Origin of the sequence: Paenibacillus sp. BC26 (assembly GCF_900116125.1) — a bacterium.
Taxonomy (GTDB): Bacteria; Bacillota; Bacilli; order Paenibacillales; family Paenibacillaceae; genus Paenibacillus_Z; species Paenibacillus_Z lignilyticus.
In genome coordinates, this window is the sequence record NZ_FPAD01000009.1 from 1 (window position 1) to 55,633 (window position 55,633).

The window sequence follows — 55,633 nt, forward strand, 5'->3', positions numbered from 1 at the left end:
ACGCGTACCCATCCCGAACACGACCGTTAAGCCCTCCAGCGCCGATGGTACTTGGACCGCAGGGTCCTGGGAGAGTAGGACGTCGCCAAGCACGAATAACCGACCACATTTGATGTGGTCGGTTTTTTGTTGTTAACGAGCTTAATTATCGATGGCGGAGAAGGATGAGGCTGGGGCCAAATGTGCTAAGTCAGGGACGCAACCGTTTAATCCTGTTTAATCCCATTAATCCCTACTGTAATGTCATTCTGGGTCGCTGAGCCGGGTCCTTGAAAAGATTACAGTTACCTAACTGTCACAAATATCTGTTATAAGCCAGAATACCTAAAATCTAACGGACAATAATGCCCGTTAGAACCGAAAATCTGCTCAATACACTAATGAATCAGCTGTAATGGACAATAGTGACCGTTACAGTCGGACTAATAGCGATAAATGCCTGTAATGGTCATTTAAGACCGTTACAATTTTATTAGGAGAGTTGGCGCCAAGCACGAATAACCGACCACTTTTTATGGGGTCGGTTATTGCCGAAGAGAAGGTAATGGCAATAGGCAGCCTCGGTGGACGATCAATTCATGTCATCGCCGGCGCCGCGACAAGCCGCGCTCCTGGAAAGCTTGCAATCGCAGCCGACACCACCGACAAGCTACTCTCCAGACAAGCTTGCCTGCAGATGCGTCAGTGTCAGCCCCAAGCGGCCGAACGCTCGCAGCGTAAGCAACGCACCTTCAACATCACTCCGATTTATAAAAGTGGCGGAATACTTATGCAGCTGCTTGAACCTCATGTAGTGGATAAACAAGTACATTTATGCTATAACCCACACTTTATCCTCACCCTGTGCAGAAGCTATGTATAAGTCCGCAAAAACCTCTCTCTTTTATCGTGGCGCAATTGCGTTATTCACATGTTAATAAATCTTTTTCATCTTCGCGCACATATATTGTTATTCAGTACAGTTGCCTTTTCGTTGTGGATAAGCGAACGGGCAACGTATAAATAGGCGCGATCCGCCCAAGATAGTAAGGATACGCAGTGGTGGCAATCCGCTTGACCTTTTGACAAATTTGCGTATAATAAAGTTAAAGTCAAAGAAAGTCAAAGTCAATTTGACTAAAAACTTTGACGATTTAGATTTCTTAGGCTATACAAGTCGCCGAGTAGATGTATGGGCAACTTAGGGAGGTTGGCGAAATGCGCAACATTTCCGATCTCATCGAGCAGTACCTCAAGCATATGCTTAAAGAAAGTCCCGGTGGTGCTGTAGAGCTTCAGCGTAATGATTTGGCCGACCGCTTCTCTTGCGTGCCGTCGCAAATCAACTACGTCATCAGCACGAGATTCACGCTGGAGAAAGGTTATTTTGTGGAGAGTAAACGCGGCGGAGGCGGTTATATTCGCATTCAACGTGTAGAGCTGCCCACACTGTCGGCCCTTCAAGAGCATCTTGCCCAAACCATCGGCGAGCAAGTGGATCAGGACACGGCAGAAGGCATTGTGTATCAGTTGGAGGAAGCGAAGGTCATATCCAGGCGAGAAGCTAATTTACTTCGCGCCGCGATATCCCGCGATTCCATCGCTGTGAAGCTGCCGCTGCGGGATGAAATTCGGGCTAGGCTATTGAGGGCGATGTTGATCACACTGCTCGTTAAGTAAGCTGCGCAAGCCTTGTATGAGGAGGGATAGTGCGGAATGCTTTGTCAGGAATGTGACAAGAAGCCGGCTACGCTTCATTTTACGAAGATTGTGAATGGCGAGAAGACAGAGTTTCATATTTGTGAAACATGCGCGCGAGAACGGGGAGAAGGAATTCCGGGCACGGCTAACGGATTCTCGATCCACAGCCTGTTATCCGGTTTGCTCGATTTCGAGCCTGCCGGGAACATGAATGCACTTGGCGCCAAGCCGCAGCAGCAGCTGCGCTGCGAGCACTGCGGACTGACCTATACACAATTCAGTAAGATGGGCCGATTCGGCTGCAGCAATTGTTATATCCAATTTGGCAGCAAACTGGACCCTATTTTTAAACGGGTGCATGGCAATACAACTCATGTAGGTAAAATTCCAAAGCGCACCGGTGTTCAAATCCAAGTGAAGCGAGAAATTGAACAGCTGAGAAGGGATTTGCACATGCGTATCGAACAGGAAGAGTTCGAGGACGCGGCCCAAATTCGGGATCGGATTCGGGAACTGGAGCGCAATATAGCCGATGTTTAGGCGCGGTTAGGAAGGTGATTCAGAAGGATGTCGAAGCGTTATGTAGATGAAGCGCTGAGCGACTGGATGAAGGGAAATGGCCCTGATACGGATGTTGTCATCAGCAGCCGCATCCGAATTGCCCGCAATTTATCGAGTCATCCGTTTCCGATGCTTGCCACAACAGAGCAGGCAAACGAAGTGATGGAACAGCTTACGAATGTGGCTGAAACGGGCCAACTGAGCGAGCTCGGCGAATTCGAAACCATCAAGCTCTCCCAGCTAAACGAGCTTGAACGCAGAGTGCTTGTGGAGAAGCATCTCATTAGCCCTAACTTGGCCAATGAGTCACGCAGCGGCGCCGTACTGCTAAGCGAGAATGAATCCGTTAGCATTATGGTGAATGAAGAGGATCATTTGCGCATTCAATGTCTATATCCCGGTTTTCAGGTTAAGGAAGCATGGGGTCTGGCGAATCGCATTGACGATATTTTTGAAGAAGTCACGAATTACGCTTATGACGAGCGAAGGGGATATTTAACAAGCTGCCCGACTAACGTTGGCACAGGCATTCGCTCATCGGTCATGATGCATCTTCCGGGTCTTGTGCTTTCGCAGCAGATCAACCGCATTTTGTCGGCCGTCACGCAGGTGGGGCTGGCAGTTCGGGGCATTTACGGCGAAGGCAGCGAAGCGCTCGGAAACTTGTTTCAAATTTCGAATCAAATTACGCTTGGTCAATCCGAAGGGGAAATCATCGAGAACCTGCACAGTGTGGCTCGGCAAATCATTGAGCACGAACGAGCGGCTCGCCAGCGTCTGCTGGAAGAATCGCGCGTCCGTCTGGAGGATCGGGTCTATCGTTCCTTCGGCATCTTGTCGCATGCGATGATCATGGATACCAAGGAGGCTTCCCAAAGGCTGTCCGATGTCCGTTTAGGCATCGATTTGGGTTTGATTCGAAATGTCTCACCGCAGGTAATGAATGAAATGATGGTATTAACGCAGCCGGGCTTCCTCCAACAGGTGTTTCATGAGAAAATGACGCCTGAGCAGCGGGATATTCGGCGAGCGGAACTTATACGAAGTCATTTACAAAGTGAATCCGATCATGGGGGTGTATGAACATGATGTTTGGAAGATTTACCGAACGGGCACAGAAAGTGCTCGCACTGGCGCAGGAAGAAGCGGTTCGTCTCGGTCATAACAATATCGGCACGGAGCATATTTTGCTCGGGCTGAACCGAGAAGGGGAAGGAATCGCGGCAAAAGCACTGATCGGTCTTGGCCTCAGCCTTGAGAAAATTCAAGATGAAGTGGAGACGCTGATCGGACGCGGACAAGAACAACCTACCAATATTGCGTACACACCACGTGCCAAGAAGGTAATCGAGCTTTCGATGGATGAAGCACGTAAGCTTGGACATACGTACGTGGGCACAGAGCATATTTTGCTCGGCCTGATCCGCGAAGGGGAAGGCGTAGCGGCTCGTGTACTGAACAACCTTGGCATTAGTTTAAATAAAGCACGTCAGCAAGTGCTGCAGCTTCTGGGCAGCAGCGAAGCCGTTTCAAGCAATCACGGCGCACCGACAAATGTAAGCACGCCAACACTGGATGGGCTGGCTCGTGATTTGACGGCCTATGCCAAAGACGGTAACTTGGATCCGGTTATCGGCCGGAGCAAAGAAATCGAACGCGTTATCCAAGTGCTGAGCCGCAGAACGAAGAACAATCCGGTTCTGATCGGGGAGCCGGGCGTGGGTAAGACGGCTATCGCGGAAGGTTTAGCTCAGAAAATTATCGCGGGCGAAATTCCGGAGACTCTTCGTGACAAACGCGTCATGACGCTCGATATGGGCTCTGTCGTTGCGGGTACGAAGTATCGCGGTGAGTTCGAGGACCGTTTGAAGAAAATCATGGACGAAATTCGTCAAGCCGGCAACATCGTCTTGTTCATTGATGAGCTGCATACGCTGATCGGTGCAGGGGGAGCGGAAGGTGCGATTGACGCATCGAATATTCTTAAGCCTGCTCTTGCCCGCGGCGAGCTGCAGTGCATCGGTGCAACAACGCTTGATGAGTATCGCAAATATATCGAGAAGGACGCTGCGCTGGAGCGCCGTTTCCAACCGATTACGGTGGATCAGCCATCGCCGGAAGAAGCGATTCAAATCCTGCACGGTTTGCGTGATCGCTATGAAGCGCATCACCGCGTGAAAATTACGGATGAAGCTATCGAGCAAGCGGTTAAGCTCTCCGATCGTTACATCACCGACCGTTTCTTGCCGGATAAGGCCATTGACCTTATCGACGAAGCGAGCTCCAAAGTACGCTTGAAATCGTACACGGTACCGCCTAACCTCAAACAACTGGAGAATCGCCTGGAAGACATCCGCAAGGAGAAGGATTCCGCGGTACAAAGCCAAGAGTTTGAGAAAGCTGCAGCACTTCGCGACACGGAGCAGAAGATTCGCGAAGAGCTCGATGTAACGAAGAATCAGTGGAAAGAAAAGCAGGGCCGTACGGATTCCGAAGTAACGCCTGACGATATCGCTCAGATCGTGGCAAGCTGGACCGGTATTCCGGTGTCCAAACTTGCGGAGGAAGAAACACAGCGCCTGCTCAAGATGGAAGATATTCTTCATGACCGCGTTATCGGACAAAGCGAAGCGGTGAAAGCCGTGTCTCGCGCCATCCGCAGAGCGCGTGCGGGTCTGAAGGATCCGAAACGTCCGATGGGTTCCTTTATCTTCCTCGGTCCTACCGGGGTTGGTAAAACCGAATTGGCTCGTGCGCTTGCAGAAGCGATGTTCGGCGATGAGAATGCGGTCATCCGCATCGACATGTCGGAATACATGGAGAAACACTCCACGTCCAGATTGGTCGGCGCACCTCCGGGATATGTCGGCTATGAAGAAGGCGGTCAATTGACCGAGAAGGTTCGCCGCAAGCCATATTCGGTCGTGCTGCTTGACGAAATCGAGAAAGCTCATCCGGAAGTGTTCAATATTTTGCTTCAAGTGCTTGAGGATGGCCGTCTCACGGACTCCAAAGGACGTGTCGTCGACTTCCGCAACACCCTAATTATCATGACGTCAAACGTAGGCGCTGATCAAATCAAACGCAATTCCTCCCTCGGCTTTACGGCTGCACAGGATGCGGGGCGCGACTTTAACATCATGAAAGATAAAGTGTTGGCAGAGCTGAAGAAGAGCTTCCGCCCTGAGTTCCTGAACCGGATCGATGAAACGATCGTGTTCCACTCGCTGGAGCAGGAGCATATCGCACAAATCGTAACGTTGATGTCCGAAGAGCTTCGCAAACGTCTGCGTGAGCAGGAAGTAGACTTCGAATTGACGGATACGGCGAAAGCATTCCTGGCGAAGGAAGGCTTCGATCCGCAGTACGGCGCGCGTCCGCTGCGCAGAGCGATCCAGAAGCATATCGAGGATCGTCTGTCAGAGGATCTGCTGCTTGGCAAAATCGCGAAGGGTCATCATTTGATCATCGACGAGAAGGACGGAGAGCTAACGGTTACCCACCGTGACAGCAATCACGTTCCGGCCGCAGAAGAGCCTGCGACCAAATAAAATGACACAAAACCCTTTACTCTACTGCCGAAGGCGGAGGAGTAAAGGGTTTTTTTGTGAAACAATGAGATCAGCCGCCGATAAGAATTGTTATCAGCATGCGTTAAATGGTAAACTTTGAATGATACGTCTTTTGCATAAGGAGCTGCACATGGCAAAACTTAAAGTGAAGTTCGCATGCACCGAATGCGGAACAGAGTCACCTAAATGGATGGGTAAATGCCCGGGCTGCGGGCAGTGGAATACGATGGTGGAAGAGAAGGAAACGGTTGTCAAGACGCAAGGAATGGGCTCGCCGCTCATTCAGACGAAAGAAAAGCCGCTTCCCATCATACATATAGAAAGTGGTCAGGAAAAACGGATCGAGACAACCAATCAGGAGCTCAATCGTGTGCTGGGCGGAGGCGTCGTGCCGGGCTCGCTTATTCTGGTCGGCGGGGATCCGGGTATTGGCAAATCGACCTTGCTGCTGCAAACTTCCCATGCGCTGGCATCGAAGAAGCTGACCGTGCTCTATATTTCAGGAGAGGAATCCGTACGCCAGACACGATTGAGGGCGGACCGTCTTGGCGCGTTGTCTGATACGTTGTATGTACTCTGCGAAACGAACATGGAGCAGATCAATGATGCGATTGAATCGGTTCAGCCGGATTTTCTCGTCATCGATTCCATTCAGACGGTTTATGACCCCAGAGTGGAATCTGCGCCTGGCAGCGTTTCGCAAGTACGGGAATGTACGGCTCACTTCATGCGGGTTGCGAAGATTAAAGGCATTGCAACGGTTTTGGTTGGCCACGTTACGAAGGAAGGCGCCATTGCGGGTCCACGGATGCTTGAGCATATGGTTGACTGCGTGCTCTACTTTGAAGGCGAACGGCATCATTCGTACCGATTGCTTAGGGCCGTTAAGAATCGGTTCGGCTCTACCAATGAAATTGGTATTTTCGAAATGGTTGAAGAGGGGCTGCGGGAGGTTAATAATCCGTCCGAGCTGTTCTTATCGGAACGTCCGCTTGGCGTATCCGGTTCTACCGTCGTGGCGAGCATGGAAGGCACTAGACCGGTGCTCGTCGAGCTTCAGGCGCTTGTCGCGTCAACGAATTTCCCCTCTCCGCGCAGGATGGCAACGGGGATTGACCACAACAGGATGACCTTGATTGTCGCGGTGCTGGAGAAACGAATGGGCATGTTCTTGCAAACGCAGGATGTTTACCTCAATGTCGCCGGCGGTATCCGGCTCGATGAGCCCGCTGTCGATCTGGCTGCCGCGGTTAGCATTGCATCCAGCTTCCGCGATGCCCCGACCAGACCATTCGACGTATTCTTCGGAGAAATTGGATTGACAGGCGAAGTGCGCGGCGTGTCCCGCGCTGAACAGCGAGTAAAGGAAGCACAGAAATTGGGATTTAAGCGGGTCATTATGCCTCAGAAGAGCTTGAAGGGCTGGACCCCGCCTGCCGGCATAGAAATCATCGGTGTAGAGACGGTTGCAGATGCGCTGTCCAAGGCATTCGGATAGAGGGGGGAGAAATCGATGAAAGAGTCAAACCAAACAGAGGTAGTGAATCAACTGCTCCAGATGGTCGCACCGGGCATGGCGTTCCGGGAAGGCCTCGATAATGTGCTGCGAGCGAAGACCGGGGCGCTCATCGTCGTCGGCTACAGTCCGGAAGTGATGGAAGTTGTAGACGGCGGGTTCTCCATCAATTGCGATTTTTCCCCGAACTATTTATACGAGCTGGCCAAAATGGATGGCGCCATTATACTTAGCGAAGATCGCAAACGTATTTTATATGCCAATACCCAGCTAATTCCCGACAGCTCCATCTCCTCCAGTGAGACGGGAATTCGGCATCGTACCGCAGAGCGGGTAGCGAAACAAACGGGCAAGCTGGTTGTATCCATTTCGCAGCGGCGGAATGTTATTACGCTTTATCAAGGTCAGTTCAGATATTCGCTTAAGGAAATGGGCGTCATTCTGACCAAAGCCAATCAGGCGATTCAAACGCTTGAAAAATACAAAGTGGTGCTGAACCAGTCCTTTACGAACCTATCCGCATTGGAGTTTGAAGAGATGGTCACCTTGCAAGAGGTTGCCCATGTTATCAAGCGGGTAGAGATGGTCATCCGCGTCAAAATGGAAATTAAACGGTATGTCAACGAGCTCGGTACGGAAGGCCGCCTTATCAGCATGCAGATGGAAGAGCTTGTCGGCGGCGTGGAAGAGGAAGCTTGGTTCCTGCTCAAGGATTATGTGAAGGATCCCAACGAGGACAGAATCCGTGAAATTCGCGCGAGCATCCGCAAGCTGAATTCCGAAGAACTGCTGGAACTGGGGCAAATCATGAAATTGCTCGGTTATAGCGGACTAAGCGCTGCATCCGAAGAAATGGTTGCGCCGCGCGGCTACAGATTGTTAAGTCGAATTCCAAGGCTGCCGCAGGTTATCATGAACAATCTCGTGGAACGATTTGGATATTTGCCTCATATTTTGATGGCAACGATTGAGGAATTGGACGCTGTGGACGGCATTGGCGAGGTACGAGCACGCGCGATTAAGGAAGGCTTGAAGCGGATCCAAGAGCAGATGTTCATTGACAGACAAATTTAAATCCCATACAATGAGGGAATGCAGACGGACGCTGGTTACAACTGACAATTAGCCGTATTGCACCCCTTAAACTTCTGGTGGAAGTTATTTTCTCAGTTTGCCTGCACTACTGCAAATTGCGGTTTTAGGGCATAGTAAAGATGAGGTGGAGCAAATGATTACGAAGTCAATACCGAGTCTTTTTACAGTGGCGAATTTATTTCTGGGTATTGTCGCCATTATTCTCATATTTCCTGAGAATGCGAAGCCTGAGGTAGCTGCGATGATGGTTATTATCGCGATGCTGATGGATGGCGTGGACGGCCGAGTCGCCCGCGCACTTAACGCTCAAAGCGAATTTGGTAAAGAATTAGATTCACTGTCGGATGTAATTTCTTTTGGAGTTGCACCTGCTTTTATTATGTATAGTGTTGCTTTCCAAGAACTCACTCCGGCTCCGGCTTGGATTATAACCGCGTTGTTCCCGATTTGCGGAGCATTAAGGCTCGCGAGATTCAATGTCATCTCCGGTATGCCCGGTTATTTTATCGGCTTGCCGATTCCGGCTGCTGGCGGCGTACTTGCCACACTGGCTTTGTTCCACAAAGATATTGCCGTATCCGTCTTGATGGCAAGCACGCTTGTGCTGTCGTTCCTGATGGTCAGCACCGTTCGTTACCCGAACTTTAAGAAGCTCGGCATTCCGAAGAACGCGATCTGGGTTGTACCGATTATCGTAGCGGTCTCCGTTGTGCTCGGCATTTTGTTCCCACATCATCTATCGAAGATCCTATTCGTTCCGCTGGTTCTCTACGCGCTGTACGGCCTAAAAAAAAACGTTGATCGGCGTCTCCCAAGCAGGAAACGCAAGCGTTTAATGGAAAGCCAGCGCCAAGAAGAAGCGGTTCACAGCGAACATAGCGCATAAGCCGCTAATAAGAAAGACCGCCTTGTCTGTCCCCTAAGGGGATGTACAAGGCGGTCTTTCTTGCGTTTACCGCTGATTATGCGAACAGATGGGTAAAGACTAAGTAAGATTGAATAAGCCGAGCGTACTGCATTTATCGGATTCGTGTTCAATGACGTCTTCGAGTTGAATGTCGAGCAGATTCGCCATCGCGGACATATAGAACAAATTCCGGCCGAGCTCGTTCTGTATGGCTTCTTTGCAATGTTCGCAGAGCTCGCCTGAAATGTGATGATGAAGCTTTGTTTTGGCTTGCTCGAGGTTAAAGTCATCCGCGAACTGCTGCTTCCGGGCATTTAACTCGATACATCCGCATTCCGTAACGGATTTGGCAACTGCCCGATTAACGGAAGCGCCGGACTGGCCGTACTTCGACATGACGTCTAACAAGCTGCGATGCCGCAACAGCAGTTCAGAGACCTGCTGCTGAAATTGCTCCAGTGTTGGTGCGTTCATCGATTCCACCTCATTTCAGGAATGGATTGCGTTTCTTTTATTATAAGCCTCCCCGCCCTGCATTTCAAAATGGATTTCTACTTTTTGTCCGCTTTTAGGGGTAGGTTAATAAATTCTAATGCTTTCGCTCGTACAGGCGATTAACGTAACCATAATTGGAACATAATTGTAATGGAGGTGGATTTATATGATGAAACGAATGATTCAACTGATTGGTCTTTTGTTCGGCGGAGTTCTGGGCGCTCAAATGAACAGCTCCCTAAATGGCAGTGTGAGCTGGGCGGAATCGTCAACAGGTCTTATGCAGCATTCAGGAAGCTATTACATGAACGTCGGCATTGGCGCGTTATGCGGTCTTGCAGCAGCAACGGTATTGGCAGGCTCCATCCTCAAATGGATGCGGCAAGGAGCGGAGCGGGCGTCAGCCATTCCGACAGGCGAACTGGTAGCAGGCGGCGGTGGATTAATTGGCGGGCTTGCACTGTCAGCGCTATTGTATCCGGTTTTATCCGGTTTATCGGGAGCAGGCCTATTCATTCCTCTACTACTGACGTTGTTCTTAGGGTATGCAGGACTTCGGATCGGGTTAAACAAACGTGAGGAATTTACGGAAAGTCTGAGAGGGCTCTTCGAACGTCGGAGTAATGCAGCTCGGGTGGAAGAGGAAAGCAGTTATGAGGAGCATAAGATTCTCGATACAAGCGTCATCATCGATGGCCGCATTGCAGACATTTGCAAAACCGGCTTTATCGAAGGCACTTTGGTCATTCCGGAGTTTGTGCTGGAAGAGCTGCAGCATATTGCGGATTCATCGGATTTGCTCAAACGGAACAGAGGGCGCAGAGGGCTTGATATTTTGAACAAGATTCAAAAAGAGCTCGACGTAAAAGTGCTGATCTATGAAGGCGAAGCCGAAGAGGGCGAAGTGGACAGCAAGCTCGTGAAGCTGGCGAAAGTGCTGCATGGTAAAGTGGTCACCAATGACTTCAACCTGAACAAAGTGTGCGAGCTGCAAGGGGTATCGGTGTTAAATATTAATGACCTTGCCAATGCAGTGAAACCGGTTGTTCTTCCCGGCGAAGAGATTGTCGTTCAAGTCATCAAAGATGGCAAAGAACATGGTCAAGGGGTCGCATATTTGGATGACGGCACCATGATCGTAGTGGAAGGCGGCAGAGACTACATCGGAACGACGATGGAGGTGCTCGTAACGAGCGTGCTGCAAACTTCTGCGGGCAGAATGATTTTTGCGAAGCCGAAATTGTTGGAAAAAGCGCTGTAACGCGGTATGATAAGTGTTATGCTAATTGGTTTGCGCGTACAATCGAAAGATTGGACATGCAGCATTTAGCTGTATACGAAGTTTACACGCGGGGCGGTTGAAGGCATGGAAGCAGCAGGTGCAAAATGGGGCGTCGTCGTTGTGGCGGCGGGCCGTGGAACCAGAATGGGCACGGCGGAGAGTAAACAATATTTGCTCTTGCGGGACAAGCCTATTCTGGTACATACTCTTGAACGATTTCAAGCCATGGATGACATTGCGGAAGTGGCGCTTATCGTCGGTCAGCAGGATGTGGACCGATGCCGGGAATTCGTAACGGAGTATGGCCTTCACAAAGTGAAGCAGGTGGCAGCTGGCGGAAGCGAGCGTCAGCATTCGGTACATCGCGGATTGGCGGCTTTAAGCGACTCGGTCAACTGGGTCATGGTTCATGACGGCGTTAGGCCGTTTGTGACGGAGCATGCGGTTCGGTCATGTATGCATAAGGCTCTTCAGACCGAAGCGGCTGTGCTTGCCGTACCTGTTAAAGATACAATAAAGCAAGTGAATGAAACCGGCGCCATTACGGCGACTCCGGATCGGCGAAGCTTGTGGGCGATTCAAACGCCGCAGGCTTTTCGTCGTTCCTTGCTGCAGCAGGCGCTCGATCAAGCAGCCGCGGATCAGTTCCTTGGCACGGATGACGCGATGGCCGTGGAACGATTAGGGGTAACGGTATCTGTAGCTGAAGGCGATTATACGAATATTAAGATTACAACACCGGAGGATTTGCCGTACGCGGAGTTTCTGCTGGCATGCCGAGAGCGGGAGAGGGGATCGAAATCATGATTCGAGTAGGACAAGGGTTTGATGTGCATCAATTGGTGGAGGGACGGCCTTGTATCATTGGGGGCGTTACCATTCCGTACGAACGCGGGCTTCTAGGGCATTCCGATGCCGATGTACTGCTGCATGCAATCAGCGATGCGGTGCTGGGGGCGTTGGGCCTTGGCGATATCGGCAAGCATTTTCCGGATACGGATCAGGCGTTCAAGGATGCGGACAGCTTAAAGCTGCTTCAGCATATTTGGGGATTGGTGAAAGAGCGCGGGTATAAGCTTGGCAATATCGATTCGACGATCATCGCGCAGCGTCCGAAAATGCTGCCTTACATTCCACAGATGGTCGAGGTTATTGCAGGAGCGCTGGAAGCCGAGGATCTCTCGCAGGTGAATGTGAAAGCCACCACGACGGAGCAGCTCGGATTCACCGGACGCGGCGAAGGGATTGCCGCGCAATCGGTTGTCTGCCTTGTAAAAGTTGTGCTATGATTCTGCAATACAATCGCTTGCCCGGGAGGAGTTAAACAAGATGTCAGAACAAATCAGAGTACGGTATGCACCGTCACCTACAGGCCATTTACATATCGGCAACGCCAGAACGGCCTTATTCAACTATCTGTTTGCGCGTAATTTAGGCGGCAAATTCATTATTCGGATCGAAGATACCGACGTGAAACGCAATGTGGCGGGCGGCGAAGAAAACCAGCTCACTTATTTGAAGTGGCTCGGAATCGACTGGGATGAAAGCATCGACATCGGCGGAGGCTACGGCCCATACCGTCAAACCGAGCGCCTTGATCTGTATCGCGAGTACTGGCAAGAGCTGCTCGACAAGGGTCTGGCCTATAAGTGCTACTGCACCGAGGAAGAACTGGAGCAGGAGCGGGAAGAGCAGACGGCACGCGGTGAAATGCCTCGTTATTCCGGCAAGCACCGCAGCTTGACCGAGGAACAGCGTACTGCTTTTGAAGCGGAAGGCCGTATTCCAAGCATTCGTTTCCGCGTACCGGAGAACCGGACCTATACGTTTAACGATCTTGTTAAGGGTCAAATCAGCTTCGAGTCCGACGGTATCGGTGATTACGTTATCGTGAAGAAGGACGGCATTCCAACGTACAACTTCGCTGTTGCCTTGGATGATCATTTGATGGCCATCAGCCACGTCCTGCGGGGAGAGGATCATATCTCCAACACGCCGCGCCAATTGATGATTTATGAAGCGTTCGGCTGGGAGCCGCCGGTATTCGGACATATGACGCTGATCGTCAATGAGAACCGGAAGAAGCTGAGCAAACGCGACGAGTCCATTATCCAATTTATCGAGCAATACGATAAGCTTGGTTATTTGCCGGAAGCGATGTTCAACTTTATTACCTTGCTCGGTTGGTCGCCTGAGGGCGAGCAGGAGATGTTCACGCGCGAGGAACTGGTATCGGTCTTTACAGCTAATCGCTTGAGCAAAAGCCCTGCCGTGTTCGATACGAACAAGCTGAGCTGGATGAATAATGAGTACATGAAGAAATCAGACGTTCCGCGCATCGTGGAGCTGTGTATTCCGCATCTTCAAGAAGCGGGACGCCTGCCTGAGGCACTGAGCGCAAGCGAGCATGATTGGGCACGGGATCTAGTCGCTCTTTATCAAGATAAGCTGCGGTTTGCAGCGGATATCGTGCCTCTAACGGAACTCTTTTTCTTGCCGGAGGCGGCAGACGAGGATGAGGCCAAGACCGTTCTGGCGGAGGAGCAGGTGCCGGTTGTCTTGCAAGCTTTCTTGGAGCAAGTGAAAGCGATGGAGACCTTCGATGTAGATGGAATCAAAGCAGCCATCAAATCGGTGCAGCAAGCAACAGGCTTCAAGGGCAAGCAGCTCTTCATGCCGATTCGCGCCGCTCTGACGGGTCAAACGCATGGGCCGGATTTGAATCAGACCATTGCGCTGCTGGGTCAAGCAAAGGTCGAACAGCGTTTGCAGGGTCGACTGGTCTAAATCGCGTCAGCTGCCCTATTGAAATCCACTCGTACCTGTGAGTGATGGGCGTTTGACTACTTGCCAGTTGGGGAGTCCTCAGCTATACTTGAATTAATTTAGAACGATAAGGCTTGGAACAGGATTGTTTATTTCAATACAGGAATACCAGAGAGGGCGACCTTCAAACGGAGCCGCAGATACGGTAGTATAGCGGGTTCGAATGACTGGGTGTGAGTCGCTTATTCTTGGGAATAAACGTTGCGCCTGGGAGCCGCATCTCCGAGCTGCCGTCATCGGCAGGGTGGGTGGTGACGATTGGTCCTCGTTACGGACTATAAGACGGGCGATATGAAGTACAACAATCGTTCCGATGCAGAGTGGGACCGCGTGATTACGCCTCTGCAGCCTTTGGGCTGCGGGGGCTTTTTGTATTCTTGTCGATACCGGAGAGGGGGAATTTCGATGTTTCGAAGCTTGGCGTCTGACATTGAGACCATACTAGAGAATGATCCTGCTGCCCGCAATAAGCTGGAAGTCGTGTTCACTTATTCAGGTCTTCATGCGATATGGTCGCACCGAATCGCACATGCGCTCTTCAAACGCAGGTGGTACACACTTGCCCGCGTCATCTCGCAGACCAGCCGATTTTTTACAGGCATTGAAATCCATCCGGGTGCGACAATCGGGGAAAAGCTGTTTATTGACCACGGCATGGGTGTCGTCATCGGGGAGACCTGCGAAATCGGCGATAACGTCGTGATCTACCAAGGGGTTACGCTCGGCGGGACGGGGAAAGAAAGAGGGAAACGTCATCCGACCATCGGCAACAATGTGGTCATTGCATCAGGGGCGAAGGTTCTAGGCTCCTTCAAGGTTGGAGACAATGTGAATATAGGGGCAAATTCGGTTGTGCTGCGGGAAGTTCCGTCGAACAGCACAGTGGTCGGCATCCCCGGCAGAGTAATAAAGCGCAATGGCACGCGGGTGGGGGATCGCCTAGATCATACCCAGCTCCCGGATCCTGTCATTGAGATGCTGCGGGCGATGCAGAAGGAAGTGTCTGAGTTAAGAATAGAGCTGGAGCAAGAACGAGAAAGACGCAAAGAACCAGTTGCTGGAGGAGAAACGAGATAATGAGCCTGCGTATATATAACACACTGACACGTGAGAAGGAAATCTTTCAATCGCTGGAGCCCGGCAAAGTCAAGATGTATGTGTGCGGACCAACGGTTTATGATTACATCCATATCGGGAATGCCCGACCGGCCATCTTCTTCGATGTCGTGCGGCGTTACTTGGAGTCGTCTGCTTACGAAGTGAACTACGTCGTGAACTTTACGGATGTGGACGATAAACTGATTCGCAAAGCGGAGCAGCTGGGCACAACGGTTCCCGAAGTTGCAGAGCGGTTTATTCAGGCGTTCAATGCGAATATCGACGGGCTCGGTATCCACAAAGCTACGCTTAATCCGCGAGTGACCGATCATATGGATGAAATTATTGCCTTCATCCAGTCGCTCGTTGATGGCGGCCAAGCGTATGAGAACGGCGGCGATGTGTTTTTCCGTACGAGTACCTTTCCTGATTACGGCAAGCTGTCCCATCAGAATATAGATGAGCTGCAGCTGGGCATTCGGATCGGCGTGGATGAGCGCAAAGAAAGCGGTCAAGACTTTGTATTATGGAAAGCAGCGAAGCCGGGAGAAATTAAATGGGATAGCCCATGGGGAGCGGGACGCCCGGGCTGGCATATTGAGTGCTCCGCGATGGCGCGCAAATATCTGGGCGATACGCTTGATATCCATGGCGGCGGCCATGACCTGCAGTTCCCGCATCATGAATGTGAAATTGCCCAATCCGAGTCCGTGACGGGCAAGCCGCTCGCGAACTATTGGATGCATAATGGCTACATCAACATCAACAATGAGAAAATGTCGAAGTCACTCGGCAACGGGATCACGGTCCAGGAGATGCTTACTCGCATTAAACCAGCCGTTATCCGCTACTTTATGTTGTCGGCCCATTATAGAAGTCCGCTTAACTTCAGCGACGAGACGATTGCGCAGGCTGAGAACAGCGTGGAGCGAATCTTGAACTCCGTTTCGAATGTGAAACACCGCCTTTCCGTTGCCGTGAGCGAGCCGGATGCGGCAGCGCTTGACCAGCTTAAAGAGCGGGTTGCTGCGATTCGCGAGCAGTTTAAGGCGAAGATGGACGATGACTTCAACACGCCGGATGCCATTACCGCTATGTTCGAGCTGGTCAGCGAAGCGAATCTGCTTCTGCAGCGTCCGGTTGTATCGCAAGCGGAGCTTGAGCTGCTGCTTACAGCGTTCCATGATTTTGACCGCGTACTGGGATTGTTGGAAACGGAAGATGAACTGCTCGATGCCGATATCGATGCGCTGATCGTGCAGCGGACAGAAGCGCGGACCAATAAGGATTGGAAGCGGGCCGATGAGATTCGCGATCAGCTGTCTGCGCTCGGGATTGTACTGGAGGATACTCCGCAAGGTATCCGGTGGCGGCGGAAATGATGGATAACGGACATATGGAAAACGAAATCGGAGGAAGCGGTGGAATCGGTTTGGGGATGGAAGAGGGCTTGTGGTTCCACGCCCCGAACAAACCGGTCCATTTAATGAATCCCATCGTGCTGGCTTACATTGGTGATGCGGTGTTTGAGATGATGGTACGACAATATCTCATCTCGCAGTCCAATCATAAGCTGCATCATCTTCACCGCCAGGCGACACAATTTGTATCGGCTAAAGCGCAGCGGATCCTACTGGAGAAGTGGCAGCCGATTCTGACCGAGGAAGAAGCGGATATTGTAAGGCGAGGACGGAATGCCAAATCTGGCACTTCGCCGAAGAACGCAGATCCTGCCGACTACCAACAGGCGACGGCGCTGGAATGTTTGATCGGGTATTTGTATTATGGCAAGCAAGTGGGCCGGCTGCGTGAGCTGATGGCCCTCGCTTTCGACGAATAGAAGCAGACGAGACATACTTAAGGAGGTTAATGATGCGCGAGGTTGAAGAAGATACACAGGAATGGATCGCAGGCAAGCATCCCGTAATGGAAGCACTGCGCTCCGGACGCGAAATCAACAAAATTTGGGTGGCGGAGCAAGCGCAGAAAGCAGCCCAGCCGATTATGCTGGAAGCGAAGAAAGCGGGTCTTGTCGTACAGATCGTGGACAAACGGAAGCTGGACCAAATGGTGGAAGGCGTTCCGCATCAAGGGGTTGTTGCACAAGCGGCAGCTTACCGGTATTACGAGATTGATGAGCTTCTTGCGCGGGCCAAAGAAAGCGGCGAACTGCCATTCTTCTTGCTGCTCGATGAAATTGAAGATCCGCATAACTTAGGCTCTATTCTGCGGACGGCCGAATGTACCGGCGTACATGGCGTTATCATTCCGAAGCGCCGCTCGGCTTCGCTGACAGCTACGGTTTCCAAAACATCGGCAGGCGCAGTCGAATACATGCCGGTTGCACGCATTACGAATATGGCACAAACGATTGATAAGCTGAAGGAAGCGGGCGTTTGGGTAGCGGGTGCTGACGTTGGCGCGAAGCAGGATGTGTATTCCTCCTCTACGAAGTTCGATATGCCGCTTGCGATTGTCATTGGCAATGAAGCAAAAGGAATTGGGCGACTGATTCGTGAGAAATGCGATTTCCTCATCAAACTTCCGATGAACGGCCAATTGAATTCCCTAAACGCGTCCGTTGCAGCAGGTGTGCTGATGTACGAAGTCTTGCGGCAGCGCCTCGCCAAGTAGGCGATGAAGCGGCGGGATGACGTTCTGCTGGTTGACGGCTACAATATGATCGGTGCTTGGCCGGTGCTGTCAGCTTTGGGTGACAGGGATCTAGAGGATGCGCGGGATCGGCTGTTGGAGATGCTGGCGGATTATCAAGGCTTTACCGGCATGAAGGTTATCGTGGTATTCGATGCGCATCAAGTTCCCGGAGTGGGCTCCACGTTCAAACAGCATAGGCTTACCGTCGTGTTTACGAAGGAGAAGGAAACAGCGGATGCTTGTATTGAGCGGCTGGCGTCGGAGCTTGCGCTTCGAAGCCGCAACATTCATGTCGCGACATCGGATATGGCTGAGCAGGCGGTCACGTTCGGAAAAGGCGCACTGCGGAAATCCGCCAGGGAACTGCTGATCGAAATCCAGCAAAATCGCAAAGCGATAGAACGAAAGGTCGAACAGAAAACGACGGTTCGCAATGAGTTGGATGGTAATATCAGTATGGATGTTCGCATGAAATTGGAAAAATGGCGCAGGGGTCAAATGTAAGCGCTCGACTGCGTGTTACTAGCATGTGAGATAATAGGACAAAATTCTCGTCGGAGTCGGTGGGAATTCCCATTTTTGCTAGATAATTAGCATGTTTTCGGCGGGATCCTCATTGACGGTTGAAGGTTACATAATGTATACTGAGTCTAAGTTTCTACACGTAGGGTACGTGTTGGAAGGATGTTTCAGTTCTATTATTTGCTCTGGTTTTTGAGACATTGCGCGCCGGTATATAGATTAAGCTACTGATAGTTTTGGGCATTGTACGCCTTTCGAGCCGGAGGGATTGTTCGTGAGCATCGACCTCAGAGAATGGAAAACGCTGGATTATGACTGCAAAACGGACGAGGACATTGTCGAGACGGTTCGCGAGGGTGACAGCGAAGCGCTGGAATATTTAATCAATAAATACAAGAACTTTGTCCGAGCCAAAGCGCGTTCCTACTTCTTGATTGGGGCCGACCGCGAAGATATCGTCCAAGAAGGCATGATTGGCCTTTATAAGGCGATTCGAGATTTTAAGGGTGATAAGTTAGCTTCTTTCAAAGCCTTCGCCGAACTGTGCATCACCAGGCAGATTATTACGGCGATTAAGACGGCAACCCGTCAGAAGCATATCCCGCTTAATTCTTATGTTTCGTTGGACAAGCCAATCTATGACGAAGATTCGGATCGCACGCTGCTTGATGTCATTTGCGGTACGAGAGTTTCGGATCCGGAAGAACTCATTATCAATCAAGAAGAGTTTGTCGGTCTTGAGGATAAGATGTCCGAGATCCTCAGTGATCTTGAACGCAAAGTGCTTATGCTCTATTTGGACGGAAGATCCTATCAAGAGATCGCCGTTGATTTGGACAGGCATGTGAAATCCATTGATAATGCGCTTCAACGGGTGAAACGGAAGCTCGAACGGTATTTGGAATTGCGTGATATTGGTAGCTAAATGGATGAAACCAGGGAGCCGATTGCGGCTCTTTTTTAATGGGAGGGCTTTTCGAGGTTTGAATTGTCCTAATCCGGATCATACTGTTTACTGCGGAATGGAAGTTGTCGGCTTTTTTTGTGTTGTTGTCGCCCTGTCTGAGATGTGAGCAAGCAGCACGAGAATAGCAAGTGTGCAGGAATAGTTTTCCGTTGACACTACCTATTGCTTGTGATAAAGTGTTTTGGTAGCCCTAAATAGGTCTTTTTTTATTATGGGTTCAGAATCAGGCTGGTTCACATACAACGTTTTACACTTTATTTATTTATGGTAAGTTCGGGAGGTGTCAGCAATGCGGGTAATTATTACGTTGGCTTGCACAAACTGCAAACAAAGAAACTATGCTTCCAGCAAGAACAAACGGAATCACCCCGACCGTATTGAGATGAAGAAGTTTTGCAAGTATTGTAACGAGCATACTCCTCATCGCGAAACTCGATAAGGTCATTATGGAGGTTGGTGGACGTGGCATTTTTAGCTAAGCTGAAGCAAAGCTTCGGGTCGACTTTTTCCTTCTTCACCGACAGCTTCGCGGAATTAAAGAAAGTCCGCTGGCCAAGCCGTAAGGAATTGACAAGCTATACACTCGTAGTATTCTTTACGATTATAGCTGTGACAATTTACTTCTGGGTTCTTGACATCGGGATTTCCGCATTGGTCGAACTGATTGTTTAAGAAGGGGCCAAGGGTGGCTTGTTATGGAAACGATGGAGAAAAGATGGTATGTTGTTCACACCTATTCAGGGTATGAGAACAAAGTAAAAGCGAACTTGGAGAAACGTGTTGAATCTATGGGCATGGAAGACAAGATCTTCCGTGTGCTTGTTCCTATGGAAGAAGAAGTGGTAGACAAAGACGGCAAGAAAAAAACCGTCATGCGTAAAGTTTACCCCGGCTATGTTCTTGTGGAAATGGTTCAGACGGATGATTCCTGGTATGTCGTTCGCAACACACCCGGCGTAACCGGATTTGTCGGTTCGACCGGCTCAGGTTCAAAACCTACACCGCTTCTGCCTGATGAAGTGGAACAAATTTTGCGCCACATGGGCATGGAAGAGCCGAAGCCTAAAATCGAATTCGATTTGAAGGAAACGGTGCGTGTTAAAGTCGGGCCATTCGCTAACTTTGTCGGAACAGTGGAAGAAATTCTGCTCGACAAGAGTAAGCTGAAGGTGCATGTCAACATGTTCGGAAGAGAAACGCCGGTTGAGCTTGACTACAATCAAGTAGAGAAAGTCTAATCGCGTTATCTTGGACTTGCGTGTGATTATTACGGCAAGGAGGTGTTCATCATGGCAAAAAAGGTCATCAAGTTGGTTAAACTGCAAGTTCCAGCGGGTAAAGCGAATCCGGCTCCGCCGATCGGTCCAGCGCTAGGTCAAGCAGGGGTTAACATCATGGCTTTCTGTAAAGAGTTTAACGCTCGTACTGCAGATCAAGCTGGTTTGATTATCCCGGTTGTAATCACTGTTTTTGAAGATCGCTCGTTTACTTTCGAAACGAAAACGCCGCCGGCTGCAGTACTTCTTCGCGTTGCTGCTAAGATTGCTAAAGGTTCCGGTGAGCCGAACAAGAAGAAAGTTGCGACGGTTAAACGTTCTGTCGTTCGTGAGATCGCTGAACAAAAAATGCCTGACCTCAACGCAGCTTCTGTAGAAGCAGCAATGCGCATGGTTGAAGGTACTGCGCGCAGCATGGGCGTTGTAGTTGAAGACTAGTCGTTAACGGCTGACAGAAGACACACCAGATGGCGTTGTCTGACTGACGAAGCGCTGCTTCGCTCAGGTGGGAGGATCTCCCTTTCGCAGGGAGGATTTTCCGTTACTACCACATAAGGAGGAGAATTCTAATGGCTAAACACGGTAAAAAATATCTTGAAGCTGTTAAGCTGATCGATGTTGAAGCAACATACGAGGCTGCTGAAGCGATTGAACTCGTTAAGAAAGCCGCTACAGCTAAGTTCGACGAAACGGTTGAAGTTGCTGTACGTTTGGGTGTAGACCCTAAGAAACAAGACCAAGCAGTTCGTGGCGTAGTTGTACTTCCTCACGGTACTGGTAAAACAAAACGCGTACTCGTTTTTGCTAAGGGCGATAAAGCCAAAGAAGCAGAAGCAGCAGGCGCAGATTATGTTGGCGATGCTGACGTAATCGCAAAAATCCAACAAGGCTGGTTCGAGTTTGACGTTTGCGTTGCAACTCCGGACATGATGGCTGAAGTTGGTAAACTCGGCCGTATCCTCGGTGGTAAAGGCCTTATGCCTAACCCTAAAGCGGGTACAGTAACGTTTGACGTTACGAAAGCCGTTCAAGAAATCAAGGCTGGTAAGATTGAATACCGTCTTGACAGAGCAGGTCAAATCCATGCACCAATCGGTAAAGTATCGTTCGACTCCGAGAAGCTGAACGAAAACTTGAAAACACTGATCGATGCGCTGAACCGTGCAAAACCGGCTGCAGCTAAAGGGGTTTACCTGAAAGGTATTTCTGTTTCCTCGACAATGGGTCCGGGCGCTCGTTTGAACGCTGCTTCGTTCCGCTAAGAGAAACAGAATTTGATAATCGAATATGCATACCGAAGACAGTAGGTGCCCGCTCGGCTTAATTTCCTACCGAGGTGTTATGATAAACGTGTTTGTACGCTTTTCGCCGATTGGCAGGAAGTGATTTACGGACCATCATGGCCTTCGCTACGTCTGCGGGGGCCTTTCTCATGCATCGCGTGGAAGGATTCCGCTGCATTAATCGGGATGTTGACAACATAACGGGAGGTGTACATTATGGCAAACGCAAAAATCATTCAAGGTAAAGAGCTGGCTGTTGCAGAAATCACGACTAAACTTCGCGAGAGTTCCTGCACAGTTGTTGCTGATTACCGTGGACTTAACGTGAAGCAAGTAACTGAGCTCCGTAAACAATTGCGCGAAGCGAACATCGAGTTCCAAGTATTGAAAAACTCCCTCGTTCGTCGTGCGACTGCACAAGCGGAACTGTCTGAATTGGATGCTGTTCTGGCTGGCCCTACGGCTATCGCTTTCAGCAAAGAGGATGCAGTTGCTCCAGCTAAGATTTTGGCTGATTTCGCTAAGAAAAACGACGCACTTAAACTTAAGGGTGGCGTAGTTGAAGGTCAAGTCTTCAACGCGGAAGAAATCAAAGCACTGGCGGATCTACCTTCCAAAGAAGGTTTGCTATCCATGCTTCTCAGCGTGCTTCAAGCTCCAATGCGCAACTTTGCTCTTGCAGTTAAAGCTGTTGCAGAGAAACAAGAAGCTTAAGATGACTGGTTTTGTGTCGGGCCGAGCTCGGCACACAGTTTTCATCTGAAATATAAGTAATAAAACAAAACCAAAACAAACTATTGGAGGTTTCTCTCATGAGTAAAGAACAAATCTTGGAAGCCATTAAAGGCATGAACGTTCTGGAACTGAACGACCTGGTTAAAGCAATCGAAGAAGAATTCGGCGTAACAGCTGCAGCACCAGTTGCAGCAGCAGGCGCAGCAGCTGTTGTAGTTGAAGAGCAAACTGAGTTCGACGTAATCTTGAACAACGCTGGCGCTTCCAAAATCAACGTTATCAAAGCAGTTCGCGAAATCACAGGTCTTGGCCTGAAAGAAGCGAAAGACCTTGTTGACGGCGCTCCAAAACCAGTTAAAGAAAGAATCTCCAAAGAAGACGCTGACGCTATCAAAGCTAAGCTTGAAGAAGCAGGCGCTTCCGTAGAAGTGAAGTAATAACCGCTTATGGCGGAAACCCCTTGAAGCTTCGGCTTCAAGGGGTTTCCTTGATTTTAAGGTTGTTCCGGATGGGAGGGATATGATGTCAGACCATTATTACACACGTACACCGGGTATCGCGCATGATCGGCATCTTCTCGAGACCGAGCTTCGTGGATATAAACTGCGTTTTATGACGGATGCAGGCGTTTTCTCGAAAACAGGCATAGATTTTGGCAGTCGAGTTCTTGTCGAAGCTCTTCAGTTGGATAAGCAAGCGAAGGTACTGGATGTCGGCTGCGGTTATGGACCGATGGGCATTACAGCGGCGAAGCTGGCTGAACAAGGACATGTGACGATGATCGACATTAATGAACGTGCAGTTGCGCTGGCGACGGAGAATTTGAAGTTAAATGGCGTTTTGAACGCAACGGTACTGCAAAGCGACATTTATGAACAGGTGATGGATCGAACCTTCGACACGATCATTACGAATCCGCCGATCCGGGCGGGCAAAGAAGTTGTCCATCGGATATTTGAAGAAGGTGCGAAGTTGTTGGTGCCGGGCGGGGCGATGTGGGTGGTCATCCAGAAGAAGCAAGGCGCGCCGTCTGCGGCGGCGAAGCTCGAAGCGATTTTCGGAAACGTGGAAGAGGTTACGAAAGAAAAGGGATATCGCATATTTAGGGCACAGAAGGAAGTCTAGGGAAAAACGCAACATTTTGTTGACTTGACTTTTCTAATGTGATATCATTATAAAATGTCAGCATTAAAATGGGCACAATCTCTTTAGTCCACTAAAATGTCAAGCGCTTTTTTAAATGAATAGAAACAGCGGATTTGACGTATAATGTTTACATTTTGGGTCAAAATTACTTGATATGAGACTTTTGTGGTTTATTGTACCACAGAGTTGTGGCTGACAGAAGCATGCTCTTTTTTCGATTTCTCGATAAGGGCTTTTCTTTATTTGAATCAGAATTTGCCTGCTGCACATTCTGGTTTTAACAATGTGATAAACGTTCGCGGTCATGCTCGCACATTTACGGGTACGATTTGCGAACTGTTTAAGCTTGTTTATACAAGGTCATTGTTCACTTTCTGTGAAGCAGACATGAGGGGTGAGGTTAAGTTGGCAGGACAACTTGTTCAGTATGGGCGTCGCACGCGTAGAAGCTATGCCCGCATCCGCGAGGTGCTCGAAGTTCCGAACCTGATTGAAATCCAACAAAAATCGTACGAGAAGTTTTTGGAGAAGGACTTGCTTGAGCTTTTCCAAGACATTTCGCCGATTCAGGATTTTACAGGTAATTTGATGCTTGAGTTCATCGACTATTCACTTGGCGAGCCTAAGTACTCTGTCGATGAGTCGAAAGAACGCGACGTGACCTATGCAGCACCGCTGCGTGTTAAGGTTCGACTCATTAACAAGGAAACCGGTGAAGTGAAAGAGCAAGAAGTGTTCATGGGCGATTTCCCGCTGATGACCGAGACGGGCACATTTATTATTAATGGCGCGGAACGCGTTATCGTCAGCCAATTGGTTCGTTCACCTAGCGTTTACTTTAGCACGAAAGTGGACAAAAACGGCAAGAAAAATTATACGGCTACGGTGATTCCAAACCGCGGTGCTTGGCTGGAGCTTGAAACCGATGCGAAGGACATTATTTATGTTCGTATTGACCGCACTCGGAAGATCCCTGTCACAGTGCTTCTTCGCGCCCTTGGTTTCGGCACGGATGCTGAAATTTTAGAATTGCTGGGCCATGACGAATATATTCGCAACACGCTGGATAAGGATAACACCGATTCCACGGAAAAAGCTCTTATCGAGATTTACGAAAGACTCCGTCCGGGCGAGCCGCCGACGCTTGATAACGCAAAGAGCTTGCTGGTTGCGCGCTTCTTTGATCCAAAGCGTTATGATTTGGCTAACGTAGGCCGTTACAAAATCAATAAGAAGCTGCACATTAAGAACCGTCTGTTCAACCAACGGTTGGCGGAAACGTTGTTTGATCCTTCTACAGGGGAAATCCTGGCGGAAGCCGGTCAAATGATCGATCGTCGTTTGCTGGATGAGCTAATCCCTCATCTGGAGAACAATGTAGGCTTCAAAACGTACAATGTGGCAAATGGCGTTCTTGATGCGGATAGTATTCCGCTTCAAACGGTGAGTGTATTCTCCCCGCTTGATGAGACTAAAGTGATTAAGGTCATTGCCAACGGCATTATCGACAAAGCTGTTAAGCATATTACGCCTGCTGATATAATCGCTTCCATCAATTATTTCATAGATTTGCTGCATGGCGTTGGAAGCACGGATGATATTGACCACCTAGGTAACCGTCGTCTGCGTTCGGTTGGCGAGCTGCTTCAGAACCAGTTCCGTATCGGTTTGTCCCGTATGGAGCGTGTTGTTCGCGAACGTATGTCCATCCAGGATGCAAACGCGATTACACCTCAGGCGCTTATCAACATCCGTCCTGTTATCGCATCGATTAAAGAGTTCTTTGGTTCATCGCAACTTTCGCAGTTTATGGACCAAACGAATCCGCTTGCCGAGCTGACGCACAAACGTCGTCTGTCTGCACTCGGACCCGGCGGTTTGACGCGTGAGCGCGCGGGCTTTGAGGTTCGTGACGTTCATAACTCTCACTATGGCCGTATGTGTCCGATTGAGACGCCGGAGGGACCGAACATCGGTCTGATCAACTCCTTGTCGACATTCGCGCGTATTAATGAATATGGCTTTATCGAAGCTCCTTACCGCTGGGTAGACCCTAAGACGGCTATCGTTACGGAGCAAATTGCCTACCTGACTGCTGATGAAGAAGATAACTACGTCATCGCGCAAGCGAATGCGAAGCTTACCTCTGACGGTAAGTTCCTCGACGATGCGGTTATCGTTCGTTACAACAAGCAGGCTGACAATATTTTGACTATGCCTACTGAACGTGTTGACTATATGGATGTATCGCCTAAACAGGTTGTATCCGTCGCTACGGCGCTCATTCCGTTCCTTGAGAACGATGACTCCAACCGTGCGCTCATGGGATCCAACATGCAGCGGCAGGCGGTTCCGCTGCTTATTCCGAAGTCTCCGCTTGTCGGAACGGGTATGGAACATAAGTCTGCTAAAGATTCAGGCGTATGTATCGTTGCCAAATACGATGGCGTTATCGAGCGCGTGTCGGCCAATGAGATCTGGCTGCGCCGCGTTGAGATGATTGACGGTAAGCCGGTAACAGGCGACTTGGTGAAATCGAAGCTGCATAAGTTCATGCGCTCTAACCAAGGTACTTGTATCAACCAGCGTCCGATCTGCCGTAAAGGCGATATCGTGAAGAAAGGTGATATCCTTGCGGATGGTCCTTCCACCGAAATGGGCGAATTGGCGCTCGGACGTAACGTGGTCGTTGCGTTCATGACATGGGAAGGCTACAACTATGAGGATGCGATCCTACTAAGCGAGAAACTGGTTAAAGAGGATGTGTACACGTCCATTCATATTGAAGAATATGAGTCGGAAGCTCGTGACACGAAACTTGGACCGGAAGAAATTACACGCGACATTCCGAACGTCGGCGAAGAAGCGCTCCGCAACTTGGATGAGCGCGGTATTATCCGTGTCGGTGCTGAAATCAGCGCAGGGGACATTCTCGTTGGTAAAGTAACGCCTAAAGGGGTTACGGAGCTGACGGCTGAAGAGCGTTTGCTGCATGCGATTTTCGGTGAGAAAGCGCGTGAAGTCCGCGATACCAGCTTGCGTGTGCCTCATGGTACCGACGGTATCGTTGTCGACGTTAAAGTGTTTACACGTGAGAACGGCGACGAATTGCCGCCTGGCGTTAACCAATTGGTTCGTGCCTATATCGCTCAGAAACGTAAGATTTCTGAAGGGGATAAAATGGCAGGCCGCCATGGTAACAAAGGGGTTATCGCCCGTATCCTCCCGGAAGAAGATATGCCGTTCCTGCCGGACGGAACTCCTGTAGAGGTTGTTCTTAACCCGCTGGGCGTACCTTCGCGTATGAACATCGGTCAAGTGCTCGAAGTCCATCTTGGTATGGCTTGTAAGCGTCTTGGCATCCATGCTGCAACGCCGGTATTCGATGGAGCGCGTGAGTATGACGTGTTTGACTCCATGGAAGAAGCAGGCATGCAGCGTAATGGTAAAACAGTTCTTTACGACGGACGCTCCGGTGAGCCGTTCGAGCGTGAAGTAACGGTCGGCGTCATGTACATGATTAAACTGGCGCACATGGTCGATGATAAAATCCATGCTCGTTCCACTGGTCCTTACTCGCTCGTTACTCAGCAGCCGCTGGGTGGTAAAGCGCAGTTCGGCGGTCAGCGTTTCGGGGAGATGGAAGTTTGGGCGCTTGAAGCCTACGGCGCCGCATATACACTGCAAGAGATTTTGACCGTGAAATCCGATGATGTCGTCGGCCGCGTCAAAACGTACGAGTCTATCGTGAAGGGCGAGAACGTTCCGGAACCGGGCGTGCCTGAATCCTTCAAAGTTTTGATCAAAGAGCTTCAGAGCTTAGGTATGGACGTTAAAATCCTATCGGAGAATGAAGAAGAGATCGAAATGAAAGAGATGGACGATGAGGATGATGCAGCAACTGACAAGCTCAACCTCAATTTAGAAGGTGCAGAAGTAGGCGTCGAGTAATCGTTGCTTTCCTGCCGGTAGTCATAAGCATGCCGAATCCAACTTCACGGGCGGATGTAAGGTTGAAGGAGCCGCATGAGCTGTGCTCCTTTAGCCGTTAACGGCGTTAAATACAGCATATTAGTGAACCATGACGAAGGAGGGTTGCTCCTTGTTGGACGTGAACAACTTCGAGTATATGAAGATTGGATTGGCATCTCCGGATAAAATCCGATCGTGGTCCCGCGGAGAAGTAAAGAAACCGGAAACGATCAACTACAGGACTTTAAAACCGGAGAAAGAAGGTCTTTTCTGCGAAAAGATTTTCGGACCGACGAAAGACTGGGAATGTCATTGCGGTAAATACAAGCGTGTTCGTTATAAAGGCGTCGTTTGTGACCGCTGTGGCGTTGAAGTAACGCGTGCGAAAGTTCGTCGTGAGCGTATGGGACATATCGAGCTGGCAGCTCCTGTATCCCATATCTGGTACTTCAAAGGAATTCCAAGCCGTATGGGGCTGGCACTTGATATGTCGCCTCGTTCGCTTGAAGAGATCATCTATTTTGCATCATATGTGGTAACGGATCCAGGCGATACGCCGCTTGAGAAAAAGCAGCTGTTGTCCGAGAAGGAATACCGCAGCTACCGTGAGAAATACGGCTATGGGTTCCATGCAGGCATGGGTGCGGAAGCAGTTAAGAAATTGCTTCAAGACATCGATGTTGAGCGTGAGCTCGAAACATTGAAAGAAGATCTTCGTACCGCTCAAGGCCAACGTCGTAACCGTGCGATCAAACGTCTTGAAGTTATCGAAGCATTCCGTAACTCCGGCAATATGCCGGAATGGATGATTCTTGATGTGTTGCCGGTCATTCCACCGGAACTTCGTCCAATGGTACAGCTTGACGGCGGACGTTTTGCAACGTCTGACCTTAATGACTTGTACCGTCGTGTAATTAACCGTAACAACCGTCTGAAACGTCTGCTTGATCTCGGTGCGCCGGATATTATCGTGCAGAATGAGAAGCGTATGCTTCAAGAAGCGGTTGATGCTTTGATCGATAACGGCCGCCGTGGCCGCCCGGTAACGGGTCCCGGTAACCGTCCGCTTAAATCGCTCAGCCATATGCTTAAAGGTAAGCAAGGACGTTTCCGTCAGAACTTGCTCGGTAAACGGGTTGACTATTCCGGTCGTTCCGTTATCGTCGTAGGTCCTAGCTTGAAAATGTTCCAATGCGGATTGCCGAAAGAAATGGCGCTTGAGCTCTTCAAGCCGTTCGTTATGAAGGAACTCGTTAACAAAGGTCTTGCACACAACATCAAGAGTGCAAAACGTAAAGTTGAACGTGTTAGCCCTGAAGTTTGGGATGTGCTGGAGGAAGTAATCAAGGAGCATCCGGTTCTGCTGAACCGTGCCCCGACCCTTCACCGTTTGGGTATCCAAGCTTTCGAACCTATTTTGGTTGAAGGCCGCGCGATTAAACTTCACCCGCTCGTTTGTACCGCTTATAACGCGGACTTTGACGGTGACCAAATGGCTGTTCACGTACCGCTCTCCGCTGAGGCGCAAGCTGAAGCACGTTTGCTTATGCTTGCTTCGGGTAACATTTTGAACCCGAAAGACGGCAAACCGGTCGTAACGCCTTCACAGGATATGGTTCTCGGAAGCTTCTACCTGACAATGGATAACAAAGAGGGTAAAGGCAGCGGCTCTGTATTCGCAACTGTGAACGAAGCGATCTCTGCATACCAACGCGGTATCGTATCGCTGCATGCACGTATATTTATCCCGGTTAAAGTTCTGAAGAAAACGTCCTTCACGGATGCACAGCAGAAAACGCTGATTTGCACCACGGTTGGTAAAGTCATCTTCAACGAAATTTACCCGCCGGATTTCCCTTACATCAACGAACCGACTAAGGTGAACTTGCTGCAAGGCACCCCGGATAAATATTTTGTCCATGATAAGGGCGCAGATTTGCTTAAGTTTATGGATGGATTGGCTCAAATTGGCGGCGTAGGTAAAGAGTATCTCGGCTTGATTATTGCAGAGTGCTTCCGTCAATACCATACAACCAGAACTTCGGTTATGCTTGATAAGATCAAGGAGCTGGGCTTTACGTACTCGACTCGTGCGGGTATTACGGTTGCGGTTTCTGACGTTATTGTTCCGCCTGAGAAGGTTGAGATCTTAAGAGAGTCCGAAGAGAAAGTTAAAGTCGTTTCGAATCAATACCGTCGCGGTTTGATTACGAACGAAGAGCGTTATGACCGTGTTATTGAAATTTGGAGCAAAACCAAAGATCAAATCACTGAAATTCTCATGAAATCGATGGATCGTTATAACTCCATCATGCTCATGGTGGATTCCAAAGCACGGGGTAACAAATCGCAAATTACACAGCTTGGCGGTATGCGTGGTTTGATGGCGAATCCATCCGGTCGGATTATCGAATTGCCAATCAAGTCCAACTTCCGTGAAGGCCTAACCGTACTCGAGTACTTCATCTCGACGCATGGTGCCCGTAAAGGTCTTGCCGATACGGCTTTGCGTACAGCTGACTCAGGTTACCTGACTCGTCGTCTGGTTGACGTTGCACAAGATGTAATCGTTCGTGAAGATGATTGCGGAACAGACAAAGGCTTTAGAGTAAGCAAAATTCAAGACGGTAAAGAGGTTATCGAAGATCTTTACGACCGTATTGAAGGCCGTTACTCCTTTGAAACTGTACGTAATCCACAAACCGGCGAAATCATTCTCAACCGCAGCCAGTTGATCGATTCCAATAAGGCAGAAGAAGTTATCGCTGCCGGAGTAGAAAGCCTGCAAATCCGTTCCGTTCTTAGCTGCCGCGCTCGTCACGGCGTATGTAAAATTTGCTACGGCCGTAACTTGGCAACAGGCAAGTTCGTTGAGATCGGCGAAGCGGTTGGTATTATCGCTGCTCAATCCATCGGGGAACCGGGAACACAGCTTACAATGCGTACCTTCCATACCGGCGGTGTTGCCGGAGACGATATTACGCAAGGTTTGCCGCGTATCCAAGAGCTTTTCGAAGCACGTAACCCGAAAGGTCAAGCGATTATTTCCGAAATCGACGGTGTTATTAAAGACATCCGCGAGACGAAAGACCGCCGTGAAATCGAAGTCCAAGGTGAAGCAGAATCCAAAGTGTACGCAGTCAGCTATGGCTCGCGTATCCGCGTAATCAAAGGCAAGCAAATTGAAGCCGGCGATGAGCTCACAGACGGTTCGATCGATCCGAAGGATATGCTCCGCATTAAAGGTATCCGTGGCGTTCAGAACTATATCCTTCAGGAAGTTCAACGCGTATACCGGAACCAAGGGGTAGAAATCAACGATAAGCACATCGAGGTTATGGTGAAGCAAATGCTTCGCAAAATCCGTATCGTAGAAGCAGGCGACACTACGCTGTTGCCGGGCGCTTTTGTTGATATTCATGAGTACGAAGCAGCTAACCGCGAAGCAATCCTCTCCGGCAAAGAGCCGGCGGTTGCGAAACCGGTATTGCTGGGTATCACCAAAGCATCCCTGGAAACGGACTCCTTCTTGTCCGCAGCTTCGTTCCAAGAGACAACTCGTGTCTTGACCGATGCCGCTATCAAAGGTAAAGTCGACCAGTTGCTTGGTTTGAAAGAGAATGTTATCATTGGTAAGCTCATCCCGGCAGGTACAGGTATGCAGCGTTATCGCAGCGTACATGTGGCTGGTATGGATGATGAACCATTGGAAGAACTGCAAGTTGAAGCAGAGAGCGTACCGGTTGAATCTTAATCGGAATGTGATATAAAGCAGCATGAGGACAAAGAGCGAGCGGGGCTGCAGCCGTTGCAAACGGGAGTAAGCCTGCCGCTCTTTGCGCCGTCATGCCTTGTCATGAATATCCATTTTCTCCTGTAATTCTTGAAGAGTCATGCTTGACATTCACCAAGCCTAGATGCTAATATGTCGTAGTGTGCCAAATCGCACAACCTCTACGCATGTCATTAACGAAACTTGATCGTTCTAGTTTTGACTGACTTGGAAGGATGGTTGAGATGCGATTTGTAATAGGTAGCAAGCAAACGACGAAGATGGTTGAGCAAGGCTTAGCCACTCAAGTCTACGTAGCACAAGATACAGATCCGCGGCTGAAGAACAGTATTGTTCGGCTTTGCGAAACATCGGGAGTGCCAATTATCTGGTCTGAATCAATGAAGAGCCTTGGGGAAACCTGCGGGATTGAAGTTGGGGCAGCGATGGCAGCGGTTATACCGGAAATCGAATAAAGAAGTAACGTTTTTACCGAGTGAAATACAAGGTAGAAACTTTCGTTTGTTTCTTTATGAACCGCCTGGATCTGTGGGCTTAAATAGCCAATATGTCTTGAACAGCTTTACTAAGTGAGGAAGGGGGATGCAACATGCCAACAATTAACCAACTCGTTCGCAAAGGCCGTGAAGCGAAAATCGTTAAATCGAAATCGCCAGCCCTGCAAAGAGGATTTAACGCACTGAAACGTGAAGAGACAAACCTGAGTTCGCCACAAAAACGCGGAGTTTGTACACGTGTAGGTACGATGACTCCGAAAAAACCGAACTCCGCTTTGCGGAAATATGCGCGTGTACGTTTGACTAACCGCGTTGAGGTTACAGCTTACATCGGCGGTATTGGACACAACCTACAGGAGCATAGCGTAGTATTGGTACGCGGCGGCCGGGTAAAAGATCTTCCGGGTGTTCGTTACCATATCGTTCGCGGTGCGCTTGATACAGCGGGTGTTAACAACCGTAAACAAGCTCGTTCCAAATACGGAACAAAACGTCCTAAAGTTAAAAAATAAGGCATAGCCGGCGACGGTTATCCTCATCCTAAAATGAAAAACTAGAAGAAAGGGGGACTTCCACATGCCACGCAAAGGTCCAGTAGCAAAACGTGATGTATTGCCAGATCCGTTGTACAGCAGCAAGCTTGTAACTCGCTTGATCAACCGTATCATGATCGATGGTAAACGCGGTGTCGCTCAAACAATTTTGTATGATGCGTTCACTCTTATCAACGAGCGTACGGGTAAAGAACCGATGGAAGTTTTTGAAGCAGCAATTAAGAACATCATGCCAGTACTTGAAGTTAAAGCACGCCGTGTAGGCGGTTCGAACTACCAGGTACCAATTGAAGTTAAACCGGAGCGCCGTACATCGCTTGGTCTCCGTTGGCTCGTGAACTATTCACGTAACCGCGGTGAGAAAACGATGGAAGAGCGTTTGGCGGCTGAAATCATCGATGCTTCCAATAACACTGGTTCATCCGTGAAAAAACGCGAAGATACACACAAAATGGCTGAAGCGAATAAAGCATTCGCTCACTATCGTTGGTAGAATTCGCTTAATCGAAGGGAGACTGAATTATGGCAAGAGAGTTCTCCTTGAAAAATACGCGTAATATCGGGATCATGGCGCATATTGATGCAGGTAAAACTACCACTACAGAGCGGATCCTGTTCTACACAGGCCGTACCCACAAAATCGGCGAGGTGCACGAAGGTGCAGCAACGATGGACTGGATGGAGCAGGAACAGGAGCGCGGAATCACGATTACTTCCGCTGCTACTACTGCTCAATGGAATGGTCACCGCATTAATATTATCGACACCCCGGGGCACGTTGACTTCACTGTTGAAGTTGAACGTTCCCTGCGTGTATTGGACGGGGCCGTTGGTGTTTTCAGTGCTAAAGAGGGCGTAGAGCCGCAATCCGAAACTGTTTGGCGTCAAGCTGACCGTTACGGCGTACCGCGTATCGCATACGTCAACAAAATGGACATTATCGGTGCAGACTTCCTTAACGTTGTTAATGATATGCGCCTGCGTCTTAACGCAAATGCGGTGGCAATTCAATTGCCGATCGGTGCAGAGAACGACTTCGTAGGTGTAATCGACTTGGTTGAACGAGTTGCTTACAAATACAAAGACGATCTTGGTAAAGATCCGGAGAAAATTGAAATCCCTGCAGAATACAAAGACAAAGTTGAAGAACTTCGTCTTGAGCTGATCGAGAAAGTTGCTGAGCTTGATGAAGAGCTCACAATGAAATATCTCGAAGGCGAAGAAATCACTGTTCCTGAGATTAAAGCTGCGCTTCGTAAAGGTGTTTGCGAAGTTAAGATCTTCCCAGTAATCGTTGGTTCTTCGTACCGTAACAAAGGCGTTCAATTGATGCTTGATGCAGTTGTTGACTACTTGCCGTCGCCAATCGACGTTCCGGATATCAAGGGTACCCTTGAAGATGGTACTGAGACGATCCGCAAGTCTGCTGACGACCAGCCTTTCGCAGCGTTGGCGTTCAAAATCATGACTGACCCTTACGTAGGTAAACTGACGTTCTTCCGCGTATACTCCGGCGTACTTAGCTCCGGTTCGTACGTTGTGAATGCAACGAAAGGCAAACGTGAGCGGATCGGTCGTATCCTTCAGATGCACGCTAACAGCCGTCAAGAGATCAGCGAAGTTTACTCCGGTGATATCGCAGCTGCTGTAGGTTTGAAAGATACAACTACTGGTGATACGCTTTGTGATGAGAAGCACCCGGTTATCCTTGAGTCCATGAACTTCCCAGAGCCGGTTATCCAGCTTGCGGTTGAGCCTAAGACTAAAGCTGACCAAGACAAAATGGGTATCGCTCTTCAAAAGCTGTCTGAGGAAGATCCTACGTTCCGTGCTCACACGGACGAAGAGACCGGCCAAACGATCATCGCTGGTATGGGCGAGCTTCACCTTGAAATCCTAGTTGACCGTATGCTTCGTGAATTCAAAGTCGAAACAAACGTTGGTAAGCCGCAAGTTGCTTATCGTGAGACGTTCAAAACGGCTGCGAAGGTCGAAGGTAAATTCGTTCGCCAATCCGGCGGTCGCGGTCAGTTCGGTCATTGTTGGGTTGAATTCTCACCGCAAGAGCCGGGAACAGGCTTTGTGTTTGAAAACAAAACTGTGGGTGGCTCTATCCCGCGTGAGTTTATCGCTCCAATTCAAGCAGGTATCGAAGAATCGATGAAAAATGGTGTCATCGCCGGCTTCCCGGTTGTTGATATCAAAGCAGTCGTTGTCGACGGTTCCTACCATGACGTTGACTCCTCGGAGATGGCGTTCAAAATTGCTGGATCGATGGCGCTTAAAGCAGCGAAGGACAAATGTTCTCCGATTTTGCTTGAGCCTATCATGAAAGTAGAAGTTAGCGTTCCTGAAGAGTACATGGGCGACGTAATGGGTATGTTGAGCTCCCGCCGCGGTCGTATCGAAGGTTCGGACACACGCCATGGTGCGTTGATCGTTCGTGCTAAGGTGCCTCTGGCTGAGATGTTCGGTTACTCCACTACACTTCGTTCCGGTACACAAGGACGCGGCGTGTTCTCCATGGAGCTTTCGCACTATGAAGAAGTACCACGTTCGATCTCGGAAGAGATCATCTCCAAATCCAAAGGTGCTGCTAACTAGTAGCCCTTTAACAACTTGTATCTCATAAGTTGTACTTTGGCTGAATGCTGGGGGCAACAGCTCCCACACAGCCGATCACATAATCTTCTATCTATTAAGGAGGAATAGTTCAATGGCTAAGGCTAAATTTGAACGTAATAAACCGCACGTTAACATTGGTACAATTGGTCACGTCGATCATGGTAAAACAACTTTGACTGCTGCAATCACAACAGTTCTTTCGAAAAGATACGGTGGTGCTGCTGTAGCATTCGACCAAATCGACAAAGCTCCAGAAGAGCGCGAGCGCGGTATCACAATCTCCACAGCTCACGTTGAGTACGAAACTCCTAACCGTCACTATGCACACGTTGACTGCCCAGGTCACGCCGACTATGTTAAAAACATGATCACTGGTGCTGCACAAATGGACGGAGCAATCCTGGTTGTATCCGCAGCTGACGGCCCAATGCCGCAAACGCGTGAGCACATCCTTCTTTCCCGCCAAGTAGGCGTACCTTACATCGTCGTATTCCTGAACAAATGCGACATGGTTGAAGATGATGAGTTGCTTGAACTCGTTGAGATGGAAGTTCGCGACCTTCTTAGCGAATATGAGTTCCCAGGCGATGATACTCCAATCATCCGCGGCGCTGCTCGTGAAGCTCTTCAAAACCCAGACGGCCCATGGGCTGACAAAATCATCGAATTGTTCGAACAAGTTGATACTTACATCCCAACTCCAACTCGTGATACTGACAAGCCTTTCCTTATGCCAGTTGAGGACGTGTTCACAATCACAGGTCGTGGTACGGTTGCTACAGGACGCGTTGAGCGTGGCGTAGTTAAAGTATCTGACGAAGTTGAAATCATCGGTATTGCTGAAGAAACTCGCAAATGCGTTGTAACAGGCGTAGAGATGTTCCGCAAATTGCTTGATTCCGCACAAGCTGGTGACAACATCGGCGCATTGCTTCGTGGTGTAGACCGTAAAGACATCGAGCGTGGTCAAGTACTTGCTAAGCCAGGTTCCGTTAAACCACACACGAACTTTACAGCTCAAATCTACGTTCTGACTAAAGAAGAGGGCGGACGTCACAAACCTTTTTTCACAGGTTACCGTCCACAGTTCTACTTCCGTACAACTGACGTAACGGGTATCATCAGCTTGCCTGAAGGTACTGAGATGGTTATGCCAGGCGACAACATCACAGTAACGGTTGAGCTTATCGCTCCAATCGCTCTGGAAGATGGTACTCGCTTCGCTATCCGTGAAGGCGGCCGTACTGTAGGCGCCGGCGCTGTAGCTTCCATCCAAAAATAATGAAACTGCAGCGTAAGCTGCAGCTCATGAAGCCCTCACTTCGGTGGGGGCTTTTTTATTACTAAATTTTGATGTTTGATTAAATGTCGTACATTCATTAATATAAGTGAAGACAAAGACGCGCAGAAACAAAGTGAACAAAGTGAATGCAGTTAATCGTAAATGGCTCTGAGTATTCAAGCCATTTTTATTATGCCTTCACCATGGGTTTTCGAAATGCATCGCTGGTAAGCTGGAAGTGTAACGGAGTGAAATGTGAGTCGGAGAGATTACGTGCTGCCTTTGAAATTAAGTTTCCACAGCTGAAGTTATTATTAATGAAGAAACTTAATTTCAACAGCAGCCGAAGGCCATATTTCATGCAGTGTAGCGGATTTTGCTTCCCAAATGATTCATTTTAACAAAACCAACATTTTTGTTGCATTCGCCCACCGTTTCAGATATAATAGTGAGCGTTGGTCTGTGACGTTGCGATGATGCGAGAGGTTGCCGACACACACGGCTCCTTTGCCATGAGGGGCGTGTCGGGTTTTCTTGCGGAGTATGTCCGATACTAAATTGGGCGATAGAAGGAGGGACTTATATGGCTAAGCAAAAGATTCGTATTCGCTTGAAAGCATACGATCATAGAATTCTGGATCAATCCGCAGAGAAGATTGTTGAAACTGCGAAACGTTCCGGTGCAGGCGTGTCTGGGCCGATTCCGCTTCCTACTGAGAAGCAAATCATCACCATTCTGCGTGCGGTACACAAGTACAAGGATTCTAGGGAGCAATTCGAAATGCGCACTCATAAGCGTTTGATCGACATTGTTAACCCAACGCCGCAAACGGTTGATGCATTGATGCGCTTAGATCTGCCATCCGGTGTAGATATCGAAATCAAACTGTAAGTTATGCATATTTGAAAATGGAAAGGAAATGAGGTGTCAACATGAAAGGTATCTTAGGTAAAAAACTTGGAATGACGCAAGTGTTTACTCCTGAAGGTAACGTAATTCCGGTTACGGTTATCGAAGCAGGCCCTTGTGTTGTTTTGCAGAAGAAGGACCAAGACAACGACGGTTACGTATCCGTACAACTTGGTTTCTCCGACAAGAAAGAATCGAGAGCTACTAAGCCAGAAATCGGCCACGCTAAAAAAGCGGAAACGGCTCCTAAGCGCTACGTTCGTGAATTCCGCAGCATCAACATTGCTGAATATGAAGTTGGCCAGGAATTGAAAGCCGACCTATTCACAGCTGGCGAGTTCGTTGACGTTACAGCTACTTCCAAAGGTAAAGGTTTCCAAGGTAACATCAAACGTTGGAACCAAAGCCGCGGCCCTATGGCGCACGGCTCGCGTTACCACCGCGGTCCAGGTTCGATGGGTTCTATCCAAGCGAACCGCGTTCCAAAAGGCAAACACCTTCCAGGTCACATGGGTAACGAAACCGTTACAATCCAAAACCTTGAAATCGTGCGCGTCGATGCAGAACGTAATGTATTGCTCGTTAAAGGCTCCATTCCGGGCCCTAAAAATAGCTTTGTAAAAGTTAAATCCACGGTGAAGAAATAATCGCCTAAGAAAGGAGGAACATGAAATGCCGAAAGTAGCACTTTATAGCGTGAACGGCTCGCAAGTTGGCGAGGTTGAATTGTCCGAAGCGGTATTCGGAATTGAACCAAACGTTCACGTATTGCATAGCGCAGTTCTTTTGCAGCAAGCTTCTGAACGCAGAGGTACGCACAAAACAAAAGGTCGCTCCGAAGTACGCGGTGGCGGTCGTAAACCTTGGAAACAAAAAGGTACAGGCCGTGCACGTCAAGGTAGCATTCGCTCCCCACAATGGGTTGGCGGTGGTACAGTATTCGGACCAACTCCACGCAGCTACAGCTTCAAACTTCCTAAGAAAGTTCGTCGCTTAGCAATCAAATCTGCTTTGTCTTCCAAAGTGATCGACAACGAAATCATCGTTCTGGATCAACTGGCGTTCGCGCAACCGAAGACTAAAGAATTCGCAGCGATTCTGAACAACCTGAAAGTGGCTCGCAAAGCACTGGTTGTAACAGCTGGCTACGAAGATAATGTAGCACTTGCAGCTCGTAACATTCCTAACGTGAAGTTCGTTGCAGCCGATGGCATCAATGTTCTAGACGTTATGAAATACGACAAGCTGATTATCACTAAAGAAGCGGTTGAAAAAGTACAGGAGGTGCTTGCGTAATGAAAAATCCTCGCGATATTATCAAGCGCCCAATCATTACTGAACAAACAAGTGATTTCATGGCGAGCAAAAAGTATGTATTCGAAGTTGATCTTCGTGCAAACAAAACTGAGATCAAACTTGCGATTCAATCGATCTTCAAAGTGAAAGTATCGAGCGTGAACACGCTTCGCATGCCGGCTAAGCCTAAACGCTACGGTAAACACAGCGGATACACATCCGAGTGGAAAAAAGCGATCGTTCAATTGAGCGCAGATAGCAACGAGCTAGAATTTTTCGAAACAGTTTAAGTAGCGAAGAAGCCCTCGGCTTCTCGTGAAAGAACGTTAGATATCGGTTAAGGAGGGAATCGAAGTGCCAGTTAAGAAGTATAAACCGACATCTCCAGCGCGACGTGGTATGTCCGTCTCGACATTTGAAGAGATCACCACAAGCACACCGGAGAAATCGCTTCTTGCGCCGCTTTTCAAAAAAGCTGGTCGTAACAACCAAGGTAAAATTACGGTTCGTCATCACGGTGGCGGCCATAAACGTAAATACCGGATCATCGACTTCAAACGTAACAAGGACGGTATCGTAGGTAACGTAGCGACGATCGAATACGATCCGAACCGTACGTCCAACATCGCACTTATCCACTATGTGGATGGCGCGAAAGCCTACATCATCGCACCTAAAGGTCTTAAAGTTGGGGATAAAATCGTTTCCGGAGCAGATGCTGACATCAAGATCGGTAACGCTTTGCCACTTGAGAACATCCCGGTAGGTACAGTTATCCATAACATCGAGCTGAAACCAGGCAAAGGCGGACAATTGGTTCGTGCTGCTGGAACAGATGCTCAACTTCTTGGTAAAGAAGAGCAATACGTCACTATTCGCTTGACGTCCGGCGAAGTACGTCGTATTCTGAAAAAATGCCGTGCTACAATCGGTTCTGTTGGTAACGAAGATCACGAACTCGTGAAAATCGGTAAAGCCGGCCGTTCCCGTTGGATGGGCAAACGCCCTGAAGTACGTGGTGTTGTAATGAACCCGAACGATCACCCACACGGTGGTGGTGAAGGCCGTGCTCCAATCGGACGTAAATCTCCAATGTCTCCATGGGGCAAACCGACACTTGGTTTCAAAACACGCAAAAAGAAAAAAGCATCGAGCCAATACATTATTCGTCGTCGTACGAAGTAATAGGCGCCTCGGCGTCATGAGCGTGACGCGCTGCGTCGCGTAACGCTAGCGTGAAGGGAGGATCATCCATGGGTCGCAGTTTGAAGAAAGGACCGTTTATTGACGGTTACTTGCTGAAAAAGGTTGAAGTTCTGAACGAGCAAGAGAAGAAGACGGTTGTTAAGACTTGGTCTCGCCGTTCTACAATCTTCCCGCAATTCATTGGTCACACTTTTGCTGTTTATGACGGTAAAAAGCACGTGCCGGTATATGTGACGGAAGATATGGTTGGCCACAAACTCGGTGAGTTCGCGCCAACGCGTTCGTACAAAGGACACGGTAACGACGATAAGAAAACTGGTCGCCGTTAATCGTTTTATAGTTACGTGATAAAGGTCGAGAGGAGGTTCATCCATGCAACAAGCTAAAGCGTTCGCTAACCACGTCCGCATTGCACCTCGTAAAGCACAGCTGGTTGTTGATTTGATCCGTGGTAAGCAAGTCGGCGAAGCAATCGCGATTCTGCGCCATACACCAAAATCGGCTTCCCCAATCGTTGAGAAGCTGCTGAATTCCGCAATTGCTAATGCGGAGCACAACTACCAGTTGGACGTGAACAAACTTGTGATTACACAAGTGTTTGTAAACCAAGGGCCAACAATGAAACGTTTCCGCCCGCGCGCAATGGGTCGTGCTAGCCGGATTAACAAAAGAACCAGCCACATTACTTTGGTGGTATCCGAAAAATAAGGAGGGAAAACGTGTGGGACAAAAAGTAAACCCGGTCGGTCTACGTGTTGGTATTATCCGTGATTGGGAATCCAAATGGTACGCAGGCAAAGACTTCGGCGAATTGCTCATGGAAGATGTTAAAATCCGTGAGTACCTCAAAAACAAATTGAAAGATGCGGCTGTCTCCAAGTTCGAAATCGAGCGTGCAGCTAACCGCGTTAACGTTACAATTCATACAGCTAAGCCTGGTATGGTAATCGGTAAAGGCGGATCTGAAGTTGAAAACCTTCGTTCCGAACTGTCGAAAATCGCTAAAGGCAAAAAAGTGCACATCAACATCTCTGAGATCAAACATCCAGAACTTGATGCGATTCTCGTAGCTGAGAGCATTGCACAACAACTTGAGCGTCGGATCTCGTTCCGCCGTGCAATGAAACAATCCATCCAACGTACAATCCGTTCGGGCGCGAAAGGTATCAAAACTTCCGTTAGCGGTCGTTTGGGCGGCGCTGAGATTGCTCGTCAAGAAGGTTATAGCGAAGGTACAGTTCCACTTCATACGCTGCGTGCAGACATTGATTATGGAACAGCAGAAGCTGCGACAACATACGGCCGTATCGGCGTAAAAGTATGGATCTATCGCGGTGAAATCCTTCCAACTAAGAAGAAAGCTCCACAGGAAGGAGGCAACTAATCATGTTGGTCCCAAAACGTGTCAAACATCGTAAACAACAACGTGGTCATATGAAAGGTCGCGCAAAAGGCGGTACTGAAGTAGCCTTCGGCGAATACGGTCTACAAGCACTTGAGCCTTCATGGATCACTAACCGTCAAATCGAAGCAGCGCGTATTGCGATGACTCGTTACATCAAACGTGGCGGTAAAGTATGGATCAAGATTTTCCCTGCGAAACCAATTACGCAAAAGCCTCTTGAAGTCCGGATGGGTAGCGGTAAAGGTAACGTAGAAAAATGGGTTGCTGTCGTAAAACCGGGCAAAATAATGTTCGAGCTTGCTGGCGTATCTGAAGAGATCGCACGTGAAGCTATGCGTCTTGCAGCACATAAACTCCCAGTTAAAACGAAGTTCGTGAAACGCGAAGAAGTGGGTGGTGAAGCAAATGAAAGCTAATGATTTCCGCAACCTAACCTCTGTTGAACTCGAACAAAAAGTCGCTGGATTCAAAGAAGAGCTATTCAACCTTCGTTTTCAATTGGCTACCGGCCAACTGGAAAACCCAACTCGCATCCGCGACGTACGTAAGGATATAGCTCGTGCCAAAACCGTTCTTCGTGAAAGAGAACTCGGAATCAGCAGCTAAACTGCGATTGTCCGTGAGCGATAACGAATGCATGGAAGGAGGATGAACATGAGCGAACGTAATGCCCGCAAAGTTCAAGTAGGTAAAGTCGTGAGTGATAAAATGGACAAAACAATCGTTGTTGCCATTGAAACTTACAAAAAACACGATCTGTACCACAAACGTATTAAATACACGAGAAAATTCAAGGCGCACGACGAGAACAACCAAGCTAAGATCGGTGATATCGTTAAAGTCATGGAAACTCGCCCGCTATCGAAAGACAAACGGTTCCGTTTAGTCGAGATCGTTGAAGCTGCTGTTATTTTGTAAGAAATGCTTCTTAGTAAGCATTTTCCCGAAAGGAGGACGTTGAAATGATTCAACCATTTACACGTTTGGCTGTCGCTGACAACTCTGGCGCGAAAGAACTGATGTGCATCCGTGTGCTCGGTGGTACTGGACGTCGTGTTGGCCATATCGGCGATTTGATCGTCTGCTCCGTCAAACAAGCAACACCCGGTGGCGTTGTCAAAAAGGGTGATGTAGTTAAAGCGGTTATCGTGCGTACGAAACGTGCGGTTCGCCGTAAAGACGGTTCATACATCGCATTTGATGAGAATGCAGCGGTTATCGTAAAAGAAGACAAAAGCCCGCGCGGCACACGTATTTTTGGACCAGTTGCTCGTGAACTTCGCGACCGCGACTTCATGAAAATCGTATCGCTTGCTCCGGAAGTTATCTAAAAAGTACTTTGCGCATTCCGCGCAAGCACGCAGGAGGTGTAACTCATGCCACGGTTGAAGAAAGTGTTGGAATCTCATAACAATAAATTGCACGTGAAGAAAGACGACACGGTAATGGTCATTACGGGCAAAGACAAAGGCAAAAAAGGCCGCGTTATTGCAGCGTATCCGCGCCAAAACCGCGTACTCGTCGAAGGCGTCAATATGGTGAAGAAACATGCTCGTCCTTCGCAAGCTAATCCGCAAGGCGGCATTATCGAACAAGAAGCGGCGATTCACGTTTCCAATGTTATGCACATCGATCCTAAGAGCGGTAAAGTAACTCGGATCGGATATAAAGTGCTTGATAACGGCAAAAAAGTCCGGATCGCTAAAAAATCCGGCGAGGTAATTGATTAATTGACCGATACGGAAAGGAGGTCCACGTTACATGGCAGCAAGAATGAAAGATCGTTTCCTGAATGAAATCACTCCTGCTCTTATGCAGAAGTTCAACTATACAACAGTAATGCAAGTGCCTAAGATCGAGAAAGTCGTTATCAACATGGGTGTTGGTGAGGCTGTTTCCAACTCTAAAGTTCTCGATGTTGCTGTTGAAGACATGCGTTTGATCTCTGGTCAAAAGCCTGTAGTAACTCGCTCCAAGAAATCGATCGCTGGTTTCAAACTTCGCGAGAACATGCCGATCGGGGTTAAAGTAACACTGCGCGGTGAGCGTATGTACTACTTCCTTGATAAACTGTTCAATGTCACACTTCCACGCGTACGCGATTTCCGCGGCGTATCAAACAAAGCGTTTGATGGCCGTGGTAACTACACTCTGGGTTTGAAAGAGCAATTGATCTTCCCTGAGATCGAGTACGATAAAGTTGACAAAGTACGCGGTATGGACGTCGTCATCGTCACGACGGCAAAATCGGACGAAGAAGCTCGTGAACTGCTGACCCAAATGGGCATGCCGTTTACGAAGTAATCCACAGGAGGTGTAATACCAAGTGGCAAAAACTTCGATGAAGGTTAAGCAGCAACGTGCTCCTAAATTCAAAGTGCAGGCTTATACACGCTGCGAACGTTGCGGCCGTCCGCATTCCGTTTTGCAAAAGTTTAAAATTTGCCGGATTTGTTTCCGTGAATTAGCATACAAAGGCCAGATTCCTGGCGTTAAAAAAGCAAGCTGGTAATCAGCCTAGTTCGGGAAGGAGGTTTACACAATGGTTATGTCTGATCCGATCGCAGATATGCTTACACGCATTCGCAACGCAAACGTTGTGCGTCATGAGACCGTAGAAATGCCTGCTTCGAAAGTAAAGAAGCAAATCGCTGAAATTTTGAAACGCGAGGGCTTTATCCGCGATGCCGAGTATATTGAAGATAACAAACAAGGGATGATCCGTATTTTCCTTAAATACGGCCCGAACCAAGAGCGTGTAATTACGGGGCTGAAACGTATCAGCAAACCGGGTCTACGCGTTTACACGAAAAGCACTGAAGTGCCTCGCGTATTGGGCGGCCTGGGAATGGCGATCATTTCCACGTCCCAAGGAATTATGACTGATAAAGAAGCTCGTCAGGTTAAATCCGGCGGCGAAGTCGTCTGCTACGTTTGGTAATTAACTGTCACAACGATTGGAGGTGTAACAATGTCTCGTATTGGCCGTAAACCGATCCAAGTTCCAGGTGGCGTAAACATCGACTTGGACAACAGCACTATCACTGTTAAAGGACCTAAAGGTACACTGAGCCGCGCAATCCACAAAGATATGAATGTGGTTGTAGCTGACAGCGTAATTACCGTTGAGCGTCCTTCCGACAATAAATTGCATCGTTCCCTACACGGTACAACTCGCAGCATCATCGCTAACATGGTTAGTGGTGTAACTGAAGGCTTCGTAAGAAACCTTGAGCTAGTAGGCGTTGGTTACCGTGCAAACAAAACTGGCGAGAAAATCGTACTTAACGTTGGTTACTCGCACCCAGTAGAAATCACTCCTGAGAACGGCATCGAGTTCGAAGTTCCTTCGAACACGAAAATCATCGTAAAAGGCATCGACAAAGAACTCGTTGGTGCAACTGCTGCGAAGATCCGTTCCGTACGTGAGCCAGAGCCGTATAAAGGTAAAGGTATCAAGTATGAAGGCGAGCGTATCCTTCGTAAAGAAGGTAAAGCTGGTAAGAAGAAGTAAGCAGCCGCGAATGCCGGCGCTTAATCGGATAGCTTCATAAGGACTCAAGGAAAGGAGTGTACAACGAATGATTACAAAAGGCGATAAAAACAAAGCACGTCTCAAACGTCACCTGCGTGTGCGTAAGAAAATCAACGGAACTACGCAGCGTCCGCGTCTCTCTGTATTCCGTTCCTCCAAACACATCTATGCACAACTGATTGATGATGTTCTAGGCGTAACGGTCGCTTCAGCGTCCACGCTTGATAAAGAAATCGCAGAACAATTCACAAATGGTGGTAACATCGAGGCTGCTCGCAAAATCGGTGAAGTTATCGCTTCTCGCGCTAAAGCGAAAGGCGTTGACCAAGTGGTTTTCGACCGCGGCGGTTACTTGTACCATGGAAGAATTCAAGCACTGGCTGATGCAGCTCGCGAAGCAGGACTTGAGTTTTAATCGATAATACTTATGAAGGAGGTAAGTCGACTTGCGTATCGATCCAAATACGTTGGAACTAACTGAAAAAGTAGTTCAAATCAACCGTGTAGCGAAAGTAGTAAAAGGCGGACGCCGTTTCAGCTTCAGCGCACTGGTAGTTGTAGGTGACGGTAAAGGATATGTTGGCGCAGGGATCGGGAAAGCTGGCGAGGTACCGGATGCAATCCGCAAAGGTATCGAAGATGCTAAGAAAAACCTGATCCATGTACCACTTGTGAAAACAACAATCCCACATCAAGTGCTCGGACACTTCGGCGCTGGCCGCGTATTGCTTAAACCAGCATCTGAAGGTACTGGAGTAATTGCAGGCGGTCCGGTTCGTGCCGTTCTTGAGCTTGCAGGTGTAGGCGACATTCTAACCAAATCGCTTGGTTCTTCAAACTCCATGAATATGGTTAACGCGACACTAGAAGGACTTTCCCGTCTGAAACGTGCCGAGGACGTTGCTAAACTTCGTGGTAAAACCGTGAAAGAGCTTTTGGGCTAAGGAGGAGAATACGATGGCAAAATTGCAAATCACCCTCGTTCGCAGCCTGATCGGTCGTAACGAGAAGCAGCGTGCGACTGTTGCTACGCTTGGTCTTCGCAAGATTCGTCAATCGGTTGTCCACAGTGACAGCCCGGCTATCCGTGGCATGATTACTCATGTCAGCCACTTGATCAAAGTGGAAGAAGTACAAGCATAAATCGTCATTAATGGCGTAAATGATATACCGCTTCAACAGTATGCTTTCAAAGACGAGTTTTGCTGATGAAGCAAACTCGTACAGAAAGCAGCGTAAAACATTAAGGAGGTGCAACGTACGATGAAATTGCATGAACTTTCACCAGCACCGGGTTCTCGTAAAGAGGGCTTCCGTAAAGGCCGTGGTATCGGTAGCGGCAACGGTAAGACAGCCGGTCGTGGTCACAAAGGTCAAAATGCTCGTTCCGGTGGTGGCGTTCGCCCAGGGTTCGAGGGCGGACAAAACCCATTGTACCGTCGCTTGCCTAAACGCGGCTTCAACAACCCGTTCCGTAAAGAGTATGCGATTGTGAACATCGATGAGTTGAACAGCTTTGCAGCTGGCACAGAGGTAACACCTGAGCTTCTGCTTGAGCAAGGTATCGTTAAAAACCCACAGAGCGGAATCAAGATCTTGGGTAACGGCGAAATCACTGTTCAGCTTACGGTAAAAGCAAGCAAGTTCTCTCAATCTGCGGTAGAGAAAATCCAGGCTGCCGGCGGTAAAACCGAGGTGATCTAATTGTTCAAGACCGTGTCCAACATTTGGAAAGTGGAAGACCTTCGCAAGCGGATCCTGTTCACGCTGTTCATCCTGTTGGTTTACCGGATCGGTTCCTTTATCCCGGTTCCTGGTGTCAATAAAGATGTATTTACACAAACTGATCAGGCCGGTTCTGAATTGTTTGGTTTGCTTAATACGTTTTCCGGTGGGGCACTGTTCCAGTTCTCGATCTTCGCGATCGGGATCATGCCTTACATTACCTCTTCGATCATCGTACAGCTTCTGTCGATGGACGTTATCCCTAAATTCGCCGAATGGGCGAAGGAAGGCGAGAACGGTAAACGTAAACTTGCTCAAATTACTCGTTACGGTACGATTGTTCTTGGTTTAGTCCAAGGTTTTGGTACTGCAATTGGTTTTAACCGGCAATATCAGTACGATATGATTCCTGGTGCAACGGTTACGGATTATATTATGATTGCGATAATTCTGACGGCGGGAACAGCCTTCCTCATGTGGCTCGGTGAGCAGATTACAGAGAGAGGCATCGGCAACGGGATCTCGGTCCTGATCTTTGCCGGTATCGTAGCAGCAATTCCTACACACATTCGCTCGATTTACACAGCGGAGTTTGTTGATGCAAGCAACATCTTCCTGAGCATCATTAAGGTAGTTGTGATTGTAATTGCGATCATCGCAATTATAGTCGGCGTTATCTTTGTACAACAAGGTATTCGTAAGATTCCGGTACAATACGCTAAGCGCGTTGTTGGACGGAAAATGTACGGTGGGCAATCTACCCACATTCCGCTGAAAGTTAACGGTGCAGGTGTTATCCCGGTTATCTTTGCGGTATCGCTTCTGATGTTCCCGGTTACGATCGCGAACTTCTGGTCGACGCATGCTTGGGCAACATGGGTTCAAACTCATATGTACTACGACAAGCCGCTTGGCATGGTGTTGTACGTAATACTGATTATCGCTTTCACGTTCTTCTACACGTTTGTGCAAATCAATCCGGTGCAGATGGCAGATCAAATGAAGAAAAATGGTGGTTATATCCCGGGCATTCGTCCTGGTAAACCGACATCTTCCTACATTACGCGCGTCATGTCGCGGATCACACTCAGCGGAGCGATCTTCCTATCGCTCATCTCGATCTTGCCGGTACTCTTCGGCACGCTCGCTGATTTGCCTCGTGATGTGAAGCTCGGCGGAACCTCGCTGCTAATCGTAATCGGTGTTGCACTGGATACGATGAAGCAAATCGAGACGCAATTGATCAAGCGCCACTACAAAGGGTTTATCAATAAATAACAATAGGTTCGCAAGCGGGCTTCCGCGCATCTAATTGTGTGGCGGGACCCGGCCGAGCCTATTATGTTTAAAGCGAGGAACACGCTAATGAACATCTTATTCATGGGCCCTCCGGGCGCCGGCAAAGGCACACAGGCGGAACGTATCGTGGACACTTTCAGTGTCCCGCACATTTCCACTGGCGATGCTTTCCGTTTAGCAATGAAGCAAGGCACACCTCTTGGTCTGAAGGCGAAAGAATTCGTGGATCAAGGACTTCTTGTCCCGGATGAAATCACAAACGGCATCGTTCGTGAACGTCTCCAACTTGAGGATTGTAATGGCGGCTTCCTGCTGGATGGATTTCCTCGCACGCTGCAACAAGCTGAGGCGCTGGACGGGATGTTGGCTGAAATGGGACGCAGTATCGATCATGTTGTTAACTTGAAGGTTGACCGCGGTCTACTGCTTGCGCGTCTGACCGGTCGTCGCATTTGTAAAGCATGCGGCTCCACTTACCATGTTATGTTCAACCCGCCGAAGCAAGAAGGCGTTTGTGATAAATGCGGCGGCGAGCTGTATCAGCGGTCAGACGATACGGAAGCAAAAGTAGGCACGCGTCTCGACGAATACATCTCCAAAACAGCTCCATTACTTGAGTACTACACAAGTAAAGCCGTTTTGTGCGAAGTAGACGGCGAGAAAGAAATCGACGAAGTTACAGCTGACATCGTTAGCTGCCTGCGGGGAACGGCAGAATGATTATTTGCAAATCCGAATCGGAATTGCAAATAATGAGAATAGCTGGCCGAATTGTATCGGAGACGCATCGCTTGCTCAAACAAGCTATTCATCCCGGCATTACGACCAAAGAACTGGACGATATTGCTGAGAAATACATTCGCAGTCAGGACGCAATACCTTCTTTTAAAGGGTACAATCAATTTCCTGCCAGTATCTGCGCTTCTGTAAACAATGAGCTGGTACACGGTATTCCAGGATCACGCAAGCTGAACGATGGCGACATCATCAGTATTGATATTGGCGCACAGTATAAAGGCTACCATGGCGATTCCGCTTGGACCTACGGTGTAGGCAATATTAGTGAAGAGTCCCAGCGACTGCTCGACATTACAGAACAATCGCTCTATGCAGGACTCGCGCTCGTGAAACCGGATGTTCGTTTGTTTACCATCTCGCATGCGATTCAACAAGTGATTGAAGCTGCTGGTTTTTCTGTTGTTCGAGACTTTGTGGGGCATGGCATTGGTGCAGATCTGCACGAAGAACCGCAAATCCCGAATTTCGGATTACCCGATCGCGGACCTCGTCTAAAACCAGGAATGGTGCTGGCGATAGAACCGATGGTCAACATCGGTGAGCGATATGTGCGTACACTGGAGGATAATTGGACAGTCGTTACACAGGATAACAGCCGTTGCGCTCACTTTGAGCACACGGTTGCCGTCACAGAGGACGGCTGCGAAATCTTAACCCTATCCAGGGAGCAGGCAGGTTGAGTGCATTGGAACATATGCCGGAGATCGGCCGTATAGTTAAGGTCCTTAAAGGAAAAGACGGAGGCTCATACGCCGTCATCATTCAGGTTCTGGATGAACGTTTCGTCCTTGTAGCTGACGGAGACAAGCGGCGCTTCGATCAATCGAAGAAGAAGAACGTACTGCATCTTCTGATGCAACCGGTCGTCAGTCATGAAGTGGCTGACAGCATGCGGGAAACCGGCCGTGTTACTAACGCAAAGCTGCGTTACGCAATTCAGAAGGCTGTGCAAGGGAAAGGAGAATGACTATGGCCAAAGAAGACGTTATTGAAGTCGAAGGTACGGTCATCGAACCACTACCTAACGCCATGTTCAAGGTTGAACTTGAGAATGGACACCAAATTCTCGCCCATGTATCGGGCAAACTGAGAATGCATTTTATCCGCATTCTGACAGGAGATAAAGTAGTCATTCAATTGTCGCCTTATGATTTATCTAGAGGACGCATTACCTATCGGAAGTAGGCCTTAAAGGCCTGCCGACGAAAGAATTCGGGAGGTAATCACAATGAAGGTTAGACCATCGGTCAAGCCGATTTGCGAGAAATGTAAAGTCATTCGCCGCAAAGGCAATGTTATGGTGATTTGTGAAAATCCGAAACACAAACAAAAACAAGGATAAGGAGGGATAACGATACATGGCACGTATTGCTGGTGTAGACTTACCGCGTGATAAACGCGTTGTCATCGCTCTGACATACATCTTCGGTATTGGCAGAACGACTGCTAATAAAATTCTTAGCACAACCGGTATTAGCGAAAATACTCGCGTTCGTGATCTGACAGAAGATGAAGTCAGCCAACTTCGCGAAACAATCGACAAAACGGTTAAAGTAGAAGGCGACCTTCGCCGTGAAATTTCGCTTAACATCAAACGTCTGATCGAGATCGGCTGCTACCGCGGTGTTCGTCACCGTCGTGGTCTTCCGGTTCGTGGTCAACGGACGAAAACAAATGCTCGTACGCGTAAAGGTCCTCGCCGGACTGTAGCGAACAAGAAGAAATAAGAAGGAGGGATAACCGAAATGGCTAAACCAAAAAAAGTGGTTCGTACGAAACGTCGTGACCGTAAAAATATTGATACTGGCGTAGCGCATATCCGCTCGACATTCAATAATACGATCGTTACGATTACTGATCCGCACGGAAACGCGATTTCTTGGGCAAGCTCGGGTAACCTCGGCTTTAAAGGTTCCCGTAAGAGCACGCCGTTCGCAGCTCAAATGGCTGCTGAATCTGCAGCAAAAGCGGCAATGGAACACGGTATGAAAACTGTCGAAGTAATGGTTAAAGGTCCTGGCGCAGGCCGTGAAGCAGCAATTCGTTCGCTTCAAGCTGCAGGTCTGGAAGTTAACCTTATTAAAGACGTTACTCCAGTTCCGCACAACGGATGCCGCCCGCCAAAACGTCGTCGCGTATAGTCAATTTTTGTGGTATCAAATGACTACAACTTGTGAATAATGGTTGTGAAGGTTTGCCATACTACATGATTTGACTACTTATGCGATAATGGTAACGGAGCGACGTTTTGAGGGAGGGTACTATTGTGATTGAGATCGAAAAGCCGAAAATCGAAACCGTAGAACTAAACGAGGATGGCACGTACGGAAGGTTCGTTGTTGAACCGCTTGAACGTGGATACGGAGCAACGCTCGGGAATTCGCTTCGCCGGATCCTGTTGTCATCGCTGCCTGGTGCAGCGGTAACCTCTGTTCAAATCGATGGTGTACTTCACGAGTTCTCTACGGTTCCAGGTGTGATGGAGGACGTTACCGAAATCATCCTGAATCTCAAAGGCCTCTCGCTGAAAATCCATTCCGACGAAGAGAAGGTATTGGAGATTGACGCGGAAGGCGATGGCAACGTTACGGCTGGCGATATTCGCGCAGACAGCGATGTCGAGATTTTAAGCCCTGATCTTCATATCGCGACGCTGGCCTCCGGTGCACGGCTCCACATGCGGGTATTTGCTAATCGCGGACGCGGTTATGTGCAAGCAGATCGGAATAAACGGGAAGACCAACCAATCGGCGTCATTCCTGTTGATTCGATCTACACACCGATTACTCGTGTAAACTACTCGGTTGAGAACACTCGTGTTGGTCAAGTGACTAACTACGATAAGCTCACACTTGAAGTTTGGACCGACGGAAGCATTCGTCCGGAAGAGGCTGTAAGCCTCGGCGCCAAAATTTTGACTGAGCATCTGGATTTGTTCGTTGGTCTGACTGACGAAGCGAAAGATGCTGAGATCATGGTTGAAAAAGAAGAAGACAAGAAAGAGAAAGTACTTGAGATGACGATCGAAGAGCTCGATCTCTCGGTACGTTCTTATAACTGTCTGAAACGTGCAGGTATCAACACCGTCCAAGAGCTGATCACGAAAACGGAAGAAGACATGATGAAAGTCCGTAACCTCGGACGCAAGTCTTTGGAAGAAGTTCAAGAAAAGCTCGAAGAACTGGGTCTTGGCCTCCGCATGGAAGAATAAAAAGCAGCGTAGACTAAAGGTCGATAGACTGTTTTAAGGAGGGGAAAATCGATGGCATATTCAAAATTGAGCCGTGACGCAAGTTCGCGGAAAGCATTGTTCCGTGACCTCGTTACAGACTTGTTCTTGTATGAGCGCATTCAAACGACTGAGGCGAAAGCAAAAGAGCTTCGTCCAATCGCTGAGAAGCTAATCACACTTGCAAAACGTGGTGATCTGCACGCTCGTCGTCAAGTTGCAGCTTTCGTTCGCCGTGAGTCTTTGGTTGCTGGTGAACAGGATGCAATTCAAAAATTGTTCTCCGAACTGGCTACCCGTTACTCGGAACGTCCGGGCGGATATACGCGTATTTTGAAACTAGGACCACGTCGCGGAGACGCGGCACCTATGGTTTACTTGGAACTGGTGGATCGCGCGTAGCAAGAAGAAACGGCTGGCGACATAACTGGCGCCCGCGAAAGTTTCTTTCGGAAAGGGTGGACCTTGCGGCCACCTTTTTTTGTTGCCCTTGATACCGTGCATAAGGGGGACCATATGGGATGAAGAACATACGGATGGTTGTCAGCTATGTAGGTACGCATTACCATGGCTTTCAAACGCAGCCCATCGGAAATACGGTGCAAGACGTGCTTGTGCAAGCGATTCATGTGTTGACCGGAGAGAAAGTGCATATCGTGGCATCCGGACGAACGGATGCAGGTGTGCATGCGAGGGGGCAGGTGTTTAATTTCGTCACCGCCTCGCCAATTCCGATCGGACGCTGGGCGCTCGCCTTGAACTCTCGATTGCCGGATGACATCGCCATCTTAAAGGCCGATGAAGTGCCGCTTGATTTTCATTCAAGCTACAGCGCGAAACGAAAAACGTATCGCTACTCCATCGACACCAATAAGTTTGCAGATGTATTCGAAAGGGATTACCGGTTTCATTATCCCATGCCTCTTCGCTTGTCCGAGATGAGGGAAGCATTGTCTAAAGTGGTAGGCAAGCATGATTTCACTTCCTTTGCTTCGCAGCGTTCTACGAAGCGCTCACATGTGCGAACGATTCTTGAAGCAAGAATCGAGCAAGGTGAGGGGAAACTGGATCTATTTGTGACTGGTGATGGCTTTCTCTATAACATGGTGAGAATTATTGTGGGCACCTTATTATGGGTAGGGGAAGGGAAGCTGTCCGTATCGGATTTTGAGCGCATTCTTGAAGCGAAGGACCGCACTGCGGCCGGACCTACAGCGATGGCTCACGGTCTGATGCTCTGGGAAGTTTCCTACGACGATTGACGAGTATTACCAGTGCTCTGAGGGCATAATGCCTAAACAAATAGCTTGCACTTGTTAATCCTATGTTGTAGAATATAACTTGTGCTTTCTTAGTGGCTCTCCCACAGCCCCGACTGAGATCGCCAACAAACAATAGCATTTTTGAATGGAATCGAGCCGGTTACAGATGATGGCTTTGAGAAGACCCTTGGTCGATCCACCATTCATCTCTAACGGAACCGTAACATTATAAATTAGAACCAATGTTTGAATGAACAAGGAGGAACATCCATGCGCATTACCTATATGGCAAAGTCCAGCGAAGTTGATCGCAAATGGTTTGTCATTGACGCAGAAGGCAAAACGCTTGGTCGCTTAGCGAGCGAAGCTGCTAGCCTGATCCGCGGCAAGCACAAACCAACATTTACTCCACACGTTGATACTGGTGATTTCGTAGTTATCATCAACGCGGAGAAAATTCACCTTACTGGTAAAAAACTTCAAAACAAAATGTACTACCGTCACTCCATGTACCAAGGCGGACTTAAAGTAACTCCGGCTCAGGACATGATCAAGAACAAACCAGAGCAAGTATTGGAACAAGCTATCCACGGCATGCTTCCAAAGAACCGTCTTGGCGATAAAATGAAGATGAAGCTCAAAGTTTATGCCGGACCAGAACATCCACATCAAGCACAAAATCCAGAAGTTTACGAACTTCGCGGGTAAATAGAGGGAGGACAGTTTCATGGCACAAGTTCAATACTATGGAACCGGTCGTCGTAAACACTCTGTAGCACGTGTACGTCTCGTGCCGGGTGAAGGACGAATCATTATTAACAAACGTGACTTGAATGATTACTTCGGTCTGGAAACACTGAAGCTGATCGTTAAACAACCGCTTGCTCTTACTGAGACTGCAAGCAAATACGATATCTTGGTTATCGCACACGGCGGCGGTATCTCCGGTCAAGCCGGCGCTATCCGTCACGGTATCTCCCGCGCTCTGCTTAAGGCAGATCCGGAATTCCGTCCAGCTTTGAAACGTGCAGGATTCTTGACTCGTGACCCACGTATGAAAGAGCGTAAAAAATACGGTCTTAAAGCAGCACGTCGCGCGCCACAATTCTCCAAACGTTAATATCGACTTACAAAAATGCCTTCTCTGCTTGCAGAGGAGGCATTTTTTTCATATTCCGGATATCATTTAAAAATATTGAACAAATGAAGCAATCGACGTATAATTTAATGTAGATTAGTTTACTAGGAATTTGAATATGGAGGTCAACACCATGAACTTGTTTGAAAAGGAAGCACTGATCAAGCAAAAAGCGGATGAATTGGAAACAGCAACGCCGCAGGAGATTATTAAATTCGCGGTCGAAACTTTCCCGAACATTACCTTTGCCTGCAGTTTCGGTGCGGAAGATGTCGTACTTGTCGATATGCTGCAAAAAATCAGCCCGAAAACAGATATTTTTTATCTGGACACGGACTTCCACTTTAAAGAAACTTACGAAACACGCGACAAAATGGCAGATATCTACAACCTTAATTTTGTCGAAGTAAAACCTTTGATCACGCCGGAAGAGCAAGCTGCTCAATATGGTGAAGAGCTTTGGAAGACCAGTGCCAACCAGTGCTGTGACATCCGTAAGGTACAACCATTGACGCAAATCCTTTCCAAATACGAAGCATGGATTACGGGTATCCGCCGTGACCAAGCACCTACGCGTGCAAATGCGAAGAAGATTGAATATGATACGAAGTTCGGACTCGTGAAATTCAATCCGATCGCGAATTGGACATCCGAAGATGTATGGGATTATATCCGTTCGAACAATGTGTACTACAATCCGCTTCATGACAATCACTATCCGAGCATCGGATGTGAGCACTGTACTCGTCAGGTTATGCCTGGTGAAGATCCACGTGCAGGCCGTTGGTCGGGTCAAGAAAAAACAGAATGCGGATTGCATAAATAAGAGGAGGCTTTCAGAGCATGAGCAGCATTAAGCCACATGGCGGCGTACTCATCAACCGAGTCGCAAGCGGAGCTGAGCGCGATGCGCTGCTGGCAGAAGCGGCAGCATTACCGGTCATCGTTGTTAACACTTGGGCAATTTCGGACTTGGATCTAATCGGAGTCGGCGCTTTCTCGCCGCTTACCGGTTTCTTGAATGAAGCAGACTATCGCTCGGTCGTTGAACGTATGCGCCTTGCAGACGGCACGGTATGGAGCATTCCGATTACACTGGCAGTAGAAGAGGCCAAAGCTTCTGAATTGTCCACAGGGCAGCGTGCAGCGCTTGTAGGCGAAGATGGTACCGTTTACGGCGTTATCGATATCGAAAGCATCTACAGCGTCGATCTGAAGCATGAAGTTGTAAACGTGTATAAGACGGATGACATCGAGCATCCGGGAGTGGCGAAAACCTACAGCCGCCCTAATACGTATGTTGGCGGACCGATTACGGTTCTTAATCGTCCGGTACCTGAGAAGTTCAATGAGTTCTATTTTGATCCATCTGAGACAAGACGGATCTTCGCGGAGAAAGGCTGGCGTACCGTTGTCGGCTTCCAAACGCGTAACCCGGTTCACCGCGCGCATGAGTACATCCAGAAGTGCGCAATGGAAATCGTAGATGC

General features: G+C 48.8%; 70 protein-coding genes, 1 rRNA gene and 1 other annotated feature (1 of these 72 cut by a window edge). Of the genes, 70 read left to right on the top strand and 1 reads right to left on the bottom strand.

Annotation, left to right across the window (positions count from 1 at the left end):
- From rrf to pssA, 9 genes are all read left to right on the top strand, one after another.
- Nucleotides 1-91 (top strand): 5S ribosomal RNA (gene rrf / locus BM412_RS30795); the annotation flags it as partial.
- Between the two features lie 390 nt (nt 92-481).
- Nucleotides 482-862 carry a hypothetical protein gene (locus tag BM412_RS30800; protein ID WP_143111729.1) on the top strand — a complete coding sequence of 127 codons (381 nt, stop codon included), beginning with the start codon at nt 482-484 and terminating at the stop codon, nt 860-862.
- A gap of 335 nt (nt 863-1,197) precedes the next feature.
- A complete protein-coding gene (locus BM412_RS30805; RefSeq protein ID WP_090986388.1) occupies nt 1,198-1,659 on the top strand; it encodes a CtsR family transcriptional regulator in 462 nt (153 codons plus the stop codon).
- Nucleotides 1,660-1,695: 36 nt separating this feature from the next.
- Nucleotides 1,696-2,220: a protein-arginine kinase activator protein McsA gene (locus tag BM412_RS30810; RefSeq protein ID WP_091225538.1), complete on the top strand. Its 525-nt coding sequence runs from the start codon at nt 1,696-1,698 to the stop codon at nt 2,218-2,220.
- A gap of 27 nt (nt 2,221-2,247) precedes the next feature.
- On the top strand, nt 2,248-3,324 hold the full coding sequence (locus tag BM412_RS30815) for a protein-arginine kinase McsB (protein ID WP_091225539.1): 1,077 nt from the start codon (nt 2,248-2,250) through the stop codon (nt 3,322-3,324).
- 2 nt (nt 3,325-3,326) lie between these two features.
- Nucleotides 3,327-5,792 carry an ATP-dependent protease ATP-binding subunit ClpC gene (clpC, locus tag BM412_RS30820; RefSeq protein ID WP_091225540.1) on the top strand — a complete coding sequence of 822 codons (2,466 nt, stop codon included), beginning with the start codon at nt 3,327-3,329 and terminating at the stop codon, nt 5,790-5,792.
- Nucleotides 5,793-5,943: 151 nt separating this feature from the next.
- The gene (gene radA / locus BM412_RS30825; protein ID WP_091225541.1) at nt 5,944-7,311 is read left to right on the top strand and encodes a DNA repair protein RadA; all 1,368 of its coding nucleotides are present in this window, start codon (nt 5,944-5,946) and stop codon (nt 7,309-7,311) included.
- Nucleotides 7,312-7,326: 15 nt separating this feature from the next.
- Nucleotides 7,327-8,403 (top strand): DNA integrity scanning diadenylate cyclase DisA, encoded by a 1,077-nt coding sequence (gene disA / locus BM412_RS30830; protein ID WP_091225542.1) that lies wholly within the window; start codon nt 7,327-7,329, stop codon nt 8,401-8,403.
- A gap of 154 nt (nt 8,404-8,557) precedes the next feature.
- On the top strand, nt 8,558-9,310 hold the full coding sequence (pssA, locus tag BM412_RS30835; RefSeq protein ID WP_090986376.1) for a CDP-diacylglycerol--serine O-phosphatidyltransferase: 753 nt from the start codon (nt 8,558-8,560) through the stop codon (nt 9,308-9,310).
- 99 nt (nt 9,311-9,409) lie between these two features.
- On the opposite strand, the gene BM412_RS30840 is transcribed toward pssA, so the two are convergent.
- The gene (locus BM412_RS30840; RefSeq protein ID WP_090986375.1) at nt 9,410-9,805 is read right to left on the bottom strand and encodes a nucleoside triphosphate pyrophosphohydrolase family protein; all 396 of its coding nucleotides are present in this window, start codon (nt 9,803-9,805) and stop codon (nt 9,410-9,412) included.
- A 187-nt stretch (nt 9,806-9,992) separates the two neighbouring features.
- Here BM412_RS30840 and BM412_RS30845 point away from each other — a divergent pair, with 187 nt between their 5' ends.
- The 61 genes from BM412_RS30845 to sat form a co-directional block, all read left to right on the top strand.
- Nucleotides 9,993-11,087, top strand: coding sequence for a PIN/TRAM domain-containing protein (locus tag BM412_RS30845; RefSeq protein ID WP_091225543.1), 1,095 nt, complete (start codon nt 9,993-9,995; stop codon nt 11,085-11,087).
- Nucleotides 11,088-11,192: 105 nt separating this feature from the next.
- A complete protein-coding gene (gene ispD / locus BM412_RS30850; protein ID WP_091225544.1) occupies nt 11,193-11,915 on the top strand; it encodes a 2-C-methyl-D-erythritol 4-phosphate cytidylyltransferase in 723 nt (240 codons plus the stop codon).
- The gene (gene ispF, locus BM412_RS30855) at nt 11,912-12,397 is read left to right on the top strand and encodes a 2-C-methyl-D-erythritol 2,4-cyclodiphosphate synthase (RefSeq protein WP_091225545.1); all 486 of its coding nucleotides are present in this window, start codon (nt 11,912-11,914) and stop codon (nt 12,395-12,397) included. Before ispD ends, ispF begins: the two co-directional genes overlap by 4 nt.
- A gap of 40 nt (nt 12,398-12,437) precedes the next feature.
- Nucleotides 12,438-13,895: a glutamate--tRNA ligase gene (gltX, locus tag BM412_RS30860; RefSeq protein WP_091225546.1), complete on the top strand. Its 1,458-nt coding sequence runs from the start codon at nt 12,438-12,440 to the stop codon at nt 13,893-13,895.
- Nucleotides 13,896-14,339: 444 nt separating this feature from the next.
- A complete protein-coding gene (gene epsC / locus BM412_RS30865) occupies nt 14,340-15,011 on the top strand; it encodes a serine O-acetyltransferase EpsC (protein WP_091225582.1) in 672 nt (223 codons plus the stop codon).
- The gene (gene cysS / locus BM412_RS30870) at nt 15,011-16,414 is read left to right on the top strand and encodes a cysteine--tRNA ligase (protein ID WP_091225547.1); all 1,404 of its coding nucleotides are present in this window, start codon (nt 15,011-15,013) and stop codon (nt 16,412-16,414) included. The genes epsC and cysS overlap by 1 nt, the downstream gene beginning before the upstream one ends.
- Before the next feature lie 56 nt (nt 16,415-16,470).
- A complete protein-coding gene (locus BM412_RS30875; protein ID WP_091225583.1) occupies nt 16,471-16,872 on the top strand; it encodes a Mini-ribonuclease 3 in 402 nt (133 codons plus the stop codon).
- 32 nt (nt 16,873-16,904) lie between these two features.
- Entirely contained in the window at nt 16,905-17,666 is a 762-nt protein-coding gene (rlmB, locus tag BM412_RS30880; protein ID WP_091225548.1) for a 23S rRNA (guanosine(2251)-2'-O)-methyltransferase RlmB, read from the top strand.
- A gap of 3 nt (nt 17,667-17,669) precedes the next feature.
- Complete coding sequence (locus BM412_RS30885) at nt 17,670-18,191, top strand: NYN domain-containing protein (protein WP_091225549.1); 522 nt, start codon at nt 17,670-17,672, stop codon at nt 18,189-18,191.
- Nucleotides 18,192-18,483: 292 nt separating this feature from the next.
- Nucleotides 18,484-19,134 (top strand): RNA polymerase sporulation sigma factor SigH, encoded by a 651-nt coding sequence (gene sigH / locus BM412_RS30890; RefSeq protein ID WP_090986361.1) that lies wholly within the window; start codon nt 18,484-18,486, stop codon nt 19,132-19,134.
- Nucleotides 19,135-19,465: 331 nt separating this feature from the next.
- Nucleotides 19,466-19,615 (top strand): 50S ribosomal protein L33, encoded by a 150-nt coding sequence (rpmG, locus tag BM412_RS30895; RefSeq protein ID WP_090583192.1) that lies wholly within the window; start codon nt 19,466-19,468, stop codon nt 19,613-19,615.
- A gap of 23 nt (nt 19,616-19,638) precedes the next feature.
- A complete protein-coding gene (gene secE / locus BM412_RS30900; RefSeq protein WP_091225550.1) occupies nt 19,639-19,848 on the top strand; it encodes a preprotein translocase subunit SecE in 210 nt (69 codons plus the stop codon).
- A gap of 32 nt (nt 19,849-19,880) precedes the next feature.
- On the top strand, nt 19,881-20,414 hold the full coding sequence (nusG, locus tag BM412_RS30905; protein WP_090986393.1) for a transcription termination/antitermination protein NusG: 534 nt from the start codon (nt 19,881-19,883) through the stop codon (nt 20,412-20,414).
- A 51-nt stretch (nt 20,415-20,465) separates the two neighbouring features.
- A complete protein-coding gene (rplK, locus tag BM412_RS30910) occupies nt 20,466-20,891 on the top strand; it encodes a 50S ribosomal protein L11 (protein ID WP_090986357.1) in 426 nt (141 codons plus the stop codon).
- Between the two features lie 131 nt (nt 20,892-21,022).
- Nucleotides 21,023-21,715, top strand: coding sequence for a 50S ribosomal protein L1 (gene rplA, locus BM412_RS30915; RefSeq protein ID WP_090986355.1), 693 nt, complete (start codon nt 21,023-21,025; stop codon nt 21,713-21,715).
- 14 nt (nt 21,716-21,729) lie between these two features.
- Nucleotides 21,730-21,893 (top strand) — a sequence feature (ribosomal protein L10 leader region).
- A gap of 59 nt (nt 21,894-21,952) precedes the next feature.
- On the top strand, nt 21,953-22,450 hold the full coding sequence (rplJ, locus tag BM412_RS30920; protein ID WP_091225551.1) for a 50S ribosomal protein L10: 498 nt from the start codon (nt 21,953-21,955) through the stop codon (nt 22,448-22,450).
- 98 nt (nt 22,451-22,548) lie between these two features.
- Nucleotides 22,549-22,908 (top strand): 50S ribosomal protein L7/L12, encoded by a 360-nt coding sequence (gene rplL, locus BM412_RS30925; protein WP_091225552.1) that lies wholly within the window; start codon nt 22,549-22,551, stop codon nt 22,906-22,908.
- Between the two features lie 85 nt (nt 22,909-22,993).
- Entirely contained in the window at nt 22,994-23,596 is a 603-nt protein-coding gene (locus BM412_RS30930; protein ID WP_177246170.1) for a class I SAM-dependent methyltransferase, read from the top strand.
- Nucleotides 23,597-24,004: 408 nt separating this feature from the next.
- Nucleotides 24,005-27,568, top strand: coding sequence for a DNA-directed RNA polymerase subunit beta (gene rpoB / locus BM412_RS30935; protein WP_177246171.1), 3,564 nt, complete (start codon nt 24,005-24,007; stop codon nt 27,566-27,568).
- A gap of 151 nt (nt 27,569-27,719) precedes the next feature.
- Nucleotides 27,720-31,343 (top strand): DNA-directed RNA polymerase subunit beta', encoded by a 3,624-nt coding sequence (gene rpoC / locus BM412_RS30940; protein WP_091225555.1) that lies wholly within the window; start codon nt 27,720-27,722, stop codon nt 31,341-31,343.
- Between the two features lie 263 nt (nt 31,344-31,606).
- Nucleotides 31,607-31,837, top strand: coding sequence for a ribosomal L7Ae/L30e/S12e/Gadd45 family protein (locus BM412_RS30945; protein ID WP_091225556.1), 231 nt, complete (start codon nt 31,607-31,609; stop codon nt 31,835-31,837).
- 134 nt (nt 31,838-31,971) lie between these two features.
- Entirely contained in the window at nt 31,972-32,391 is a 420-nt protein-coding gene (gene rpsL, locus BM412_RS30950) for a 30S ribosomal protein S12 (RefSeq protein WP_091225557.1), read from the top strand.
- A 64-nt stretch (nt 32,392-32,455) separates the two neighbouring features.
- Entirely contained in the window at nt 32,456-32,926 is a 471-nt protein-coding gene (rpsG, locus tag BM412_RS30955) for a 30S ribosomal protein S7 (RefSeq protein ID WP_091225558.1), read from the top strand.
- 29 nt (nt 32,927-32,955) lie between these two features.
- Nucleotides 32,956-35,037 carry an elongation factor G gene (gene fusA / locus BM412_RS30960; protein ID WP_091225559.1) on the top strand — a complete coding sequence of 694 codons (2,082 nt, stop codon included), beginning with the start codon at nt 32,956-32,958 and terminating at the stop codon, nt 35,035-35,037.
- A gap of 112 nt (nt 35,038-35,149) precedes the next feature.
- On the top strand, nt 35,150-36,340 hold the full coding sequence (tuf, locus tag BM412_RS30965) for an elongation factor Tu (RefSeq protein WP_091225560.1): 1,191 nt from the start codon (nt 35,150-35,152) through the stop codon (nt 36,338-36,340).
- A 583-nt stretch (nt 36,341-36,923) separates the two neighbouring features.
- Nucleotides 36,924-37,232, top strand: a complete 309-nt coding sequence (gene rpsJ, locus BM412_RS30970) for a 30S ribosomal protein S10 (RefSeq protein ID WP_005544556.1) — start codon at nt 36,924-36,926, stop codon at nt 37,230-37,232.
- Nucleotides 37,233-37,273: 41 nt separating this feature from the next.
- Nucleotides 37,274-37,897, top strand: coding sequence for a 50S ribosomal protein L3 (gene rplC, locus BM412_RS30975; RefSeq protein WP_091225561.1), 624 nt, complete (start codon nt 37,274-37,276; stop codon nt 37,895-37,897).
- A gap of 25 nt (nt 37,898-37,922) precedes the next feature.
- On the top strand, nt 37,923-38,546 hold the full coding sequence (rplD, locus tag BM412_RS30980) for a 50S ribosomal protein L4 (RefSeq protein ID WP_090986334.1): 624 nt from the start codon (nt 37,923-37,925) through the stop codon (nt 38,544-38,546).
- Nucleotides 38,546-38,836, top strand: coding sequence for a 50S ribosomal protein L23 (gene rplW / locus BM412_RS30985; protein WP_091225562.1), 291 nt, complete (start codon nt 38,546-38,548; stop codon nt 38,834-38,836). The genes rplD and rplW overlap by 1 nt, the downstream gene beginning before the upstream one ends.
- A 64-nt stretch (nt 38,837-38,900) precedes the next feature.
- Nucleotides 38,901-39,731: a 50S ribosomal protein L2 gene (rplB, locus tag BM412_RS30990; RefSeq protein ID WP_091225563.1), complete on the top strand. Its 831-nt coding sequence runs from the start codon at nt 38,901-38,903 to the stop codon at nt 39,729-39,731.
- Between the two features lie 68 nt (nt 39,732-39,799).
- The gene (rpsS, locus tag BM412_RS30995) at nt 39,800-40,081 is read left to right on the top strand and encodes a 30S ribosomal protein S19 (RefSeq protein WP_091225564.1); all 282 of its coding nucleotides are present in this window, start codon (nt 39,800-39,802) and stop codon (nt 40,079-40,081) included.
- A 43-nt stretch (nt 40,082-40,124) separates the two neighbouring features.
- Nucleotides 40,125-40,460 (top strand): 50S ribosomal protein L22, encoded by a 336-nt coding sequence (gene rplV, locus BM412_RS31000; RefSeq protein ID WP_090986326.1) that lies wholly within the window; start codon nt 40,125-40,127, stop codon nt 40,458-40,460.
- A gap of 13 nt (nt 40,461-40,473) precedes the next feature.
- A complete protein-coding gene (gene rpsC / locus BM412_RS31005) occupies nt 40,474-41,136 on the top strand; it encodes a 30S ribosomal protein S3 (RefSeq protein WP_091225565.1) in 663 nt (220 codons plus the stop codon).
- Nucleotides 41,137-41,138: 2 nt separating this feature from the next.
- Nucleotides 41,139-41,573: a 50S ribosomal protein L16 gene (gene rplP, locus BM412_RS31010; protein WP_090986323.1), complete on the top strand. Its 435-nt coding sequence runs from the start codon at nt 41,139-41,141 to the stop codon at nt 41,571-41,573.
- A complete protein-coding gene (gene rpmC, locus BM412_RS31015; RefSeq protein ID WP_090583239.1) occupies nt 41,563-41,763 on the top strand; it encodes a 50S ribosomal protein L29 in 201 nt (66 codons plus the stop codon). Before rplP ends, rpmC begins: the two co-directional genes overlap by 11 nt.
- Before the next feature lie 48 nt (nt 41,764-41,811).
- Entirely contained in the window at nt 41,812-42,075 is a 264-nt protein-coding gene (rpsQ, locus tag BM412_RS31020) for a 30S ribosomal protein S17 (protein ID WP_090986321.1), read from the top strand.
- 44 nt (nt 42,076-42,119) lie between these two features.
- The gene (gene rplN / locus BM412_RS31025; RefSeq protein ID WP_090583243.1) at nt 42,120-42,488 is read left to right on the top strand and encodes a 50S ribosomal protein L14; all 369 of its coding nucleotides are present in this window, start codon (nt 42,120-42,122) and stop codon (nt 42,486-42,488) included.
- Between the two features lie 45 nt (nt 42,489-42,533).
- Nucleotides 42,534-42,887 carry a 50S ribosomal protein L24 gene (rplX, locus tag BM412_RS31030; RefSeq protein ID WP_091225566.1) on the top strand — a complete coding sequence of 118 codons (354 nt, stop codon included), beginning with the start codon at nt 42,534-42,536 and terminating at the stop codon, nt 42,885-42,887.
- 31 nt (nt 42,888-42,918) lie between these two features.
- Nucleotides 42,919-43,461, top strand: a complete 543-nt coding sequence (rplE, locus tag BM412_RS31035; RefSeq protein WP_090986316.1) for a 50S ribosomal protein L5 — start codon at nt 42,919-42,921, stop codon at nt 43,459-43,461.
- A 22-nt stretch (nt 43,462-43,483) separates the two neighbouring features.
- Nucleotides 43,484-43,669 carry a type Z 30S ribosomal protein S14 gene (locus BM412_RS31040; RefSeq protein WP_090583249.1) on the top strand — a complete coding sequence of 62 codons (186 nt, stop codon included), beginning with the start codon at nt 43,484-43,486 and terminating at the stop codon, nt 43,667-43,669.
- A gap of 30 nt (nt 43,670-43,699) precedes the next feature.
- On the top strand, nt 43,700-44,098 hold the full coding sequence (gene rpsH / locus BM412_RS31045; protein WP_090986314.1) for a 30S ribosomal protein S8: 399 nt from the start codon (nt 43,700-43,702) through the stop codon (nt 44,096-44,098).
- A gap of 30 nt (nt 44,099-44,128) precedes the next feature.
- Complete coding sequence (gene rplF, locus BM412_RS31050; protein WP_091225567.1) at nt 44,129-44,671, top strand: 50S ribosomal protein L6; 543 nt, start codon at nt 44,129-44,131, stop codon at nt 44,669-44,671.
- 67 nt (nt 44,672-44,738) lie between these two features.
- Nucleotides 44,739-45,107: a 50S ribosomal protein L18 gene (gene rplR / locus BM412_RS31055; protein ID WP_091225568.1), complete on the top strand. Its 369-nt coding sequence runs from the start codon at nt 44,739-44,741 to the stop codon at nt 45,105-45,107.
- A 31-nt stretch (nt 45,108-45,138) separates the two neighbouring features.
- Nucleotides 45,139-45,636 (top strand): 30S ribosomal protein S5, encoded by a 498-nt coding sequence (gene rpsE, locus BM412_RS31060; protein ID WP_090986309.1) that lies wholly within the window; start codon nt 45,139-45,141, stop codon nt 45,634-45,636.
- Between the two features lie 13 nt (nt 45,637-45,649).
- Entirely contained in the window at nt 45,650-45,835 is a 186-nt protein-coding gene (rpmD, locus tag BM412_RS31065) for a 50S ribosomal protein L30 (RefSeq protein WP_090583259.1), read from the top strand.
- 120 nt (nt 45,836-45,955) lie between these two features.
- Entirely contained in the window at nt 45,956-46,396 is a 441-nt protein-coding gene (rplO, locus tag BM412_RS31070) for a 50S ribosomal protein L15 (protein WP_090986306.1), read from the top strand.
- Nucleotides 46,397-47,695, top strand: coding sequence for a preprotein translocase subunit SecY (secY, locus tag BM412_RS31075; RefSeq protein WP_091225569.1), 1,299 nt, complete (start codon nt 46,397-46,399; stop codon nt 47,693-47,695).
- A gap of 87 nt (nt 47,696-47,782) precedes the next feature.
- Nucleotides 47,783-48,436, top strand: coding sequence for an adenylate kinase (locus tag BM412_RS31080; protein ID WP_090986302.1), 654 nt, complete (start codon nt 47,783-47,785; stop codon nt 48,434-48,436).
- Nucleotides 48,433-49,194, top strand: a complete 762-nt coding sequence (gene map / locus BM412_RS31085; RefSeq protein ID WP_091225570.1) for a type I methionyl aminopeptidase — start codon at nt 48,433-48,435, stop codon at nt 49,192-49,194. Before BM412_RS31080 ends, map begins: the two co-directional genes overlap by 4 nt.
- Before the next feature lie 14 nt (nt 49,195-49,208).
- Entirely contained in the window at nt 49,209-49,481 is a 273-nt protein-coding gene (locus BM412_RS31090) for a KOW domain-containing RNA-binding protein (protein WP_090986392.1), read from the top strand.
- A gap of 2 nt (nt 49,482-49,483) precedes the next feature.
- A complete protein-coding gene (gene infA, locus BM412_RS31095) occupies nt 49,484-49,699 on the top strand; it encodes a translation initiation factor IF-1 (RefSeq protein ID WP_015847200.1) in 216 nt (71 codons plus the stop codon).
- A gap of 43 nt (nt 49,700-49,742) precedes the next feature.
- The gene (gene rpmJ, locus BM412_RS31100; RefSeq protein WP_003333770.1) at nt 49,743-49,856 is read left to right on the top strand and encodes a 50S ribosomal protein L36; all 114 of its coding nucleotides are present in this window, start codon (nt 49,743-49,745) and stop codon (nt 49,854-49,856) included.
- A 16-nt stretch (nt 49,857-49,872) separates the two neighbouring features.
- Nucleotides 49,873-50,241 (top strand): 30S ribosomal protein S13, encoded by a 369-nt coding sequence (rpsM, locus tag BM412_RS31105; RefSeq protein ID WP_091225571.1) that lies wholly within the window; start codon nt 49,873-49,875, stop codon nt 50,239-50,241.
- 18 nt (nt 50,242-50,259) lie between these two features.
- Nucleotides 50,260-50,655 (top strand): 30S ribosomal protein S11, encoded by a 396-nt coding sequence (gene rpsK, locus BM412_RS31110; protein ID WP_090986296.1) that lies wholly within the window; start codon nt 50,260-50,262, stop codon nt 50,653-50,655.
- A 125-nt stretch (nt 50,656-50,780) separates the two neighbouring features.
- A complete protein-coding gene (locus BM412_RS31115; protein ID WP_090986294.1) occupies nt 50,781-51,725 on the top strand; it encodes a DNA-directed RNA polymerase subunit alpha in 945 nt (314 codons plus the stop codon).
- 51 nt (nt 51,726-51,776) lie between these two features.
- Nucleotides 51,777-52,145: a 50S ribosomal protein L17 gene (gene rplQ / locus BM412_RS31120; RefSeq protein ID WP_090583277.1), complete on the top strand. Its 369-nt coding sequence runs from the start codon at nt 51,777-51,779 to the stop codon at nt 52,143-52,145.
- 119 nt (nt 52,146-52,264) lie between these two features.
- Entirely contained in the window at nt 52,265-53,005 is a 741-nt protein-coding gene (truA, locus tag BM412_RS31125) for a tRNA pseudouridine(38-40) synthase TruA (RefSeq protein WP_091225572.1), read from the top strand.
- 270 nt (nt 53,006-53,275) lie between these two features.
- Nucleotides 53,276-53,713 carry a 50S ribosomal protein L13 gene (gene rplM, locus BM412_RS31130; protein ID WP_091225573.1) on the top strand — a complete coding sequence of 146 codons (438 nt, stop codon included), beginning with the start codon at nt 53,276-53,278 and terminating at the stop codon, nt 53,711-53,713.
- Between the two features lie 19 nt (nt 53,714-53,732).
- Nucleotides 53,733-54,125, top strand: coding sequence for a 30S ribosomal protein S9 (rpsI, locus tag BM412_RS31135; protein WP_090986288.1), 393 nt, complete (start codon nt 53,733-53,735; stop codon nt 54,123-54,125).
- A 151-nt stretch (nt 54,126-54,276) separates the two neighbouring features.
- On the top strand, nt 54,277-54,969 hold the full coding sequence (locus BM412_RS31140) for a phosphoadenylyl-sulfate reductase (RefSeq protein WP_091225574.1): 693 nt from the start codon (nt 54,277-54,279) through the stop codon (nt 54,967-54,969).
- Between the two features lie 17 nt (nt 54,970-54,986).
- Nucleotides 54,987-55,633 carry the 5' portion of a sulfate adenylyltransferase gene (gene sat / locus BM412_RS31145; RefSeq protein WP_091225575.1) on the top strand. The gene runs 520 nt beyond the window's last position, so the window shows 647 of its 1,167 coding nt (coding positions 1-647); the start codon lies at nt 54,987-54,989; its stop codon lies off the right edge, out of view.

Excerpts from the sequence above, each read along its gene's own strand:
- BM412_RS30885 (WP_091225549.1), top strand. The coding sequence starts at position 17,670 with ATGAAGCGGCGGGATGACGTTCTGCTGGTTGACGGCTACAATATGATC.
- rpsH (WP_090986314.1), top strand. The coding sequence starts at position 43,700 with ATGGTTATGTCTGATCCGATCGCAGATATGCTTACACGCATTCGCAAC.
- gltX (WP_091225546.1), top strand. The coding sequence starts at position 12,438 with ATGTCAGAACAAATCAGAGTACGGTATGCACCGTCACCTACAGGCCAT.
- BM412_RS31080 (WP_090986302.1), top strand. The coding sequence starts at position 47,783 with ATGAACATCTTATTCATGGGCCCTCCGGGCGCCGGCAAAGGCACACAG.
- rplQ (WP_090583277.1), top strand. The coding sequence starts at position 51,777 with ATGGCATATTCAAAATTGAGCCGTGACGCAAGTTCGCGGAAAGCATTG.
- pssA (WP_090986376.1), top strand. The coding sequence starts at position 8,558 with ATGATTACGAAGTCAATACCGAGTCTTTTTACAGTGGCGAATTTATTT.
- epsC (WP_091225582.1), top strand. The coding sequence starts at position 14,340 with ATGTTTCGAAGCTTGGCGTCTGACATTGAGACCATACTAGAGAATGAT.
- BM412_RS30810 (WP_091225538.1), top strand. The coding sequence starts at position 1,696 with ATGCTTTGTCAGGAATGTGACAAGAAGCCGGCTACGCTTCATTTTACG.
- rplA (WP_090986355.1), top strand. The coding sequence starts at position 21,023 with ATGGCTAAACACGGTAAAAAATATCTTGAAGCTGTTAAGCTGATCGAT.
- tuf (WP_091225560.1), top strand. The coding sequence starts at position 35,150 with ATGGCTAAGGCTAAATTTGAACGTAATAAACCGCACGTTAACATTGGT.
- rpsS (WP_091225564.1), top strand. The coding sequence starts at position 39,800 with ATGGGTCGCAGTTTGAAGAAAGGACCGTTTATTGACGGTTACTTGCTG.
- rpsJ (WP_005544556.1), top strand. The coding sequence starts at position 36,924 with ATGGCTAAGCAAAAGATTCGTATTCGCTTGAAAGCATACGATCATAGA.
- rplF (WP_091225567.1), top strand. The coding sequence starts at position 44,129 with ATGTCTCGTATTGGCCGTAAACCGATCCAAGTTCCAGGTGGCGTAAAC.
- BM412_RS31090 (WP_090986392.1), top strand. The coding sequence starts at position 49,209 with ATGCCGGAGATCGGCCGTATAGTTAAGGTCCTTAAAGGAAAAGACGGA.
- nusG (WP_090986393.1), top strand. The coding sequence starts at position 19,881 with ATGGAGAAAAGATGGTATGTTGTTCACACCTATTCAGGGTATGAGAAC.
- rpsI (WP_090986288.1), top strand. The coding sequence starts at position 53,733 with ATGGCACAAGTTCAATACTATGGAACCGGTCGTCGTAAACACTCTGTA.
- cysS (WP_091225547.1), top strand. The coding sequence starts at position 15,011 with ATGAGCCTGCGTATATATAACACACTGACACGTGAGAAGGAAATCTTT.
- rplP (WP_090986323.1), top strand. The coding sequence starts at position 41,139 with ATGTTGGTCCCAAAACGTGTCAAACATCGTAAACAACAACGTGGTCAT.
- BM412_RS30815 (WP_091225539.1), top strand. The coding sequence starts at position 2,248 with ATGTCGAAGCGTTATGTAGATGAAGCGCTGAGCGACTGGATGAAGGGA.
- BM412_RS31140 (WP_091225574.1), top strand. The coding sequence starts at position 54,277 with ATGAACTTGTTTGAAAAGGAAGCACTGATCAAGCAAAAAGCGGATGAA.
- rplE (WP_090986316.1), top strand. The coding sequence starts at position 42,919 with ATGGCAGCAAGAATGAAAGATCGTTTCCTGAATGAAATCACTCCTGCT.
- ispF (WP_091225545.1), top strand. The coding sequence starts at position 11,912 with ATGATTCGAGTAGGACAAGGGTTTGATGTGCATCAATTGGTGGAGGGA.
- rpmD (WP_090583259.1), top strand. The coding sequence starts at position 45,650 with ATGGCAAAATTGCAAATCACCCTCGTTCGCAGCCTGATCGGTCGTAAC.
- rpoB (WP_177246171.1), top strand. The coding sequence starts at position 24,005 with ATGAGGGGTGAGGTTAAGTTGGCAGGACAACTTGTTCAGTATGGGCGT.
- infA (WP_015847200.1), top strand. The coding sequence starts at position 49,484 with ATGGCCAAAGAAGACGTTATTGAAGTCGAAGGTACGGTCATCGAACCA.
- rplC (WP_091225561.1), top strand. The coding sequence starts at position 37,274 with ATGAAAGGTATCTTAGGTAAAAAACTTGGAATGACGCAAGTGTTTACT.
- rlmB (WP_091225548.1), top strand. The coding sequence starts at position 16,905 with ATGCGCGAGGTTGAAGAAGATACACAGGAATGGATCGCAGGCAAGCAT.
- rplV (WP_090986326.1), top strand. The coding sequence starts at position 40,125 with ATGCAACAAGCTAAAGCGTTCGCTAACCACGTCCGCATTGCACCTCGT.
- rplR (WP_091225568.1), top strand. The coding sequence starts at position 44,739 with ATGATTACAAAAGGCGATAAAAACAAAGCACGTCTCAAACGTCACCTG.
- rpmJ (WP_003333770.1), top strand. The coding sequence starts at position 49,743 with ATGAAGGTTAGACCATCGGTCAAGCCGATTTGCGAGAAATGTAAAGTC.
- rpmC (WP_090583239.1), top strand. The coding sequence starts at position 41,563 with ATGAAAGCTAATGATTTCCGCAACCTAACCTCTGTTGAACTCGAACAA.
- BM412_RS30840 (WP_090986375.1), bottom strand. The coding sequence starts at position 9,805 with ATGAACGCACCAACACTGGAGCAATTTCAGCAGCAGGTCTCTGAACTG.
- BM412_RS30930 (WP_177246170.1), top strand. The coding sequence starts at position 22,994 with ATGTCAGACCATTATTACACACGTACACCGGGTATCGCGCATGATCGG.
- disA (WP_091225542.1), top strand. The coding sequence starts at position 7,327 with ATGAAAGAGTCAAACCAAACAGAGGTAGTGAATCAACTGCTCCAGATG.
- rpsK (WP_090986296.1), top strand. The coding sequence starts at position 50,260 with ATGGCTAAACCAAAAAAAGTGGTTCGTACGAAACGTCGTGACCGTAAA.
- BM412_RS30945 (WP_091225556.1), top strand. The coding sequence starts at position 31,607 with ATGCGATTTGTAATAGGTAGCAAGCAAACGACGAAGATGGTTGAGCAA.
- rpmG (WP_090583192.1), top strand. The coding sequence starts at position 19,466 with ATGCGGGTAATTATTACGTTGGCTTGCACAAACTGCAAACAAAGAAAC.
- rpsQ (WP_090986321.1), top strand. The coding sequence starts at position 41,812 with ATGAGCGAACGTAATGCCCGCAAAGTTCAAGTAGGTAAAGTCGTGAGT.
- clpC (WP_091225540.1), top strand. The coding sequence starts at position 3,327 with ATGATGTTTGGAAGATTTACCGAACGGGCACAGAAAGTGCTCGCACTG.
- rpsM (WP_091225571.1), top strand. The coding sequence starts at position 49,873 with ATGGCACGTATTGCTGGTGTAGACTTACCGCGTGATAAACGCGTTGTC.
- rplW (WP_091225562.1), top strand. The coding sequence starts at position 38,546 with ATGAAAAATCCTCGCGATATTATCAAGCGCCCAATCATTACTGAACAA.
- BM412_RS30875 (WP_091225583.1), top strand. The coding sequence starts at position 16,471 with ATGGAAGAGGGCTTGTGGTTCCACGCCCCGAACAAACCGGTCCATTTA.
- truA (WP_091225572.1), top strand. The coding sequence starts at position 52,265 with ATGAAGAACATACGGATGGTTGTCAGCTATGTAGGTACGCATTACCAT.
- rplM (WP_091225573.1), top strand. The coding sequence starts at position 53,276 with ATGCGCATTACCTATATGGCAAAGTCCAGCGAAGTTGATCGCAAATGG.
- rplD (WP_090986334.1), top strand. The coding sequence starts at position 37,923 with ATGCCGAAAGTAGCACTTTATAGCGTGAACGGCTCGCAAGTTGGCGAG.
- rpsG (WP_091225558.1), top strand. The coding sequence starts at position 32,456 with ATGCCACGCAAAGGTCCAGTAGCAAAACGTGATGTATTGCCAGATCCG.
- map (WP_091225570.1), top strand. The coding sequence starts at position 48,433 with ATGATTATTTGCAAATCCGAATCGGAATTGCAAATAATGAGAATAGCT.
- BM412_RS30805 (WP_090986388.1), top strand. The coding sequence starts at position 1,198 with ATGCGCAACATTTCCGATCTCATCGAGCAGTACCTCAAGCATATGCTT.
- ispD (WP_091225544.1), top strand. The coding sequence starts at position 11,193 with ATGGAAGCAGCAGGTGCAAAATGGGGCGTCGTCGTTGTGGCGGCGGGC.
- rplX (WP_091225566.1), top strand. The coding sequence starts at position 42,534 with ATGCCACGGTTGAAGAAAGTGTTGGAATCTCATAACAATAAATTGCAC.
- rplN (WP_090583243.1), top strand. The coding sequence starts at position 42,120 with ATGATTCAACCATTTACACGTTTGGCTGTCGCTGACAACTCTGGCGCG.
- rplJ (WP_091225551.1), top strand. The coding sequence starts at position 21,953 with ATGGCAAACGCAAAAATCATTCAAGGTAAAGAGCTGGCTGTTGCAGAA.
- rplL (WP_091225552.1), top strand. The coding sequence starts at position 22,549 with ATGAGTAAAGAACAAATCTTGGAAGCCATTAAAGGCATGAACGTTCTG.
- radA (WP_091225541.1), top strand. The coding sequence starts at position 5,944 with ATGGCAAAACTTAAAGTGAAGTTCGCATGCACCGAATGCGGAACAGAG.
- BM412_RS30845 (WP_091225543.1), top strand. The coding sequence starts at position 9,993 with ATGATGAAACGAATGATTCAACTGATTGGTCTTTTGTTCGGCGGAGTT.
- rplO (WP_090986306.1), top strand. The coding sequence starts at position 45,956 with ATGAAATTGCATGAACTTTCACCAGCACCGGGTTCTCGTAAAGAGGGC.
- rpsL (WP_091225557.1), top strand. The coding sequence starts at position 31,972 with ATGCCAACAATTAACCAACTCGTTCGCAAAGGCCGTGAAGCGAAAATC.
- fusA (WP_091225559.1), top strand. The coding sequence starts at position 32,956 with ATGGCAAGAGAGTTCTCCTTGAAAAATACGCGTAATATCGGGATCATG.
- rplK (WP_090986357.1), top strand. The coding sequence starts at position 20,466 with ATGGCAAAAAAGGTCATCAAGTTGGTTAAACTGCAAGTTCCAGCGGGT.